Source organism: Thermithiobacillus plumbiphilus, assembly GCF_038070005.1.
In the GTDB taxonomy this organism is placed as follows: domain Bacteria; phylum Pseudomonadota; class Gammaproteobacteria; order Acidithiobacillales; family Thermithiobacillaceae; genus JBBPCO01.
This window is the reverse complement of sequence record NZ_JBBPCO010000001.1, coordinates 112,557-169,855: the sequence shown is the minus strand read 5'-3', so window position 1 is coordinate 169,855 and position 57,299 is coordinate 112,557. Positions and strand designations below refer to the sequence as shown.

The window sequence follows — 57,299 nt, the reverse complement described above, 5'->3', positions numbered from 1 at the left end:
ATCTCTCGCGATAGCCGCGCGGCATGATAAAGCGGATTGGGACGGCCCACGAACTGGGCGAGTTCGCCGTGAAATTCCGCCTGAAAGGCCGGGTCCTGGCTCGCTGCCTTGTAAGCGGCATTCAGCTCATCGAGCGCCGCCATGAGGGTCTCGGCGGCAAAGACGCCACCGTAAGGGCCGAAACGGCCATGCTCGTCCGGCAGGTTATAGGTCGACATGAATCATCCTCACTGCATTGAATTCCAGGTCCGCGCTCAGATTCGCGCCTGGCGCGCACGTTCGACAAAGGCCCTGACCAGCTTCGCGTCCTTGACGCCCGGGCGCAATTCCACGCCACTGCTGACGTCCACCCCATAGGGCTGGGCCAGGCGGATGGCATCTGCCACGTTTTCGGGTCCGAGGCCACCGGCCAGGATCAGGGGCCGGCTGCTCTCGCGCGGCACCCGCGCCCAGTCGAAAAGCTGCCCGGTACCACCTGCGGCCAGCGGACTGTAGGCGTCCAGCAGAAAGGCACGCGCCTGGGGATGACGCGCCATCTCAGCCAAGGGGTCGAGGTCCGGGTGCATGCGCAGGGCCTTGAGATAGGGCCGACTGTAACTGGCGCAATACTCTGGCGTTTCCTCACCATGAAACTGCAGGATATCGAGCGGGCAATGAGCCAGAACCTCGCGCACCCGTTCAGGCGTCTCATTCACGAACAGGCCGACGGTGCTGACGAAAGGCGGCAAGACGGCAAGGATGGCCTGCGCCTGCCCGATGTCCACATTGCGCGGGCTCTTGGCATAAAACACCAGCCCAATGGCATCCGCACCGGCGTCTGCAGCCAGCAAGGCATCTTCCCGCGAGCCGATCCCACAAATTTTCACACGAATCATGCGCGAAAGGTAGCAGTAAATCCCTGCCCAGAAAAGCCTTTCCCCTCAGGGAAAAGCCTGCGACAACTTTCCCGGAAATCCAGTGTCATAATTTAATATGATTCATCTTTCCCGGAGGTTCCCATGAGCACGCCACAGGACAACACCCCGCAGCAGATCGATCTCGGCATCGTCATGACCAGCGGGCCGGATACCCCGCGCCGCCTCGCCTCTCCTTTCTTTCTCGCGGCCACGGCAGCGGCCGAGGAGCGTTCGGTAGTGGTCTATTTCACCGGCCTTGGCACCCTGCTGCTCAAGAAAGGCGTTGCCGAGGAAATCTATCCAAAGCCCGGCGGCAAATCGGTGGCGCAGTTCATGCAACTGGCACGGGATAATGGCGCGCAATTCGTGCTCTGCGCCACCTCGATGGATCTGTTTGACCTGACGCCAGCCGACGTGCTGCCCGACATCCCGGCTTTCAGCGTTTCCCAGGCCCTGCCCTATCTGGAGGCAGCAAACAAGCTGCTCAGTTTCTGAAGCTACCAGGGTTCGGCCAGAAGCTGGGGCAAGCCAAAGCGCTCGGGATAGCTGACATGGGTCAGATAGAGCCCCGCAGGGGGGGCTGTGACGCCGGCCAGCCGCCGGTCGCGGCTTTCAAGCACCTCGGCCGCCCAGCCCGGCGCCTGCTGGCCGCTGCCAACGGCGATCAGGACACCGGCCAGGTTGCGCACCATGTGATGTAGGAAGGCGTTGGCTTCCACGTCCAGGGCGATCAGATCACCCATGCGGGTGACCTGTAGCCGCCGTAGTTCACGCACCGGGTGCCTGGCCTGGCAACTGCTGGCGCGGAATGCGGAAAAGTCATGGCGCCCGATCAGATGCCCTGCCGCCGCCTGCATGAGATCGGCATCAAGTGGTGTGTAGATCCAGCTGACGAAATGGCGACGCAAGGCAGGCCGTTCCGGGCGGTTGAGAATGAGGTAGCGATAGGCACGCCCGGTCGCGGAAAAGCGGGCATTGAAATCATCGGGAACAGGAAGGGCCCAGCGTAGGCTCACGGCCGCGGGCAAGGCGGCATTGGCACCACGCACCCAGGCGTATTCGCTGCGAAGCGCACTGCTATCAAAGTGGGCGACCTGGCCGATGCCATGTACACCAGTGTCCGTGCGCCCGGCCACCACGACTTCGATAGGCTCGTTGGCAACGCGTGAGAGGGCCGCTTCCACCGCCGCCTGCACACTCGGCTGACCATGCTGGCGCTGCCAGCCACAAAAGGCCGAGCCATCGTACTCAACACCAATAGCAATTCTCATTGCAAACCATCGATCAACAAAGCAAACCCCATCAGACCAAGAACCAGCAACAGCATCAGGAGATCCCGCCAGGCAAGTCTCGGCAAGGGCATCTCTGGCTCGGGCCTTGCTGCGGGATGCTCATTTTCAATTTCTTCAAAAAGCCGCAGGAGCACCTCGGCCCTCAGCCGCAAGCCTGCCCATAGCCCCTCGGGCATGCGTTCGGTGGCAAGACTATCACGCAGGCTGCGCGCCCGTGCGCCCATGGCATCCACGGCGGCCAGGGTCAGGGACAGGCGGGAGGCCAGGCGCGCCACGGGAAACCCCAGCCGGCCAAAGGGCTGCAGCAGGCGTGCAATTGCCTGGGCCATAAGAGCGGGCGCAACGCCATGCATGAGCCAGATCGCCCAGAAGGCCATGAAAAGCAGGGCCAGGGAACGCAGCAACCCTTCCCGCAAGCCCTCGCGTGCCGGAGACAATACCCCGACTTCCGGGAAAAGCAAGGGCCCCGGCGTCAAATAGGCGTGCAGGAGCAGGGTGGCGAGCAGAAGCCAACGCAGTCGCCGCAAGGTACGCATGAGGATCTGGCGATCCGGCCTGTCGCAGAGCAGAACCAGGGTAGTCAACAGGAGCAGCACCGGCAGCAAGGGGACCAGATGAAAAGTCAGGGCCAGACTGATGATGATGAGCACCCAGAGCCGGGCCAGTGGATGCAAGGCTCTGATGGAACGACATACCCCTAGCAAGGAATCACTCCAGCCCTGGCCCGTTGCAACAGGGCATGATAGTCGCACAGCGTGCCCCCAGGGGGGCACGAGCAGCAAGCAAAGCGGGCGCTGCTAATCAGCCAATGGCGGCAAGCAGTTGCTGGGCCTCGGAGCGCACGCGGGCGTCGCCCTGTTGCGCGATTTCCTGCAACAGTTCGCGGGCTGATTCACTATCCCCCATATCCACGTAGGCCTTGGCGAGATCAAGCTTGGTATCCATGCCATCCCAGTCAGTGAGATCCGTTTCACTGGCTGGATCAGGGGCGACAGCTGTGGCCGGTGCCAGATCCAGGAACAATCCCTCTTCCCTTTCAGGCGTGAACGACTCCGAAGATGATGGTGTCACGACTTCTTCCAGGGCGCTGAACTCACGATCCAGCGCGGCAAAGACATCCTCGTGCGCCTTGGCAAGACCTGACTCCGGGGCAAGGTCCAGATTGAATTCAGCAACTTCACTGGTCGAAACGACTGAATCCTTCAGGACCCGTGAACCGGCCCGCGCGCTGGCAGGATCGAATTCAAGCCCACCCAGGTCGAAATCGATGATATTGGATCCAGCGGTTGCGACTTCCTGACCGCCAGGTTCCGGGCTGGAATTCTCCTGGGCAGCCGCGAGTTCCTCAAATGAATGGTCGCTATCCCTGACAGCAGCTGGAGCATTGTCGGAAAGGTCCAGTTCCATGAACCCAGACGCCGGGTTCGGCGTCGCAGCGGCTACAGGTTGATCCTCGAACAAGGGATTGCCTGGAAAGAGCAGAGCCCCCTGCGCCATCACCCCGCGCCAGGCCGGATTGTCCTTGCCAAAGCGGCCCCGCATGCGTTCCGCCAGGTCCAGATAATCATCCAGCTTCGACTGCTTGGCATAGAGATCCAGCAACTTCACGTAGACCTCCTTGCGACCGGGCTGCTGCGTCAGGGCTGTTTCCAGTGCCTCCTGTGCCTGCTGAACCCGGCCGTAGGTCAGATAAAGCTCCGCCTGATCGAGGGCATCCACCTCAGGACTCTCCGTGCTGGCGAGCACCTGTTCCGTGATCTGTGCCGGGGCCGCTTCTTTCTGAACAGCAGGAACGGCAGCCGGCGTTGCAATGGCGACTGCTTGCGAGTCGATCTTCTGCCGCCTGGCCGTGCGATTCTGCTCGCGGCTCTGCAGCACCTTTTCCTTTTCCATGGATCGCAGGCTGGCCTGAGCCGCGGCAATGTCGCGGCTGCTGCGCCGCTGACGCCAGAGCAGGTACAGCACCAGCACCAGAAGCAGGGCATTGCTGCCCACCATCAGCAGCATCAGCGGATTCTTGAGCAGGGCATCCGGGGAGTTCCGCAGGGTGGCATCGCTCTGGGCCTGAAGCTCCAGCAGGTGCTTCTGCTGCTCCCCCATCTTCTGGTTCAGACGCGTGACCGTCTGGGAAAGCAGCTCGTAGGCCTTTTTATTGGCCAGATTTTCTTCCTGCAGGGCCTGCACGCTTGCCGAAACCGTAGCGCTGCCAGCCGTTGCGGCGCTGGCTGTGGCTGCTGCAGGGCTGATATAAAAATCGGGCTGTCCTGGCGCTGCAGGTCTTACCTGTGCCGGGGCAGAAACCGGTCGGGTCCCTGGCTCCGGTTTGACTGGCTGGACGACTGCCGGGCTGACCGGCGCGGCGGGGCGGGCATGCGGCTTGGCGGCCCCGGCTTCACGGCGGGTCAGGATGCGCACGGCGTCGGCATCACTCATCGCCTGAATCAGATTCAGCGGAGGGGCTTTGAGCACGGCACCCGGGCGCAGGACGTCCGGATTGCCGCCAAGAAAGGCGTCTGGATTGTGCTGATACAGGGCAGCCATGACCTGGCTCAGGCCCAAACCATTGTCACCGCGCATCCGCGAGGCGATGCGGTAGAGATTGTCCTTGCCGGTCACCGGACCATAGATGGCCACCCGCGACCACTGCTGGCCAGGACCGATGGGCTGCGGCGCCGGGCGGCTGGCATGCCGGGGCATTGCGTGGGCCTGGTTGCCGGAGGAAGCAACTGTCGGGCGCTGCACGGGCATGGCCTGGGACGGTGCGACTGGTACGGTGATGACAGGCTGGGGCAACACGGGACTGGCAACGGGTGATTCGGGATAACGCATGCGGGCCAGATAATCCTTGATCAGCTTGCCACCACCCCATTCCAGTTCCACCAGGAAGTGCAGGCTCCCCGCAGGGAGAGGACGACTGCTGCTGACAAGCACGACCGGCGTGCCGCCGGATTTGATGCGGAAATTGAGCTGCTCGACACCGGGGGCGCGTTGCACGCCGATGCTGTCAAAGGCTGCCGGCGACGCCAGCCGCACCCGTAGGGCATCGAGATCCTCGGCGGTTACGGAGCGCAGTGGAATCTGGGCCCGGAAGGGTTCTCCCGGCCCGGACAGGACGGTCATGTCACCCAGTCCCAGGGACCAGGAAACCGTCGGGGCCATGAGGCCCGCGCCGAGAAGTAATCCACCCAGTATCTTGCTACGCATGCAGCCTCCCGTGATGCCGGTTCGCGCAGGAGCGCGCCCCGGTGCTTATTGATTTTTTATATCCACGCCTGTTCCTCACCCGCATGCGTTTTGCGCATTGTGGATTTTCAAATTTATATGTAGTCGCGAATCAGCAATTCCGCAATCTGCACGCTGTTGAGCGCCGCGCCCTTGCGCACGTTGTCGGCCACCACCCAGAAATTGATGCCACGCGGATGCGATACGTCCTCGCGGATGCGCCCGACATAGGCGGGATCTGTGTTGGCGGCCTCGGTGGCGGTGGGATAGCCGCCCGGTTGACGCTCGTCCATGACCTGCACGCCAGGGGCCTGGCCGAGCAGTTCGCGTACCTGTTCGGCGGACAATTTTTTCTCGGTCACCACATTCACGGCCTCGGAATGCCCATAGAACACCGGCACGCGCACGCAGGTGGCGGACAGTTCGATGCTGTCGTCCTCCATGATCTTCTTGGTCTCCCAGGTCATCTTCATTTCTTCCTTGGTATACCCGTTGTCCAGGAAGACGTCGATCTGGGGCAGGCAGTTGAAGGCGATGCGCTTGGGGTAGACCTTCGCCTCGACTTCCTTGTGGTTGAACAGTGCCATGGTCTGGCCGGCGAGTTCCTCGATGGCGGCCTTGCCGGTGCCGCTGACGGCCTGATAGGTGGAAACCACGACGCGCTCGATCCGGGCGGCGTTATGGATGGGCTTCAGGGCCAGCAGCATCTGGATGGTCGAGCAGTTGGGGTTGGCGATGATGCCGCGATTGGTGTAATCGGCGATGCGATGGGCATTGACCTCGGGCACCACCAGCGGAATGTCCGGCTCATAACGGAACTGCGCGGTGTTGTCGATCACCACGCAACCGGCTGCGGCGGCCTTCGGGGCGTACTCGGCGCTGACCGAACCACCCGCTGAAAAAAGTCCGATATCGGCCTTCGACCAGTCGAAATCCGCGGCATTGCCCACGATGTGGGTCTTGCCGCGAAAGCTGATCTCGGCCCCGGCCGAGCGTTCGCTACCGAGCAGGTAGAGTTCGGCAACCGGGAATTTGCGGGACTCAAGGATGGACAGCATGGTTTCGCCAACGGCGCCGGTGGCGCCCAGTACGGCCACGTTATAGGCAGACTTCTTCACGGCAATCTCCAGGGATGTTCTGCTTGGGAGACACACCGACTGAGGCATGCTCCCGAAGAAAATAGTTAAATAGGCGACGCGGAATGATTTTTCACTGGCCGGCCTGCAGGGCCGCCAGGACGGCGTCACCCATCTCGTGCGTACCCACCCGCCGGGTGCCCGGCGCATGGATGTCCGCGGTGCGCAGGCCCTGATCCAGCACCCGGCTGACCGCGGCCTCGATGCGATCCGCCCAGACCGGCTCGTTCAGGGAGTAGCGCAGCATCATGGCAACGGACAGGATGGTCGCGATCGGATTGGCAATCCCTTGGCCGGCAATATCCGGCGCTGAGCCGTGGATGGGCTCGTACATGCCGTATTTCGTGCCAAGACTGGCAGAGGCCAGCATGCCGATGGAGCCAGTGAGCTGGCTGGCCTCGTCCGAGAGGATGTCGCCGAAGATATTGCCGGTGACGATCACATCGAACTGGCGCGGATTGCGGATGAGTTGCATGGCGGCATTGTCCACGTACATGTGGCTCAGCTCGACCTCGGGGTATTCCTGCTGGCCGATGCGGGTGAGGACCTCGCGCCAGAGTTCGGTGGTCTCCAGCACGTTGGCCTTGTCCACCGAGCAGAGCCTGCCCTGGCGACCCTGTGCGGCCTTGAAGGCGACATGGGCGATGCGCTCGATCTCGGCTTCCGAATAGACCATGGTGTTGTAGCCGCGGCGGCTGCCATCGGGCAGGGTTTCGACGCCGCGCGGCTGGCCGAAATAGATGTCTCCGGTCAGTTCGCGCACCACCAGGATGTCGATGCCGGACACCAGCTCGGGCTTGAGCGGCGAGGCATCAACCAGTTGCGGATAGACGCTGGCGGGCCGCAGATTGGCAAAGAGATCCAGCTCCTTGCGCAGTCCCAGCAGGCCGCGCTCCGGGCGGATGGCATGCGGCAGCGGTTCCCACTTGGGGCCACCCACCGCACCCAGCAGGACGGCATCGGCCTCCAGGGCAAGCTTCAGGGTACTTTCGGGCAGCGGGCCGCCGGTCGCGTCGATGGCCGCGCCACCGACCAGGGCCTCGCTCATCTCCAGATCCAGCCCCTGCGCATCCCGCAACCAGACCAGCACCTTGACGGCTTCGGCCACGATCTCCGGACCAATGCCATCCCCCGGCAACACCGCGATTTTCTTGCTCATGAGGCTACGTTCCCACCCTGACTGTTTGAAGGATCTGCCGGCTTGCCCAGCCTGGCAACATAAAACGTCCTAGAATACCCAAAACAATGCCTAAAAAACAGGTTGGATCATTCAGGAAGGCTCGTCCAGGATGACCCGCACGTAATACTTGGCCGGCTGCCCGGGATGCGGGTTTTCCGGCATGGCGTCAAAGGGATAAGCTCCGGCACCAAGCCCATGGGCATCCGTCTCGACGATGGCCCGCTCCTCCGGCGGGACCGTGACGTTGTCGGGCAGCAGGAAGCGGATGCCGCGCGCGCCGAGGCGTTCGCGGGCAGCCTTGATGTACATGGCCCGGGTGACCTCGCCATGCATCAGATTCAGGAAGCGCAGCAAGGTATCTGCAGCGATGCCCGAGCCGGCCAGCGCACCACCAGGCGACAGCAGGCGCTGGGCCGTGCCGCGCGGCAGATCCAGCAGAAAATTCGGATCCTGCAGGCTGCGCAAGAGCGTATCCCGCAATTGCGGATCATCGGGCAGTTCGCCAAAGCCGTTGAAATGGCGCAGAAACTGGATTTGCGAGAGCGGAAGCTGATCCACCCGCTCCTCCGGCGGAATCCCCGCCTCCAGCACCAGGCTCTTGCGTGACTCGGCTTTGTCCGGCGTAGATTTCCTGAACCAGTCCTTGAACATGGGATCACCTTTTCAGAATGTCTTGAAAATATCGCGCCTGCTGGCGCTGGCATGAATACCAAGCCCTGTCTACAATGCCCGGATGCCTGCCACGCACCATACACCCCTGCCCCTGAGCGCCCTGATCCTTGCAGGCGGCGCGGGCCGGCGCATGCAGGGCCAGGACAAGGGCTGGCTGCTCTGGCAGGGCGCCCCGCTGGTCGAGCATGCGCTCAACAGGCTGCGTGACCAAGCCCGCGAGATTCTCATCAGCGCCAACCGCAACCAGGCGGATTACAGGGCCTTGGGCTGCCGAGTGCTGGAGGATGACATGCCGGGCTATCCAGGTCCCCTGCAGGGTCTGCGCCAGGGACTGTTGCATGCCCGGGAAGACTGGCTTTTCACCCAGCCAGTCGACAGCCCCCTGCTGCCGGATGACATTGTCGAACGGCTCTGGGGTGCGCGCGACAGCGTTCCTCTGGTGCTGGCGCGCAGTCCATCCGGACCACATCCCTTGCTTTGTCTGTGCCGGCGAGATCTCCTGCCCCTGCTGGATGCTTATCTCGCCCGTGGCGAGCGGCGGGTGCAGGGCTGGTACGCCGACATCCCCCATAACTGGGTGGACTTCACGGAAACCCAAATGTTTAACTGCAACCATCCGCAGGATCTCACAGCCACGCTGGCGGATGATTTCTCATGATCCCCTGCGGAGATAATCAAGCATGATCGTTCTCGGCATCGCGGGCTTCAGCGGCAGCGGCAAGACCACCCTGCTGACCCGGCTCATCCCCCTGCTGCGTCAGCGTGGCCTGCGGGTGGCAGTCATCAAGCATACCCACCACGACTTCGACCCGGACATCCCCGGCAAGGACAGCTATCGCCTGCGCGAGGCCGGCGCGGCCCAGGTACTGGCGGCCTCAGACCGGCGCTGGGCGCTTTTCACCGAACTCCCCGAACCCCAGGAACCTCAGCTCGAGACGCTGCTGGCGCAACTCGACCCGGCGCGTAGTGATCTGGTGCTGGTCGAGGGCATGCGCCACGGCAAGCATCCCAAGCTGGAAGTGCACCGCCCGAGCCTCGGCCATCCGCTGCTCGCGCGCGATGATCCCTGGATCCGGGCGGTGGCCAGCGATGCGCCCCTGGACTGCCCCTGCCCGCGTCTGGATCTGAACGGTCCCGATGCGGTGGCCGGATTCATCGAGGCATTCCACCGGCGAGGCGTTCAGGCTCAATCATAGCCGCGCCGGTTCCTGAACTCCGTCGAATGCGCCCGGTGATGCTGGAAGTTCTGACCATAAAGATCCACCAGTGCCGGATTTCCCCGGAAGATCAGCAGGTTTTCGGCATTGGACTTCTCGCCGGCCTTGGTGAAGTTGAAGCTGCCGGTGATCAGGGTGTCCCCATCGATCACCATGATCTTGTTGTGCGCGATGGCATGCTGGTCGTCGATATAGGTGGGTACCGCATGGTTGGCCAGGTAGTCCGCTTCTGAATAATTGGCGGTGCGCTGACTCTTGTCGAGCACGGCAATTACCTTGACCCCGCGACCATGCGCCTGGACCAGGGCCTGGGCAATGGGGGCGCTGGTGAAACTGTAGGCCTGTACCCAGATGCGTTCCTTTGCGCCGCGAATGGCATCGACCACCGCCTGGGTGGCTCCGCCCTTGGGCGAAAAGGCCACGGTGATGCTGCCCTGGGCGTTGAGCGTCTGCGGCGATGCTGGTGCCCGGGCACTCAAAAGACCGGTCCATTCACCGACGCTTTCCCGCACTTTGTGGTAAAAGCCACCCTCGGCCAGCGCCGTGAAGGCCAGCATCACAAGCACCGCACCGACACCGAGCTTCCTGCGCGCGCCAAACCCTCTGCGCATCGATGGCCTGCTTTTCCGCCTACGTGTCACATTCCCCCCTCAAGACAGGAAACCCCCGCTTCCTGTGGAAACGGGGGTTGATTGGACCGGAAATGACGCTTAAAGCGCGCCGGCGTGCTGGGAAAGGTAGTCCGCCACGCCCTCGGGGTTGGCCTTCATGCCCGGTTTGCCCTGCTGCCAGCCGGCGGGACAGACCTCGCCGTGCTCTTCGGAGAACTGCAGGGCATCCACCATGCGGATGGCTTCATCGATATTGCGACCCAGGGGCAGGTCATTGATGACCTGATGGCGTACGACCATGTCGCGGTCGATCAGGAAGGTACCACGCAAGGCCACACCGCCGGTGGTGAGCACGTCATAGTCACGGGCAATGCTCTGGGTAAGATCAGCCACCATGGGAAAGCGCAGCTTGCCGACCCCACCCTTGTCGACCGGGGTATTCTTCCAGGCGAGATGGGTGTACTGGGAATCCACACTCACGCCGATCACTTCGCAGTTGCGCTTCTGGAATTCATCCCAGCGATGATCGAAGGCGATGATTTCGGAAGGGCAGACGAAAGTGAAATCCAGGGGCCAGAAAAAAAGGACGGCATATTTGCCCTTGGCAAATTCGGACAGGCGGAAGTTCTCGTTGATGCTGTTGTCGCCCATCACGGCGGGCGCGGTGAAGTCAGGAGCGGTTTTTCCGACGAGTACAGACATGGTGACCTCCATCAGGGTGGGTAGGAGCTAGTAGACAAAGTCTAAATATCCGGATTTCGCCGGATGCTGTCAAGGTTAACTCCCGGGCTTCATTTTATCGGGCGCAGTGCTTACACTGACCGAAACGACCTACCTCACCGGATTGGACCATGCGACGCTCACAAATACTTATTCCGACTCTCAAGGAAACTCCGGCAGACGCCGAAGTCATCAGCCACCAGCTCATGCTGCGCGCCGGATTGATCCGCAAACTGGCGGCCGGCCTCTATACCTGGCTGCCGCTGGGCTTGCGCGTGCTGCGCAAGGTGGAAACCATCGTACGTGAGGAAATGGACCGCGCAGGGGCCCAGGAAGTGCTGATGCCGATGGTACAGCCCGCCGAACTCTGGTCGGAATCTGGCCGCTGGGAACAGTACGGACCGGAACTGCTGCGCATCAAGGACCGCCACGCGCGCGACTTCTGCCTCGGACCCACCCACGAGGAGGTCATCACCGACCTGATCCGTGGCGAGATCCGCTCCTATCGTCAGTTACCGGCCAATTTCTACCAGATCCAGACCAAGTTCCGTGACGAGATCCGGCCGCGTTTTGGCCTGATGCGTGGGCGCGAATTCACCATGAAGGATGCCTATTCCTTCCACGCCGACCAGGAAAGCCTGCAGGATACCTATCGGGTGATGTTCGATGCCTACAGCCGTATCTTCCAGCGCCTGGGGCTTGAATTCCGCGCCGTGGAAGCGGATACCGGCTCGATCGGCGGCAGCGCCAGCCATGAGTTCCACGTGCTGGCGGACTCGGGCGAGGATGCTATCGTCTACTGTCACCAATGCGAGTATGCCGCCAATCTGGAACTGGCCGAGAGCCGGCCCGCTCCCCTGCCCTGCGATGCCCCAATGCCGGCGCAAAAGGTGACCACGCCCGGCATCCGCACCGTGGCGGAGCAGGCGCAGATGCTGAAACTTTCCCATGATCGCATCGTCAAGAGCGTAGTGGTGATGGCCGATGATCAACCCGCCGCGCTTTTCCTGCTCGGTGACGACGAACTGAACCCGATCAAGGCCGCCAGGGCGCTGGGCGCAAAGCAGGTGCGCATGGCCGAGGCCGCCGAGGCCGAAACCGCCACCGGTGGCGTGGTCGGCTTCATCGGCCCGGTGAATCTGCCGGAGAAGCTGCGGGTGCTGGTGGACCAGCGTGCCGCCGCGGCCTGTAATTTCTCCAGCGGCGCCAACGAGAAGGATTATCACTGGATCAACCTCAACTGGAACCGCGATGTGCCGCTGCCGGAAACGGCGGACCTGCGCAACGTCAAGGCCGGTGAGCCCTGCCCGCGCTGCGCGGGAAATCTCGGCATCCGTCGCGGCATCGAGGTCGGTCATATCTTCCAGCTCGGCGACAAGTACAGTCAGGCCCTGCACGCGAGCTTCCTGGATGAACAAGGTCAGGAGCGCATCATGCGCATGGGCTGCTATGGCATCGGCGTATCGCGTGTGGTGGCCGCCGCGGTCGAGCAGAATTATGACGACAAGGGCATCATCTGGCCGCAGGCCATAGCACCCTTCGATGTCGGGCTGATCGCCATCAACGCGCAGCGTTCGGAAAAGGTGATGGCGGCGGCGGAAACCCTCTATGACCGCCTGCGCGACCTCGGCTTTGAAGTACTCTGGGACGACCGTGCGGAACGGCCGGGCGTGCAGTTCGCCGAAATGGACCTGATCGGCCTGCCGCATCGGGTGGTCATCAGTGAACGCAACCTGGAACACGGCCTGCTGGAGTACAAGGCCCGCGTTGCTGCCGAAGCGGAACTGCTGACCCTGGATGCCGTGCTGGAGCGGCTACGCACCTGAGGGGAGGAAAGGACATGGGATCACTGTTCAGTCATGTGCTGGTACCGGTGGACTTCTCAGCGCATTCGGAAAGGGCCGCGCTCAGGGGCGCGATACTTGCACAGCAGATGCAGGCACAACTGACGCTCGTGCATGTGTTTTCGCCCGAGTTCATCCATCCCTATCCTGAAATGGTGGGCGAGATGATGCCGCCAGTCATGGTGGATCTGGGCGATCAACTGCGCGCGAGTGCTGAGCGCGGCATCCAGGCACTGGCCGACAGGCTTCGCCAGAGGCATCCGGATCTGCGCGCGGAAATCATCGAGAGCACTGACAGGACCGGCAGCGCCATCGTCGATTTTGCCGGCAGGATACAGGCCGATCTGATCGTGATCGGCAGCCACGGTCACAGTGGCCTGGGACGCCTGCTGCTTGGATCGACCACCGACCGGGTGGTACACGAGGCCCCTTGCGCCGTACTGGTTGTCAAGTAGGACTGGGTTCGCGCAGCATCCCGCCCTGCCCGGTTCTGGCCGGGTAATCCCCGTCCTGGCAGATCCTCAGACAAAAGCCCTGTAACTTTGATCTCGCAAGTGTATAAGCTAAGCGGTCTGCACACCTTGCGCCGGGAGGCTGCTTCATGACCAGGGAAGAAGCGCTGGCATCAAAGCAACAGACCGACAACCTGATCGACCAGCTGCCCCTTGGCATACTCGTCCTGGATGCGCGGTTGCGTGTTCTCAAGAGCAATCAGTGTTCACGTCTGCTGCTCTCTCTCGATCCAGCATCACTGGCCGGTCGCTCCTTGCCGGAGCTCCTGCCATTGCCCGGTCTGGCGGCGCTCGGGGAAAAGATCGCACGCGGCGAGGCCCCGGACACGAATCTCGAAGCCTGTTGGGGTGGCAGGGAGTTACGGATTGCCGTCAGCGGCATCCGCCATATCAATGAAAATGCCCTGTTGCTGCTGATCCTGCAGGGCCAGAAAACCATTGCGGAAGAAGACCTGGCCGACTGCAAGCGCAATGAGGAACTTTTTGAGCTGTTACTGCAGGGAGTCAGGGACTACGCCCTGATCGTGGTGGACCCCGAAACCCGCATCCTGATCTGGAACCAGGGTGCGGAACGCCTGTTTGGTTATGATCACGACGAAGTGCTCGGACGCCGTGGCGATTTCATCTTCACGCCGGAAGACCGGGCCGCCGGCATTCCTGCAGAAGAAATGCGCATCGCGCGCGAACAGGGGCGCGCCCCGGACAAGCGCTGGCATCTGCGCAAGGATGGCAGCCGCTTCTACTGCGAAGGCACAGTGACCTCCCTGCTGGACGATGAGGGCCACCTGCGCGGCTACGCCAAGGTGCTGGAGGACCGCACAGCCATCAGGACGGCGGAAGAGGCGCTGCGCGAGAGCGAGACGCGCTTTCGCCTGCTCATGGAGAACGTGCAGGATTACGCGATTTTCATGACGGACATCGAGGGTCGCGTACTGGAATGGAATGTTGGCGCGGAGCGCATTCTCGGCTACCGCGAGACGGAGATCATCGGCCACTCCGCCTCCGTGATCTACACCCCCGAGGACCGGTGGGCAAATGTTCCGGCCAGTGAACAGGAACACGCGCTCATGCATGGCCAATCAGTCGATGAACGCTGGCATCAGCGCAAGGACGGCAGCCGCTTCTATGCCTCCGGAATGCTTTTCACACTGCGGGATGAGCTTGGCCATCACAAGGGGTTCGCCAAGATCCTGCGGGATCAGACCCGACAGAAACTGGCCGAGGAAGAAATCCAGCGACTGAATCGGGAACTGGAGACACGCGTGCAGGCCCGCACCGCCGAGCTGGTGGCGCTGAACCGGGAACTGGAATCCTTCAGTTATTCCGTGGCCCATGATCTGCGCGCGCCGCTACGGGCGATCAACAGCTTCAGCCATGCCCTGCAGCAGGACAGTGCCGATTGCCTCAACACCGAGGGCGTGCATCATCTCGGTCGTATCCGCCAGGCGGCCCAGCGCATGGAGCACCTGATCGACGACCTGTTGAAGCTCGCCCAGGTCACGCGCCAGGAGATTCGCTGGGAGAACGTGGACCTGTCCGATCTGGCCAAGCGCATTCGCGGAAAGCTGCAGACCGGCGACCCCATCAGACAGGTGGACTGGATCATTGCGCCGCACGCCATGGCCCAGGGTGATGCCCGCCTGCTGGAAATCGCCCTGGAAAACCTCATGAGCAATGCCTGGAAATTCACCAGCAAGACACCACAGGCGCGCATCGAGTTCGGCGCGATGCCGCGGGAAGGCAAAAGTGTCTTTTATGTGCGCGATAACGGCGCAGGCTTTGACATGCACTATGCCAACCGGCTCTTTTCCGCCTTTCAGCGTCTGCACAGTGTCAGTGATTTCGAAGGTACCGGCATTGGCCTGGCAACGGTCGCGCGCATCATCCACCGCCATGGTGGCCACGTCTGGGCGGAGGGCGCGGTCAACCAGGGCGCAACCTTCTATTTCAGCCTGAACTAAGGTGACATGGCCAGACCAGGCGTGTCATCAATGAGAAGCTGACTACACATACGCGGGCCTGCAAAGTCGGCAGGATTCATGAAAAAGGGACTGCCGTTGCAGTCCCTTTCGTTTGGAGCCCATTCCACCTTCAGGCGGCATCGGCCTCGCCCCGATGCGGGACGAAGGTGAAGCCATCGGCTGTCGCGTCCACCTCGATCAGATCCCCGGGCTGGAAGCGGCCCTGCAGCAGCTCCTGGGCCAGCGGGTTCTCGATCTGCTTTTGAATCGCCCGGCGCAGCGGCCGTGCGCCATAGACCGGATCGAACCCGGTTTCCGCCAGCAGATCGAGCGCTGCATCGCTGAAGCGCAGATCCATGTGCCGATCGCGCAGGCGGCGACGCAGATACTGGCTCTGGATCTCGACGATCTGGCGCACCTGCCGCGCCTGCAGCGGATGGAAGATCACGATGTCGTCGATGCGGTTGAGGAACTCCGGCCGGAAGTGCCCGCGCACCACCTCCATGACCGCCGCCTCCATGGCCTCCTGATCCCGGCCGATATAGGCCTGGATGCGGTCCGAGCCGAGATTCGAGGTCATGATGATGACGGTATTGCGAAAATCCACCGTGCGTCCCTGATTGTCCGTGAGCCGCCCGTCATCGAGCACCTGCAGCAGGATGTTGAAGACGTCCGGATGCGCCTTCTCCACCTCGTCGAGCAGGATCACCGAATAGGGTTTCCTGCGCACCGCTTCGGTGAGCTGGCCGCCCTCCTCGTAGCCGACATAGCCCGGCGGGGCGCCGATCAGCCGCGCCACCGCATGCTTTTCCATGTACTCGCTCATGTCGATGCGGACCATGAGGTCTTCGGAATCGAACAGGAATTCCGCCAGGGCCTTGGTCAGCTCGGTCTTGCCTACACCCGTCGGTCCTAAAAAGAGGAAGGAACCATAGGGCCGGTTGGGGTCGGAGAGCCCGGCGCGCGAGCGACGAATGGCATTCGACACGGCCTTGACCGCCTCGTCCTGGCCCACCACGCGAGCGGAGAGCCGATCCTCCATCTTCAGGAGCTTCTCGCGCTCGCCTTCCATCATGCGGCTGACCGGAATGCCGGTCCAGCGCGAGACCACCTCGGCAATTTCCTCCTCGGTGACCTCCTCGCGCAAGAGTCTCGGCTTGCCATCAGCTTGCACTTCGGCCTGCTGCGCCTGGGCCAGCTGCCGTTCAAGCTCCGGAATCGTGCCGTACTGCAGCTGCGCCATGCGCTCCAGGTCACCGGCGCGACGGGCGCTGTCCAGCTCCACCCGGGCGCGATCGAGCTCCTTCTGAATATGGGAGGCACCCTCGATGGCCTGTTTCTCGGCCTGCCAGACGGTTTCGAGTTCCCTGTACTTGCGTTCGGACTCGCCGATCTGTTCCTGGATGAGCTCCAGGCGCTTGCGGCTGGCCTCGTCCTTTTCCTTCTCCAGCGCCACGCGCTCAATGTTGAGCTGCACCAGCCGTCGATCCAGCTCATCGAGTTCCTGGGGCTTGGAGTCGATCTCCATTTTCAGGCGCGAAGCGGCCTCATCGATGAGATCGATGGCCTTGTCCGGGAGCTGGCGCCCGGTGATGTAGCGATGCGAAAGCTGTGCCGCAGCCACCACCGCCGGATCGGTGATGCGAATGCCGTGATGCACCTGGTACTTTTCCTTGAGGCCGCGCAGGATGGCGATGGTGTCCTCGACCGAGGGCTCGTCCACCTGCACCGGCTGGAAACGCCGCTCCAGGGCCGCATCCTTTTCGATGTACTTGCGGTACTCATCAAGCGTGGTGGCGCCGATGGCATGCAATTCGCCACGCGCGAGTGCGGGCTTGAGCATGTTGCCGGCGTCCATGGCGCCCTCGGCCTTGCCCGCGCCGACCAGGGTATGAATCTCGTCAATGAAGAGAATCAGCTGCCCCTGCGCCTTGGCGACATCGTTCAGGAGTGCCTTCAAACGTTCCTCGAACTCGCCGCGGAACTTGGCACCGGCAATCAGGGCGCCGAGATCGAGTGAGAGCAGGCGCTTGCCGCGCAGGGTCTCGGGCACCTCGTTGTTGACGATGCGCTGCGCCAAGCCCTCGACGATGGCGGTCTTGCCCACGCCGGGTTCGCCGATCAGCACCGGATTGTTCTTGGTGCGACGCATCAGCACCTGAATGGTGCGACGGATCTCCTCGTCGCGCCCGATCACCGGGTCGAGCTTGCCCTGGGCGGCGCGCTCGGTCATGTCCACGGTGTACTTTTCCAGGGCCTGACGCTGCTCCTCGGCATTGGCGTCCTTGATCTTCTCGCCGCCGTGCAGATCATCGATGGCCTTTTCGAGGTCCTGCCTGCTGGCTCCTGCCTCCTTGAGCAGACGTCCGGCCGCGCCCTTGTCATCGAGCAGGGCGAGCAGGAAGTGTTCGGTGGCGATGTAGGCATCCCCGCGCTGGCTGGCGATCTTGTCGGCCAGGTTGAGCATGTTGTTCAGGTCGCGCGAGACGTGCACCTCGCCGGGCGTGCCCTGCACCTTGGGCAGATTCTCGAGCTCGCGCCCGAGCTTCGAACGAAGGCCGTCCACGGACACACCGGCCTTGGCCAGCACGCTGCGCGCAATGCCACCTTCCTGATCGAGGAAGGCGACCAGTAGATGTACCGGCTCGATCTGCTGCTGATCGAGCCCCAGTGCCAGGCTCTGCGCTTCCTGCAGACCCTGCTGAAACTTGGTGGTGAGTTTGTCCATCCGCATGACTGACTCCTTGTTTTTGCCTTATCCAGCAGATGGGGACATTCTATGAGGCTTTCAAGCCGGCCAGAGCAGAAAATAACCAAGATTGTAAGCCGCGTGGAGCAGCAGCGGCGCGTAGATGCAGCCGCTGCGTTCGCGGAAATAGCCAAACACCAGGGCCGGCAGGAACACCGCCAGCGCCCAGGCGGGCGTGTGGCTCAGGGCATGCAGGCCAGTAAAAAGCATGGCCGTCAGCAGATTCGCCGAAGTGAACCCCCCCAGCCGCAAGCGTCCCCAAGGGGTCTGCAGCAAATAACCCTGCACCATGCCGCGAAAAACCAGCTCCTCAATCAAAGGTTGCAGCAGGACCAGGGAAAGGAGCTCAAGGGCAGCGGGCCACCCCGGCAGAGGCGGATGCCAGCATGACCAGAACAGCCAGAACACAGGGCCGGCAAGCAGCGCCAGCCACCACTGAAGATCCCAGTGGAAGGGCCGGCAGCCACGCAGCCCCAGGATCGCGGTTTCGCTCAAGACCGCCTTGCGACAGCATGTGGACGGAAGCGGGACAGGCGACCCAGCAGCCAGAGCAATACCGGCAGCAGAATCAGGCCGCTGTCCGTACTGCCATCAGTCGCCATGACGCAACCCCCACCACCACCGGACGGCGCCGACGCGGGCGATGTTGTCGGGCCCTGACCCGGAGCCGGATATTGCGTCTGGCCAGCACTGCCCGCCGTAAAGGACTGCGCCCGGGCAAGCGCTGCGCCAGCATCCAGCCGCCCAGCGCCGCAGTTACCGGGTGTCGCGCAGGGGCTCGATGCCTCACTGACCTGAATGGGAACGGCGGAATCGCGCAGGATCCGATTCAGGTCGACTGCTGTCAGTTGTGGGTTGACTGCCAGCATCAGGGATGCGACGCCGGACACCAGCGCGGTCGAGAAACTGGTGCCGGCATTGTAGGCGTAGCCATAGGTTTCATCAGTGTTGAGGGTCAGAGACAGGATGCCGTTGGCCACATCGCGGGAGCCTGCCATGTATCCGCCAGGCGCGCTGATGCTGACGCTGCTGCCATAGTTCGAATAGGGCGCAAGCTGTCCTTGCCGGTCGGTGGCGGCCACGGTGATCACGCCGGGGCAGACGGCCGGCGTGACGGGTGCGTCCTGAAGCCTGCTTGCTGCATTGCCGGCGGCGGTGATCACCACGGCACCCTTTTGCTGCAGTTCACTGAGTACTTCCTGTTCTGCCTGCCCGCAACCACCATCGGCACCGAGGCTCAGATTCAGGATGCGGGCCGGATTAGGATTGTCCGGCGCGCCCTCGACATGCAGGCCAGCCGCCCAGCGCATGGCGATGAGCAGTTCCGAGAGGCTGCCGCCACCCTTGCCCAGCGCGCGCACCGGCAGGATGCGCGCCATCCAGTTGACGCCAGCCATGCCGATGCTGTTGTCGCTGGAGGCCGCGATGATGCCGCTGACGAAGGTACCATGCCAGGAATTGGGCTCTTCTGCTGCCACCGCGTCCCCCGGGTCCGTGGGATCGCTGTCCCAGCCACCGCCATCGTTGGCAGTGTCGGTATTGCTGACAAAGTCATATCCAGGCAGGACCTTGCCACCGAGATCCGGGTGCGCGGGCAGGATGCCGGTATCGATCACGGCGATGACCTGATCCGCCCGCCCGGTGCTGCGCTCCCAGGCCGGCCCCACATTGATGCCCGCCGGCCCCGACAGGCTCCACTGGCTATTATTGGCAAAGAAGGGGTCATTGGGGGTCGGGCCCGCCATGGGCCTTACCAGACGATCCGCCTGTATGTAGGCCACGTCTGCCCGGCCAACTAGTTGCTTTTCGAGATTTGCCCGTTCAGCGGCGGAAATGCCGGCGGGCAGATCGAGCACCGCAATTTCCGGACTGATGTTTTTCATCGATCCCGGCCTGAGACCAAGCTGCTCCGGTAGATTGCGCGCGGCGATGATGCCCGCTGGCGCGTTGTCGGCTTTCAGTCTGACGATGAGGCCTTCTGCAAGGGCTGTCTGAGCCAAGGACAGAATGGCCAGCAGGCTGATCAGGGAAAATGCATTTTTTTTCATACAGAAACTCATCAAGGTAGCCTGACTGCTCTGTCCGGCTCGGCATAAACCACTGCCGGGTGCGCGCGCAGGCGCTGCAGGGCATTCGCAAGAGCCGCTTCGGACAGGCGGTCACGACTTTCAAAAACATAGAGATTGGGTGAGATGGCAAATTGCGGTCGGAGCAACAGGCCGCCAGCACGGGACAGGGAAGCGACCAGGGCTGAATCAGGTTGTTGACCGTCCTGCAGACGCAGCAACAGGCGGGGGCCCTGCCATTTCGTGCCGGGGTTAAGGGTGTTCACCCCGGCCTGCTCCGTCGTCTCCACTGGCAGGACCGAGGAACAGGCGCCGAGGCTCGGCAATAGCAGGCCAAGAACAAACAGGGCCTTATTCATCGGGCAGGAGGCTTGTCGTACAAAGTGGTTCTACTCCATCAACTCTTTACATTTTTCTTTACATTTTTGCCCGGCCTTTCAGCCAGCCGGCTGTAGCGCCTGCATGCGTCGTCCAGCCAGCAAGATGAGCAGCAGGCCCAGGCCCGTGGCCAGGGCGGCGGCAACAAAGCTGGCCGACCCGCCCCATTGCTGCCAGATCGCCCCCGCGGCAAGCCCACCTATCGCCCCACCAAAACCAAAAGCGATGCTGGTGTACAAGGCCTGACCCTGCACCCGCTCCGCCGGCGCGAACTGGCGGTAGGTCAGATTCACAGCCGCGGCATGGAAGCCGGCATAACTTGCGGCATGCAGGACCTGGGCAAATACGATGAAACCGAGATTAGGCCAGGCGGCAATGATTGCCCATCGGACCAATGTAAATGAAAAACTGGCAATCAGCAGCTTGCGCAAACCCATGCTAGCGACTACACGTTCGCTGACCAGAAAGAATCCCACTTCGCAGAGCACCGCAAAGGCCCAGAGCAGACCTATATACAGGCCACTGATGCCATGCTGGCCAAGATAGATGGAGTAAAAGGCGTAATACGGGCCGTGACTGGCCTGCTCCAGGGCGCAACCCAGAAAAAAGGCCAGCACACCCGGCCGGCGCAGCAGCGCCAGCGCGGATACCCGGGCCCCCTCCTCTACCGGGTGGCGCTCGCCACCCGGCAGACCAAGGCCGGCCAGCCAGACGCCGAGCAAAAGCGCAAGCACCACCACCAGGAACAGCCACTGCCCCCAGTGTTCGATCAGACCGCCAAGGCTCAGGGATACGGCGATGAAGCCCAGCGAGCCCCACAGACGCACCCGTCCATAGCGCCCGCCGGTGCGTCTGGACCAGTCGAGTGTCGTGGTTTCCACCAGCGGCAGGGACGCCGCCCAGAAAAACGAGAACAGCAAGGTGGCCAGCGCGATGCCGAAAAAGTCATGCGTGAAGAACAGCAGGGCAAAACCTGCCGCGGCAGACAGGGTGGCCCAGTGAATGACCCGCAGGCGATCGCCGGTGCGTTCGGCAAGGCTGCCCCAGAGATTGGGTGCAAAGACCTTGCTGACCTGCACCAGGGCAGTCAGGATGCCGATCTGCAGGGCGCTGAGTCCTGCGTCTTTGAGGTAAGGGCCCCAGTAGGGCACGAAGGCACCCAGGGCAGCAAAATAGAGGGCGTAGAAACTGGCAAGGCGGGCCGCCTCGGTCGGGACCCCGAGCTGTTGCCCGCCCTTTGGGAAAATCACACCGGGGCTTGGGCGGGAATGACCGGGGTTGTCGCGCGTAGGTCCGCGTTCTGGGCACGCTGACGCAGATAGTGATCCATGATGACCAGCGCCACCATGGCCTCGACGATGGGCGCGGCACGAATGCCCACGCAAGGGTCATGGCGGCCGGTGGTGATCACCTCGCAGGGCGCGCCATGCACATCGATGCCCTGGCGCGGCAGGCGGATGCTGGAAGTGGGTTTGATGGCGATGCTGGCGGTGATGTCCTGGCCGCTGGAAATGCCACCCAGCACGCCGCCTGCATGGTTGGACAGGAATCCCGTCGGCGTCATCTCGTCGCCATGTTCTGTGCCCTTCTGCTCGACCACCGCAAAGCCGTCGCCAATCTCCACGCCCTTGACGGCATTGATGCTCATCAGCGCCTTGGCAAGGTCGGCATCCAGGCGGTCGAACACCGGCTCGCCCAGGCCCACCGGCACATTGCGCGCCAGCACATTCACCCGCGCGCCGATGGAGTTGCCCTCCTTGCGCAGGGCATCCATGTAATCGGCCATGCGCAGCGCGGCATTGGCATCCGGGCAGAAGAAGGGATTGCGGTCGATTTCGTCCCAGTCATGGGTCTCGGCGCGGATCGGGCCTATCTGGGCCAGCCAGGCGCGGATCTCCACCCCGAGCTTCTCGCGCAGATATTTCTTGGCGATGGCGCCACCTGCCACGCGCATGGCGGTCTCGCGCGCGGATGAGCGCCCCCCGCCGCGATAATCACGGATTCCGTACTTTTGCAGATAGGTGTAATCCGCGTGACCGGGCCGGAATTGATCCTGGATCTTGCCGTAGTCCTTGGAACGCTGATCGACATTGCGAATCAGAAGGCCGATGGGCGTACCGGTGGTGATGCCCTCGAACACCCCCGAGAGAATCTCCACTTCATCCGGCTCGCGCCGTTGCGTCGTGTGGCGCGACTGCCCCGGCTTGCGCCGGTCGAGTTCAGATTGCAGGTCGGCAGCCGTGAGGGCCAGTCCCGGCGGGCAGCCGTCCACGATGCAGCCGAGCGCGGGCCCGTGGCTTTCGCCGAAGGTGGTGATCTGAAACAGGGTACCGAAGGAGTTTCCAGGCATGGTCAGTCGCGGCCGTCAATGGATTGCATGAAACCCTGCCGCGCGGCAGGAATCTAGCCGCGCATGCTCGCCCAAACGCCTGATGGCGTCAAGCCGGCCAGACCTTTCCGCAGGGCTCAGGCCGGCTGGCGCTTGTCCATCTCGATCAGGGCATAGGCCGAGTGGTTGTGGATGGATTCGAAGTTCTCCGAAGCCACGGAAAACCAGTCCACGCGGGGCTCGTTTTTCAGTTGGGCGGCCACGTCGCGCACCATGTCCTCGACGAACTTCGGGTTGTCATAGGCATGTTCGGTGACGTACTTCTCGTCCGGGCGCTTCAAAAGGCCGTAAACCTGACAGGAAGCCTGGGATTCCACCAGATCGATGATCTCCTCGATCCAGATCCACTGATTGGCGCGCACCTGTACCGTCACATGCGAACGCTGGTTGTGGGCGCCGCGTTCGGAGATGCTCTTGGAACAGGGGCAAAGACTCGTGACCGGCACCACCACCTCGATGACCTGATCGTAATCCTCGCCAGTGGACTCGCCGATCAGCGTGACCTCATAGTCCATCAGGCTTTCCACGCCCGAGACCGGGGCCTTTTTCATGACGAAATAGGGAAAGCTCATCTCCAGATGGGCACTTTCCGCATTCAGGCGCGAGCGCATCTCCAGGAGCATGTCGCGAAAGGATTCGACCGAGATCTCGCGCTTGTGGGCGTTGAGGATCTCGATGAAGCGCGACATGTGCGTGCCCTTGAAGTTATGCGGTAACTGCACATACATGTTGAAGTAAGCGATGGTGTGCTGGTGACCCTCGCTGCGGTCACGTACCCGCACGGGGTGGCGGATATCCTTGATGCCCACCTTGTCGATGGCGATGGCGCGGGCATCGGCCCGGCCCTGGACATCTTCGATGGGTTCAGCGGCGCAATCTCTCATGGGAAACCCTCTTCAAAAATCCTACCCGGAATACCCGAGTGTCATAGTCGGATATTAACGCGCCCGTCCCTTCGCCTCAAGCCGGGACGCACCTTCAAGCGCATGGGCGGCGCGCTGAATGCCTTCGCTGTCCAGTCCCATGGCCGCCAGTTGCGCGTGAGCATCGCCCTGTTCGGTGAAATCATCCGGTAGGCCAAGCAGTTGCAGCGGCAGTTGAATACCATTGCGGGCCAAGCACTCGGCCACGCCACTCCCCGCCCCGCCCGCCAGGGCATTCTCCTCGACGGTGATGATGCCCGTATGCTGACGCGCCAGTTCCAGGATAAGCGCCTCGTCCAGCGGCTTGACAAAGCGCATGTTCACCACCGTGGCATCCAGCGCCTCGCCGGCGGCCAGGGCCGGCGCCACCCGGCTGCCAAAGGCGAGGATGGCCGTATTGCGGCCACGGCGCAGGATCTCCGCCTTGCCAATCGGTAGTTCGCGCGGCGTTTCCAGCGCCAGGCCAAGCCCGCTGCCACGCGGATAGCGCACCACGCTCGGGCCCTGATGATGGTAGCCGGTATGCAGCATGTGACGCATCTCGTTCTCGTCCTTGGGGGCCATGATCACGAGATTGGGAATGCAGCGCAGAAAGGAGAGATCGAAGGCCCCCTGATGCGTGGCACCATCCGCGCCGACCAGGCCCGCGCGGTCCACTGCCAGCATCACAGGCAGGTTCTGGATGGCAATGTCATGGATGAGCTGGTCATAGGCGCGCTGCAGGAAGGTCGAATAGATCGCCACCACCGGCTTGAGCCCATCGGCGGCCAGACCGGCGGCAAAGGTCAGGGCATGCTGCTCGGCAATACCGACATCGAAATACTGCGCCGGAAAGCGCTCGGAGAAGCTCACCAGCCCGGATCCCTCGCGCATGGCCGGGGTGATCGCCATCAGCCTGGAATCCTGGACTGCCGCCTCGCAGAGCCAGTCGCCAAAGATCTGGGTATAACTCGGCACCTTGCCGGATTTTTTCTCCATCTTGCCGGTGCCCGGGTCAAAGGCGGTCACGCCGTGATAGACACAGGGATCGGCCTCGGCCGGCGCATAGCCCTTGCCCTTTTTGGTCACCACATGCAGCAGACGCGGGCCCTTGATGCGCTTGAGGTTGTCGAGCGTGCCGATCAGGCTGTCCAGGTCATGGCCGTCGATGGGGCCGTAATAGTTGAAGCCTAGTTCCTCGAAGAGCGTGCCGGGCATGACCATGCCCTTGACGTGCTCCTCGGCGCGGCGGGCCAGCTCATGGATGGGTGGGATCCAGCTCAGGGTGCGGTCGGCGCCTTCACGCACCGTGGTATAGAGCCGGCCGGACAGGAGGCGCGCCAGATAAGTGGAGAAGGCCCCAACATTGGGCGAGATGGACATCTCGTTGTCGTTGAGGATGACCAGCAGGTCGGCATCCAGGCTGCCGGCATTGTTCAGGGCCTCGAAGGCCATGCCGGCTGTCATGGCGCCATCGCCGATGATGGCCACCACCTGCCGGTCGATGCCCTGACGCTGGGCCGCCACGGCCATGCCGAGCGCGGCGCTGATGGAGGTGCTGGAATGCCCCACCCCGAAAGTATCATAGGGGCTCTCGTCGCGCTTGGGAAAGCCGGACAGGCCATCCTGCTGGCGCAGGGTCGGGAACATGCCGCGCCGCCCGGTCAGGATCTTGTGCGGATAGCTCTGGTGCCCTACGTCCCAGACCAGACGGTCCTCGGGCGTGTTGAAGACATAGTGCAGGGCCAGGGTCAGCTCCACCGTGCCCAGGCCCGCCGACAGGTGTCCGCCGGTACGCGAGACGCTGTCGATGATAAAGGCACGCAGCTCGCCGGCCAGCGGGCGCAGCGATGAACGTGGCAGGGCGCGCAGGTCCTCGGGAGAATGAATGTCCTGGAGCAGGCCAGGGCTCACTGCTTGCGTTCCACGACGAGGCGGGCAATGGCCCGCAGATGATCGGCCCTGTCATCGAAACCGGACAGCGCGGCCAAGGCCGACTCGACCAGCCTGTCCGCCATGCTGCGCGCCTCGCCCAGGCCCAGCAGGGAAACATAACTTGGCTTGTTGCGGGCACGATCCGCACCCTGCTGCTTGCCCATGGTTTCGGTGTCTCCGGTTTCGTCGAGGATGTCGTCCTGAATCTGGAATGCCAGACCGATGTATTCCGCGTATTCGCGCAGCTGATGAAAGGATTTGTCCTGTACCGTGAGTCCCGCGGCCAGCGCCCCGAGCGTGACACTGGCACGGATCAGCCGTCCCGTCTTGTGGATGTGCATGTCCTCGAGCTCGGGCAGGGAAAGCTGCCTGCCAACCGCGGCAAGGTCCATCGCCTGACCACCGACCATGCCACGCGAGCCTGCCGCCATTGCCAACTCCTCGATCATGCGCAGGCGACGCAGGGGCTCCACCGTCCAGGCATGATCCGCCAATACCTGGAATGCGAGGGCCTGCAGGGCGTCACCGACGAGGATGGCGGTTGCCTCGTCATAGGCCTTGTGGCAGGTCGGGCGCCCACGCCGCAGGTCGTCATCATCCATGGCAGGGAGATCATCGTGTACCAGCGAATACACGTGGATCAGCTCGACGGCACTGGCCGCACGGTCCAGCAGCTCGACACCGGCGCCAAGACTCTGTCCCGTGGCATAGACCAGCAAGGGCCGCAGGCGTTTACCGCCTTCGAGCGTGCAATAACGCATGGCCTGATGCAAACCAGCCGGCAGGATCTGCTCATCCGGCAAGAGCTGTGCGAGCTGAACCTCGATGCGTTCGCGCATGCGGGTCTGGAATTCGGCAAAACCTGCCAAAGCTGCCATGGAAATTCCTTCTGGGATCGGCTCAGCTACCGCCATTGTCTGCCTTGAAAGCCGTCAGGCTGGCGCCATCGGGTCCCTGGAGCAACTGTTCGACCTGCTGTTCGGCATCCTTGAGCCCCTGCTCGCAGATCCGGGCAAGCTGGACGCCACGCTCAAATTCGCTCAGGGCTTCCACCAGGGACTGCTGCCCCTGTTCCAGACGCTGAACGATGCCTTCCAGCTCGGCGAGGGCCTTTTCAAATTCGGCCGGAGAGGCGGCCTCGGAATTGGGGACTTGCGTGGTGACGTGCTCGGACACGGGATTCTTCCTGCGAGAAATTGCCGTAATATTAACGTATTCTGCCTAATGCCAGCAAACCCGACTGGCCTGCGACTATCCGGCCCGCGTCGGTCTGCTACTGTCACATGGCGAAGAAATCCTGTACTCTGCGTTGCAGATCCCAGGCTCGCAAGCCTGTCAATCCGTCCATCTACCGGATCCTGCTGCTTGCGGCCCCAGCTTGGGCATTGGCATAATCTGCCGATGACCAGAGCTTTCAAAACTGCCTTTGGACTTGCGCCAGTACCATACAAGCATAAACAATGCGCCTTGCGAGGTTTCCTCCATACATGAGTTCTCCGCCCGAATCCTTGCAGGACCGCTTTGCCGCCTTGCAGGCAGCATTCCTGCAACAGATGCGTGAACGGATGGCTGAAATCGAAGTGCTTTGGCCGACAGCACGAGCCTCCCGCAACCCGTCGGATCTGAAACCCTTATATATACACGTTCACAGCCTCTGTGGCAGCAGCGCCCCTCTCGGCTTCCCGGAGATCAGCGAGGCCGCCCAGCACGCGGATGCCTTTCTCAGGCCCCTGGCCAACGCCAGCGAGCCATTTCCTGCCGAGTGCATCTCCCGGATCGAATCATTGCTGGAAGCACTCAGGATGGCAGCGGGTAACAGCATGCAGGATAGCGAATCGGGCAAGATACGGACCGCCTCCTAGCGGGCCTGCCCAATGAGCGCCAGCAGCGGCAAGCAGGAAAAGGAATGAGCATGGGTGCCCGGATTCTCCTCGTCGAGGACGACGCAATCAATCTCGAACTGCTGGACTTCCTGGTCAGCGATGCCGGTTACGAGACCCTGCTGGCCAGGGATGGCATGGAAGGCGTGGAACAGGCCCGCCGGGAGCAGCCCGATCTGATCATCATGGATATTCTGATGCCGCGCATGGACGGCTATGAGGCCGCCCGGGAGATCCGCAGGATTCCCGAGCTGCAGGATACGCCAATGATTGCCGTGACCGCGCTGGCCATGGCGGGCGATCGCGAGAAGATCGAGCAGGCGGGCTTTGACGGCTATATTTCAAAACCAATCCAGATCAAATATTTTCTCGAGCAGATCGAGAGCTATCTACGTTCCAGATCCGAGGCGGGCTGACTACCCGAATTTACCCCCACATCCAGGAGTCGCTCACTAGCCGCCTGTCCTCTGCCTGGATTTCTGCCTGCTCCTGCGCACCGCCTTGGCATCCTGCAGGGGCAGCCGCACGCGAAACAGCGTACCTGCCTGCCTGCCCGGGCTCTCCACGCCGATGTCGCCCCCATGGGACTGCACCAGCGCCTTGGCGATACAGAGCCCAAGCCCGGTGCCCCCGGCCTCGCGCGTGGAACTCATGTCGAGCTGGGTAAAGGGTGTGAACAGTTTTCCAATATCTTCAGGATCGATGCCAACCCCGGTGTCACGCACCTCGGTCACCAGGAAATCGCCATCCGGAAAACAGCGCAGCTTCACCTCGCCGCCCGCCGGCGTGAACTTGATGCCGTTGTCGAGCAGATTGGTCAGAACCTGCACCACGCGGCGGCGGTCACACAACAGGTTGCAGTCCCAGGGCACCTCGACATGCAGGCTGACACCCTTTTTCTCGGCCTGCGGCAACATCATGCCGGCAACCTCCTCGACCAACTCCACGAAATCCGCGCTTGCAAGGCTCAGCTCGAAACGCCCCGACTGGAGCTTGGCAAAGTCCAGCAGGTCATTGACCAGATAGAGCATCCGGTCGGAGCCGCTGATGATATTACGCAGGAAGGCGCGCTGGCGCTCATTGAGCGGTCCCGCCATCTGGCCTTCGAGGACGGAAGCAAAGCCATTGATGTAATTCAGCGGCGTGCGCAGTTCATGGCTGATGACCGACAGGAACTCGCTTTTCATGCGATCCACCTGATGCAGGTGCTCGATCTGCTCCCTCTGCATCCGGGCATTTTCCACCCGGTCGGTGACATCCAGGCTGTAGATCAGCACGCCCTCTGAGCCCGCTTCTCCCGGCACCGGAAAAAAGGTGAAGTCCCAGCAGCGCAAAGCCGGACCATCATCAAGGGCAGCAAAGGAGATCTCGGCGCATTCCAGCCGCTTGCCCTGATCCAGGGCTTCGCGCAAGGGCTCGACGATCTCGGCCAGCGCCGTTTCCGGCAAGGGGTGATTGAGTAGTTCCTCGCGGGCAAAGCCCGTCATGCGCACGAAACCCGGATTACCCAGGCGCAGCACCAGCTCGCGATCGACGTAGGCCACGCCGCCCGGTGCATGCTCGATGACTTCCTCGATGAAGCGCTTCTGGCGGATCACGTCACGGGTGCGTTCCTGCACCTCGGCCTCGATGCGCTGGTTCTGATCCAGCAATTTCGCATTGAGGGTGCGCAGGGTCTCACGGGTGCGGACTCGCTCGTCGATATCGGTGCAGGTACCCAGCCAGCCGATGATCTCGTCGCCTGGACCGCGCTCAGGGAGCACCTGAATCAGATGCCAGCGCTGAAGCTGGTCGGCATCCCGCTTCAGGCGGGCCTCGAGCTCGAAGCCCTGCCCGGTCTCCAGGGCCTGGTCCCAGGCGGCATCAAAACTGGCGAGATCCTCGGGCGGCAGGATGCTTCCCAGCACATCCAGCCCCATCGCTTCCGGATCCAGGCCGGTATATTCACACCAGCGCCGGTTGAAATAGCCAAAACTGCGATCCGGCAGGGCCGTCCAGACGAGTTGGGGAATGCTTTCGGCCAGGTTGCGGTAACGCAGCTCCTTGGCTTCTTCGAGCTCCGCCAGCTGGCGGGCCTGCTCGCGCCGCTCGATCTGTCGCAGCAATTCGCCCTGGCGCCTGATCTGCTCATTCTTGACATACAGATCGACGAACACCGATACCTTGGAGCGAAGCACCGCGGGATCGAAGGGCTTGACCATGTAATCCACGGCACCCATGGCGTAGCCTTCAAAGATATAGCGCTCGTCCTTGTTGATCGCCGTCATGAAGATGATGGGGATCATGCGGGACTTTGGCCTATCCTTGATCAGCCGGGCGGTTTCAAAGCCATTGATGCCCGGCATCTGCACATCGAGCAGAATCACGGCAAAGTCCTGCTTGAGCAGGTATTTCAGGGCCTCCTCACCAGAATAGGCGCGTACCAGCTCATGTCCCAGTCCTTCCAGACTGGCCTCCAGGGCCAGCAGGTTTTCCGGACGGTCATCGACCAGGAGAATGCTTGCTTTTATCTGCATATTGTTCAAGCGGTTCAGGCTTCGGCCGCGTCCCGCGAGTCCAGCCACCGGCTCATGAGCATGAGCAACAGCTCGGTGTCGACCGGCTTGGGGATATAATCTGAGGCCCCGGCTTCGATGCACTTCTCGCGGTCACCCGGCATGGCCTTGGCGGTCAGGGCAATGATCGGCAAGGACGCAAAAGCCGTGAGCTTGCGAATTTCCTGCATGGTCTCGTAACCGTCCATGCCGGGCATCATGACATCCATCAATACCAGATTGATATCGGGATTGCGCTTGAGCATATTGATGCCGTCCAGGCCGTTCTCGGCATACAGCACCTCGATGTCATGGCTTTCGAGCACGCTGGCAAGTGCAAATATGTTGCGCGCATCATCGTCCACCACCAGTACCTTGCGGCCGGTCAGCATGCCCGGCGCCAGGAGCTCCTGCACCGGAGCGGATTCCAGGCGGCGCAGGCTGTGCCGGGTCTCGCTGAGCAGCAGTTCGGCGGAATCGGCTCCCTTGACGATGATCGATTTGGTGCACGCCCGCAATTGCGTTATCTCCTGGGGATCGAGTTCCTTACTGGTATAGATGAGCACCGGCAGGTCGTGGATCCCCTTTTCGGCCTTGATGTTCGCCAGCAGCTCGGCACCGCTCATGTCGGGCAATACCAGATCGAGCACCATGCAGTCAAAGTGTTGATGGGCAAGCGCGGCCAGCGCATCCGCACCGGTACTCACGGCCTGTACCTCAAGCCCCCCTTGTTCCAGCAGCTCCTGCAGGCTGCTGCGCTGGACGGCGTCATCCTCTACCAGCAGCAGGGTGCGCATTTCCCGCTGGGTCAGGCAGTTGAGATGCGTGAAGATGCTTTCCAGATTTTCCTGACTGACCGGCTTCTCCAGATAGGCCACGGCGCCGAGCGGTTCGCCATGCTGTTCCCGGTCCACGACCGAGATCACATGCACGGGAATGTGTCGGGTGTCGGGGTTGCGCTTGAGACGATCGAGCACTGTCCAGCCATCCAGAATCGGCAGCTTGAGGTCCAGCGTGATGGTCTGGGGCCGATAACGGTTGGCCAGTGCCAGCCCCGATTCGCCATCACCGGCGACCAGGCCCTTGAAGCCCTTGTCACGCGCCATGCTCAGCAGGATCCGCGCAAAGCTGACATCATTTTCGATGATCAGGAATACCGGGTCGCCAGGCAGGATGGCGTCGCGGTCATCGATCAAAACCTCCACAGGACGCAGCACCCGCTCGGCATCGATCATGGCCGACACCAAAGGCGAAGGCTGGTATTCGGTAAGAGCTTCGAGTTCCGCCTCCATGCCTTCCAGCTCAGGGTTCAGATAGGTCTGCGGCAGGTAGAGGGTAAAGGTGCTGCCACGTCCCGGCACGCTTTCGAGCCGGATCTCGCCGCCAAGCAGGCGGGCGATTTCACGGCTGATGGTCAGACCCAGGCCGGTGCCGCCATATTTGCGGCTGGTGGTGCCATCGGCCTGCTGAAAGGCTTCGAAGATGAGCCGCTGCTTCTCTTTCGGGATGCCGATGCCGGTATCCGTGACGGAGAAGGCGATGACGCCCTCGGCCTGGTTGAGTGCCGGGTTGTCGAACTTGCGCCGCTGATCCACGCGTGATACGTGCAGGGATACCTGGCCATGATCGGTGAACTTGAAGGCATTGGACAGGAGGTTCCGCAGGATCTGCTGCAGGCGCTGGCTGTCGGTATAGACCACCTTCGGCAGATCCGGCTCGAAATAGACGTTGAATCGCAGCGATTTTTGCTGAGCCACCTGACGGAAGCCCCGCTCCATGGTCTGCCCGAGCTCGGTCAGCGTGATCCGACTGGCATCCACCACCATCTTGCCGGATTCCACCTTGGAAAGGTCCAGAATCTCGTTGATCAGCGACAGCAGGTCATTGCCCGAGGCATAGATGGTGTTGGCAAACTCGACCTGCTTGTCGCTGAGGTTGTGATCCTTGTTCTCGGACAGCAGCTTGGCCAGGATCATCAGGCTGTTGAGGGGCGTGCGCAGCTCGTGCGACATGTTGGCCAGGAACTCGGACTTGTACTTGGAAATCAGGGCAAGCTGTTCGGCCTTTTCTTCGAGCGATTCACTGGCGAGCTCCACTTCCTTGTTCTTGACTTCGAGCAGGGTCGCCTTCTCTTCCAGCTCCTTGGCCTGGGCCTCGAGTTCCGAGTTGGAGCGCTGCAGCTCCTGCAACAGCTCCTCGGTTCGCATGTTGGCGGTGATCATGTTGAGCACCACGCCCACGCTCTCCATCAACTGATCCAGGAAGATCTGGTGGATGGGACTGAAGGGCTGGAAGGAGGCCAGCTCGATGACTGCCTTGACCTCGCCCTCGAACAGTACCGGCAGGACCACGATGTTCATCGGCGTGGCCTCGCCCAGACCACTGCTGATCTGGATATAGTCATGCGGCACCTGGGTGAGCAGGATGGTTTTCTTCTCCAGGGCACACTGGCCGACCAGGCCCTCGCCAAGCCTGAAGCGATTGCTGACGCTCTTGCGCGCCTTGTAGGCATAGCTTGAGATGAGCTTGAGTACCGGCGCGTCGTCCTCGCTGTCGGCCAGGAAAAAGACGCCGTGATGGGCGGAAACCAGCGGCGTCAGCTCGGACATCAGCAGGCGCGAAACCGCGGCCAGATCCTTCTGGCCCTGCATCATGCCGGAGAACTTGGCGAGATTGGTCTTGAGCCAGTCCTGCTCCTGGTTCTTCAGGGTGGTGTCCTTGAGGTTGCCGATCATCTGATTGATGTTGTCCTTCAGATCGGCCACTTCACCTTCCGCGGCGATGGAAATCGACCGGGTCAGATCGCCCTTGGTCACCGCGGTGGCCACCTCGGCGATGGCACGCACCTGGCTGGTGAGGGTCGATGCCATGAAGTTCACGTTGTCGGTGAGATCCTTCCAGGTACCGGCGGCACCCGGCACCTTGGCCTGGCCGCCCAGCTTGCCCTCGATACCCACCTCGCGCGCCACCCCGGTCACCTGCTCGGCAAAGATGCTCAGGGTATCGGTCATGCCATTGATGGTGTCCGCCAGCGCGGCGATTTCCCCCTTGGCGTCCACCGACAGCTTCTGCTTGAGGTCGCCGTTGGCGACCGAGGTCACCACGCGGGCAATGCCTCGCACCTGGGTGGTGAGGTTGCGGGCCATGAAGTTCACGTTATCGGTGAGGTCCTTCCAGACACCCGACACGCCCTTCACCTCCGCCTGGCCGCCGAGCTTGCCGTCCGTGCCCACCTCGCGCGCCACGCGGGTCACCTCGCCCGCGAAGGTGCTGAGCTGGTCCACCATGATGTTCACGGTATTTTTCAGCTCCAGGATTTCGCCCTTGGCATCGACTGTAATTTTCTGTGAAAGATCGCCGTTTGCCACGGCAGTCGTGACCTTGGCGATGTTTCGCACCTGGCTGGTCAGATTGCCCGCCAGCTGGTTCACGTTATCGGTCAGGTCCTTCCAGGTGCCGGACACGCCCTGCACCTCGGCCTGACCGCCGAGCTTGCCCTCGGTACCCACTTCCTTGGCCACGCGGGTCACTTCGCCCGCGAAGGTGCTGAGCTGGTCCACCATGGTGTTGATGGTGTCCTTGAGTTCGAGAATCTCGCCGCGCGCGTCCACGGTGATCTTCTGCGACATGTCGCCGTTTGCCACCGCGGTGGTCACGAGCGCGATGTTTCGCACCTGTCCGGTCAGATTGCTCGCCAGCTGGTTCACGTTGTCGGTCAGGTCCTTCCAGGTGCCGGACACGCCCTGCACATCTGCCTGACCGCCGAGCTTCCCCTCGGTACCCACTTCCTTGGCCACGCGGGTCACTTCGCCCGCGAAGGTGCTGAGCTGGTCCACCATGGTGTTGATGGTGTCCTTGAGTTCGAGAATCTCGCCGCGCGCGTCCACGGTGATCTTCTGCGACATGTCGCCGTTTGCCACCGCGGTGGTCACGAGCGCGATGTTTCGCACCTGTCCGGTCAGATTGCTCGCCAGCTGGTTCACGTTGTCGGTCAGGTCCTTCCAGGTGCCGGACACGCCCTGCACATCTGCCTGGCCTCCCAGCTTGCCCTCGGTACCCACTTCCTTGGCCACGCGGGTCACTTCCGAGGCAAAGGAACGGAGCTGGTCCACCATGGTGTTGATGGTGTCCTTGAGTTCGAGAATCTCACCCTTGGCATCGACTGTAATCTTTTGTGAAAGATCGCCGTTTGCCACCGCGGTGGTCACGAGCGCGATGTTTCGCACCTGGCTGGTCAGATTGCCCGCGAGCAGATTCACGTTGTCGGTCAGATCCTTCCAGGTCCCGGACACGCCCTGCACCTCGGCCTGGCCGCCCAGCTTGCCCTCGGTACCCACTTCCTTGGCCACGCGGGTCACTTCCGAGGCAAAGGAACGGAGCTGGTCCACCATGGTATTCACCGTGGTACCAATGCGCAGGAACTCGCCCTTGATCGGCCTGCCATCGATTTCCAGCGCGATTTTCTGGGAGAGATCACCCTCGGCCACGGCATTGATCACGCGCGCGACCTCCGTGGTCGGCATGACCAGATCACCGACCAGGCTGTTGACGGCTTCGATGCTCTGCTTCCAGGCGCCCTGGGCATCCCCAAGACTGGCGCGCTCGGCCATCCGTCCCTCGCGCCCAACGACCTTGCCAATGCGCGTCAACTCATTGGCGAGCCTTGCATTCATGCTCATCACATCATTGAAGGCGCGGGCAACTTCTCCCGTGATGCCGGACTTTACATGGCGGAGCCGGAGGGAGAAATCGCCCTCCCGAGCCGCCTCCAGGGCGGCGAGCAGCTGATCGAGAAACTGCGTGCAGGAAACATTTCTGGTCGAGCGTGCGTTCGTTTCGTTTTCCACGGAAGATCCTTGCGTGACTAAACGGGAAGTCGGGTACGGCCGATGGGGCGCGGGTCTGGACAGGAGTTAGACGTGTCGGCAGGCATCTGATCTACTCCCTGTTTCCAGGCGGAAATACTGAATGGCTGGCTTTGGCGTGCACCAAAAGGATGGCACCTTTTTACCTGAATTCAGTTACTTGGGCAAGCTGAGCGCCGGCTGCTCAAGCACCTCCCTCGGCAGGGCCAGCATGGCTTCCTCAAGGAGCGCGGGCCCGGCGCCAACCTGATGCACCCGGGTACTGAGCAGGCGTTTCCAGGCCCGGGTGCCTGGCTGTCCATGGAACAGACCGAGCATGTGGCGAGTGACGGCATGGAGACTGCCATGTGGGATCTGAAGCACCTTCTCGGCATAAGGCTGCATGGCTTCGATGACCCGGCGCCGCGTCAGCGGAGCAGCCGCCGGCCGATCGAACACGCGCGCATCCGCCCCGGCCAGGATCCATGGATCATGATAGGCGGCCCGCCCGAGCATGACACCATCCACATGGGCAAGATGCGCCTCGACCTCGTCGATGCTGGTCACGCCGCCATTGAGTTCGATGTTCAGCTGCGGAAAATCGGCCTTGAGCTGATAGACCTCCGTATGACGCAAAGGCGGCACCGTGCGGTTCTCCGCCGGACTCAGGCCCTGCAGCCAGGCCTTGCGGGCATGCACGATGAAGGTATTGCAGCCTGCGGCACTGACCCGCTCGACGAAACGCGCCATGTCCTCATAGCTGTCGAGTTCGTCCACCCCAACGCGGTGCTTCACCGTCACCGGCAGCCGGGTGGCGGCACGCATTGCGGCCACCATTTCTGCCACCTGTTCGGGCACGCGCATGAGACAGGCGCCAAAGCGGCCCGACTGCACACGGTCGGAGGGACAGCCGACATTGAGGTTGATTTCGGTGTAGCCCCACTCCTCCGCAATCCGCGCGCAGCGTGCCAGGTCCGCCGGATCGTCTCCGCCAAGCTGGAGCGCCAATGGCAGCTCCTCATCCGAGAAATCGAGGAAACGTTGCGGGTCGCGGCCACGCAGGATGGCTCCGGTGGTGACCATCTCGGTATAAAGAAGACAGTTGCGACAGATCTGGCGGAGAAAATAGCGGCAATGACGATCGCTCCAGTCCATCATGGGCGCAACGCTGAGCCGATGCGGGTTGATTGCAGACATGTAGGGATCCAGCCAAAAGGCAGGATTATACCCCAGGGCGGGAAAGGCAGCTAATGCGCGTCCTGGGGGGTCGGCTATGGGCGCGGCGGGCGTTCACCCGAACACAACACCAGTTCGCTTCGCTGACCATCGCCCCAGACGATGGCGTTCTGCCCGAACTGCCGGGCCAGCTTCAGCGCCCTTTCCAGGGGAATATCGAGGATGGCCAGGCTCTCCTCCACCCAGCTGTTCGTCCCCTCCCCGCGCGCCGGAAGATACTTCCAGTCCTCGAGATCCAGCTGGGCGCGCAAGGCGGCATGGCGGGACTCGTTGAGCTCCCGGTTCAGGGGCACCGAGCGCGGGTTCCAGGCTGTCACTAACGCGAAGGGCCGGCGCAGGCAGTCCGGCAGCGGCCCGCCGATGCGAAAGGTCACTGCACCGCTGTCACAGCAAACGGTGTACCGGCTGTCGAAGTAGGCTTTCAGCAGCGCCGGCGCAAGGGAGGTCATGGATCACTCCGCCTCGCCAAAGCTGGCGAACTCGCCAGGCTGGGGCAGTACCGGTGAGCCAGCGATCAGGTCGACCAGATGATCGATATGCTGGCGGATAAGCAAATCAGAGGTCCGGAAATCGTTGACCAAGATGGAAAAGGCATATTCCCGGCCATCGGGTTTGCGAATGAAGCCCGCCAGGGTCTGGACGCCATTGAGCGTACCGGTCTTGGCCCTGACCTCGGCACCGCTCGTCAGACCCTGCATGCGGTGGCGCAGGGTGCCATCGTTGCCAGCCAATGGCAGGGACTGACGCCAGGCCTTGCCCCAGGGGGTATTTGCGGCATAGCCCAGCACCCGTGTGAGTGCCGTGGCAGTCAGTCGATTGTTGCGTGACAGGCCACAGGCATCATCCATGAAGCATTCCGGGGTGCTCAGCCCCCGCTTCTCCAGCCAGTGGTGCAACTGGGTGCTCGCCATCTCCAGACTGCCATCACCGCCCATGCCAAGACTCGCTTCACGCAGCAGCATCTCTGCGTGCTGGTTCTGGCTCACCTTGTTGACCACGGTGACAGCGTCGGCCAGACGCGGCGAGACGCGCTCGGCCAGCAGCACCTGATCGTTGTAACGCGTGGCCACCGGTGCCGGCGTGCCGGGCTGACGGAACAGAATGCGGGTGGACGAACCCACCAGAATCCCGTGACGCTCCAGGGCATCACGCAGGGCCATGGCCGCCATCTGCGCCGGTTCCGGCTGGGCCAGCATCCTGAAAACTGCCCCGCGACCCGCTGCCAGCTGCCCTTTCAGAACCCAGTGATCCCCCTCGGCCTCAAGATTGAGCCAGCTGCCAGAACCCCGCCGACCGGTCGTTACCGCGGTGCGGATCAGCCCAGCGGGATTGGGCTGCACCGAGACCACCGCTGGCCGGCCGGGGCGAGTCGGGCGGGCATTCACAAACACCAGGCTGTCATTGAAACTGAGACCCCTGACCGGGGCACCATACCAGCGTCGCTTGTCGTCCTCGGTCCAGCCGGCCGGCCGCGGCTCCTGCGGATAGCGCAGTGCATCCGCCACGATACCGTCGGGGACCACGCGTACGCCACTCTGCCAGAGCTGGGCCGCAAGCTGATCAAATGGCTCGCTCAGGGTCCCACGCTCGGTGGTCTGCTCATAGGGAAACACCCGGCTCGACAGATTGGGATCGCCAGCACCCACAAGGGTCAGCGGGCCACGCAGGATACCATCCACGCCGGGGCGCATCTGGCCGTAGATCTGGGTGCGGAAGACCGCGTCAGGCCCGAGCACATCAAGCACAAAGGCAGTCGTCAACAGCTTGGCCGTGGACGCCGGCAACAGAGGAGCCTGGCCTTGGAACTCATACACGGTCTGTCGACTCGCAAGATCCATGACACTGACGGCCCAGGCGCCCTCACTGGCCGGCCGGTTGCCGAGAAAGTCCGAAAGCTCTGTCTTGGGAAAGCCGCGTGAGGCCATCGCCAAGGCCGATGGATTCGAGGCCGGGGGTACCCAGACCATGTTTGCTGTAAAATTGGAGGCTGCCTGCACCCGGCTGGCGCCAACCCGCATCCCGCTGGAATCGCAACCAAGACCCAGCAATGCGACGCAGGGTAGAACAAGCCATCTGGCGTGCGAAAAAACCCGCCGAAATCCTGAAATCTTCATCAATCCATCATCCATGATGTACGCGCGCCGGCATCAGGCCAGCCAGGATGACCCCCGGCCAGGACAGCGCAAAGGCAAACCAGAAGAACACGGTGAAACCGACACTGTCGGCAATGAAACCGCTGGCACTGCCAGCGAAAGTCGCGGCGACCGACATCAGCGCCGAACCGATGGCGAAGTGGGTGGCCTGGTAATCCCCCTGGCAACGCTGCATCAGAAAGACCATCAGGGCCGCGGTTCCGAAACCGGCGGCAAGCTGCTCAAAACCGACCACGAAGGCCACGCCCCAGAAACCCGGCTCGACATAGGCCATCCAGGCATAGGCCGGAATCGCCAGGCTCTGTACCAGCGCAAACGGGAAGAAGGTGCGCCGCAGGCCATGGCGGCTGATCAGGGCGCCGCCGAGCAGTGCCCCGCCAATGCCGGCCAGGGTACCCACTGTCCCGGACAGGAAACCACGCGCCGCGGTATCATAGCCAAGCTCTTTCAGCAGCGGCGTGGACATGGCGAACATCATGGCATCCCCGGCGCGAAACAGCAGGATGAAGCCCAGCACCATCCAAATGTGGGGCTGACGCAGATAGCTGAAGAATGCATCCCGCAGCACGCTCCCGCCAACCTGGCGCACACTGGCGGGTACTGGCGGCAGGATCAGCTTGTGCATCAATGCCAGCAGGGCCAGGATGCCCGCCGCGGCGAGAAAGGCAATCATCCAGGAGACCTTGCCAGCCAGCACCACCAGCGCGCCATTGCCAACCAGCAGCGCCACGCGGTACGCGGCCACGCGCAATCCGGAATAAGCCGCCTGGTCCGCATCATCGAGAGATTGTATATAGTAGCCATCGATGGCGATGTCATGGGTAGCCGCCAGAAAGGCCACCACCAGGAAGATCTTGGCAGCGAGCGCCAGATCAAAGCTGCCCTGCGCCGGCCAGGCCAGCATGGCCACCACGGCCGCCAGCAGCAGTTCGATCCCGATGATCCAGCTTTTCTTGGTGCTGATCAGATCGACCAGCGGGCTCCAGAGGAACTTCAGGTTCCAGGCCAGACCATATAGGCTGGTGAGGCCGATGGCCTGCAGACTGGCACCCGCAGCCGTGAAAAACTGGGCGGACATCTGGTGAACGATGGAATATGGCAGACCCTGGGCAAAGTAGGTGCTCAGCGCCCAGATAACGGTGCGCCCCCGCTGGGGCGTCGTCGCGTCGACGGATGCGGCAGTTGACGACATGGAGGGTCCTTCTAAAAATGTTCCTGGGGGGCCGTCCGGACCGCACGGCAATCCGGGCATGACAAGGCAAGCGGTTGCCAGTGTATATAGTCGAGCTTTCCGGATTGACCATCCGGCAGCAACACAGCAGGCTCGCAGCTAACGTAAATCAGGCGGCGCCGGATGACAAGCGGCCCGCCCTGCCGAGCAGCGCCATGTAAGTCCAAGATCATTCATCAAGAACTGGAGACACCATGAAGACGATTCATCAATCCTTTTTCGCAGCCCTTCTGTTTTTCGTGCTGGCCCTCGCCGGACCGGTCCAGGCGGCTGAAAAGCTCGACATCCCTTTGGAGAAAAATGCCAAGGTACTGCTGGAAGTCGACAGCGGCGACCCCGCGGTGTGGAAAAAGACGGTCGGGATGGCCAGGCAGATCATGACCATCCTCGGTATGGACAACGTGCAACTGGAAGTGATGGCCTGGGGTCAGGGCGTCAACATGCTCATGAAGAACTCGCCGGTTGCGGACAATGTGAGCAGTCTGAGCGATTACGGCATCACCTTCATGGCCTGCGGCAACACCATGAAGTCCTTGAAGATTTCCGACAAGAAATTGATCGACAGCGTCAAGGTGGTTTATCCGGGCGCCATCGCGCTGATCCTCAAACGCGACCATGAGGGCTGGACCCAGATCAAGATGTAGCTTGGCTCGCCTGCGCCATGGATGCGCCGGGCATCGTCGGTCGCTTCGCCCCTACCCCGAGCGGGCTCCTGCATCGGGGTTCGGTGCTCGCCGCCATCGGGAGTTATCTCCTTGCCAGGGCATCCAAAGGACGCTGGTTGCTGCGCATGGAAGATCTCGACACGCCGCGCCTGCAAGCCGGGGCCGACAGCGCCATCCTGCGCGACCTGGAACGCCTGGGTCTGGAATGGGACGGGCCGGTGCTCTACCAGTCCACCCGGATTCCCGCCTATGCCGAAGCCCTGGCGCAACTTCAAAGGCAGGGCCTGGCTTACCCCTGCGCCTGCACGCGCCAGGAAATCCGGTTGGCAGGCGGCATCTATCCCGGTACCTGCCGCAATGGATTACCCGCGGACCGCCAGGGTCGTGCCTGGCGCCTGCGGGTACCGGAGCAGCCCCGGGTCTTTCATGACCTGTTGCTGGGCCCCCAGCGCCAGTTCCCCGCCCTGGAGGGCGACTTCATCCTGCAGCGTGCCGATGGCATCTTCGCCTATGTGCTCGCCAGTGTGGTGGATGATGCCTGGCAGGGCGTGACCCAGGTGGCGCGCGGTGAGGACCTCCTGGCCGTCACCGGCAGACAGTGCCTGCTGCAGGACTATCTTGGCCATGGCCGGCCCGTCTATGCGCACCTGCCACTCATCCTGGATGGGCAAGGACGAAAGCTATCCAAAAGCGATGGTGCCAGCCCCTGGGCAGAGGCGCCAGCCAGGGCCTGGATGAGCGCGCTGACCGACCTGGGCGTGCCGCTACCCGCCGATCTGTCTGGCGCGGACATGCCGACCTTGCGCGCCTTTGCCCTGGATCATTTTGCCCGGCGCTTGCCGGCAATGCCGAACCAATCCTTTAATCGCACCCTCAGGTATGATTAAATGACAGGTTAGCCGCCAGTCGATGCCGCGGCACATGAAGGAGAGTCCATGAATTTATTGTCCGTATCTGGCTGGGGCGTGGTGCTTTATGTCCTGATCGCCACGCACATCACCATTGCATCCGTCACCATCTACCTGCACCGTTCCCAGGCACACATGTCGGTTTACCTGCATCCCTTGGTAAGCCACTTCATGCGTTTCTGGCTCTGGCTGACCACCGGCATGGTCACCAAGGAATGGGTGTCGTCACACCGCAAGCATCACGCCTTCTGCGAGCGCGAAGGCGATCCACACAGCCCCAAGATCTACGGGATCTGGCGCGTGCTGTTCGGTGGCGCCTTTCTCTATCGCAACGCCGTCAAGGACAAGGCGATGGTGGAGAAATACGGCCGCGGCACCCCGGATGACTGGATCGAACGCAAGCTCTACAGCCGTTTCCCGGCCAGCGGTATCCTGCTCCTGCTCGGCCTCGACATCCTGCTTTTTGGTGCCCTGGCTGGCTTTCTCGCCTGGGGCGTGCAGATGCTGTGGATACCGTTCTGGGCCGCCGGCGTGATCAATGGCCTGGGGCACTTTGTTGGCTATCGCAGCTTTCAGGTCAAGGACAACAGCACCAATCTCATTCCCTGGGGCATTCTCATCGGTGGCGAGGAACTGCACAACAATCATCACCGCTTTGCCGCAAGCCCCAAGTTGTCGGTCAAGCCCTGGGAATTCGATATTGGCTGGGCCTACATCCGGATGCTGGAGATGCTTGGGCTTGCCAGGGCCAAGCCGATCGCGAACTGAGCTCACGGACAATCCAAGCAAAAACGCCCGGCATGCCGGGCGTTTTCAATGAACCGTCGCAGTACGCGATTACTTCAACTTCTCTTCGCGATAGGCCACATGCTTGCGCACGACCGGGTCATACTTCATGAATTCCAGCTTTTCAGGCTTGGTCTTCTTGTTCTTGGAAGTGGTGTAGAAATGTCCGGTCTTGGCGGACGACACCAGTTTGATTTTGTCTCGCATGGGGATCTCCTTAGATCTTCTCGCCCTTGGCGCGCAAATCGGCCAATACGGCGTCAATTCCCTGCTTGTCGATCAATTTGACCGCGCGGGCGCTCAGGCGCATGCGCACCCAGCGATTTTCGCTCTCAACCCAGAAACGACGGTTCTGCAGGTTGGGCAGAAAACGGCGACGGGTCTTGTTGTTCGCGTGTGAAACATTGTTGCCGGACATGGGCTTCTTGCCGGTCACAAGACAAACCTTGGCCATGGGACTACTCCAGAAAGCGTGGAAAGCCCGACTTTATATCAGATCAGCGGCCGTTTGTGTAGTCCTTTTTGATTCCGCTACACTGAAGTGCTTTCCAGAGGAGCAGTCCGAGCATGCAAACCGATGCACTTGAGCAAGCCCTGCTTGCCGCCCGGCAGTCCGGGGACAGCGAAACCATTGCCCACCTGCTGTTTGACAGGGGCATGGCCCTGCACGACCGCGGCGATGAACAGGCAGCCATCGACAGCCTGCAGGAAGCCGGCGATCTGGCTGAACAGATCGGTGACGAGCCGCTCACCCTGCGTGCCAGGCTCGCCCTGGCCCACCTGTTGCGTCAGCAGGGCGAAATCGAGCCTGCCCGGATGCTCTACCAGGAAGCCTTGCGCCGCCTGCGTGAGGCGGAGCTCGCGGCGGATGAACGGGACAACCTGCTGGGGCAGACCTTTCTGGGGCTGGGGCGCGTGTTCGAGGCCCAGAACCAGCGGGACGCCGCCCTTGCGGCCTGGCAGCGCAGCCTCGGATTCTTTCAGCGTGGTGGCCACGAAGAATGGGCCGAACTCATCCGCCACCTGCTCAGTGGTGCCCCCGAGAGCTAGCCGTGTAGCCTGGCAAGATCCCGCAACAGGGGTGTGGCAAGCCCCAGGGCATCGGCGTGCTCCAGGGCCCGGCGCAAGCGTACCGGAGCACTGCGCCCAGTGCATTGATGCTGCGGATCGCCGGCAATGGCGGCATCCATGCCTGCCAGCAGGGCCGCACGGGAAAAACGGCCGCCGGTCAGCGCTTCCTGAATGGCCAATATCTCATCGAATACCGCTTCCGCGAACTCCCGATGCCGGGTCCAGAGCGTATCGACATCGCCCCCTACCCGCAGACCGGCAATATTGATCGTCAGTATATAAAGATTTTTCAGCACCAGTTCGAAGGTGAGTTGCTCCGCGCTGTCCAGCGGGCGCCCCGGGATGCCGACACGGGACATGGACGAGAGCACCAGTTCACTTGCCGGACCATACACGGGTGTGGGCAGCAGGGGCTTGACGTCGGACCCCTGCTTTTTTTCGAACCAGACCGGGATGACCGTGGGATCACTGATGCCATGTCGCTGCCAGTCTCTGGGCAGCAGTTCATTCTGTAACAGGCCAAGCCGATCGCGCCAGACCTGCGGGATGGCCTCGAGCACGGGATGCAGCTCTGCTTCGCCGGTGGCGACCAGCACCAGGACCGGCTCGGGGAAGATGCCGGCCAGGGCTTGCATGTCGCTGTCCCGCAGCACAGGGATGACGGCATTCCCGTTCGCCAGCAGGGCGGCCGAAAAGACGCGGCCCAACTGGCCCATGCCGATCACGACAGCGCATTCCGGTTTCATTGCCATTTGTTTCTCCAAGGCTTCGAAGGGGAGAAGATCTTAGCCGCTTTCGCACCCGCACAACAACACCCGGTGGAGATCCCGGCGGGCAGCTCAAATCTGGATCTGCACCCGCATGGGATCCCCCTCGATGGCCCGCACCTCCACATTCGCGCGTTCGCCCTTGCGGAAAAACACCAGATCGAGACGACTGTTACCGACCCGGAAATTGGAAAGCCGTACATCCTTGAGCCAGGGGGGCAGACAGGGCTGCATGATGTCCAGTCTGCCCTCCGGCGCGTTGGGCTGCAGGCCGAGAATGGCGCGCAGCAGCAAAAACCAGCTCGCGCTTGCCCAGGCCTGGGGCATGCAGGCGACCGGATAACGCACCGGGAAGTTTGCTTCCCCGCAGCCGATGCCACAGAACAGCTCCGGCGGCCGCAGATGCTCGAAGCTGCGCGAAGCCTGGAAGATTGCCTCCAGCACCTGCAGGGCGCGCGGCTGCATGTCGTAATAGGCAAAACCCATGGCAATCATGGCATTGTCATGCGGCCAGACCGAACCATTGTGATAGCTCAAGGGATTATAGGCCCGCTGGCCTGTGGCCAGGGTGCGAATGCCCCAGCCACTGAACATCTGCGCGCCAAGCAGCTTGTCAGCCATCAGGCGGGCGCGCTGCGGGTGAATGACACGGCTGAACAGCAGATGCCCGGGATTGGAGGTCAGGGTCGGGACAGGCCGCTTGCGGCCATCCAGCGCCAGCGCATAGCTTTTCTGATCCGGCAGCCAGAAATGTTCCTCGATGCGTTCACGCAACCGTTTGGCACGCGTTTCCCATGAAGCTACGCCACTGGGATCGCCACCAAATGCGCGAAGCAGGTTCGCAAGCCGCTGATAGGCATCAGCGACATAACCCTGCACCTCCACCAGCGCAATCGGTGGTTCCGCCAGCCGGTAATCCGGCCAGGGCACGCCGTCATGCGAATCCTTCCAGCCCTGGTTGAGCAGTCCAAAGGCCCCGGCACCCCCCTGATATTCGATGAAACCGTCGCCATCCGGGTCACCGCCCCAGGCTTCGGTACTGATCAGCCACTCCGCGGCTCGAATGGCGGCCGGCAGCAGGTCGCGCACGCTGTCCGAATCATGGGTCCAGCGCCAGTATTCTTCCAGCAGAATGATGAAGAGCGGGGTGGCGTCCACGGTGCCATAGTAAGGGGTATGGCGTATCTGGCCGATGCGCGCAAGCTCGCCAGAACGCATCTCGTGCATGATCTTGCCGGGCGCCTCCGCCCGGAAATCATCGACCACCTGGCCCTGATAATGTGCCAGGAATCGGAGTGAATCGCGCGCCAGCCCGGGATTGACCATCAGCGACTGGAAGGCGGTAATCAGGGCATCGCGTCCAAATGGCGCCACATACCAGGGCACGCCGGCAGCAATGATACGCAGGTCACCCTGCTCGAGGATCAGGGCCTTGAGATCCGCGCGGGCCTGCAACAGGGCGGAATCGAACACCTTGTCGGCGGTCTCGACATGAGTACACTCCCGCTCCCAGAATTGATAATCAGCGGCCACCCGGCGTTCACGGTCGGAGAACTTCATCGGCTGCGGCAAAGCAAGTGTCAGATCGGGCCCATGTCCGGGCACCACAGTAATTTCCAGATCAATTTCCTGCGAGGGCTCCAGGCTGAGCTCCCAGCGCGCGTGCTGGCCGTCCAGCAGCACTGGCTGCGGTGAAAAGGACAGCAGCGTCTGGTAATATTGCGCATCCTTCCCCTGGTAAGTCAGCCGGACCTGCCTGCCATCCACGCATGGCGCGAAATACTGGCCACGCGCTTCCCGCTCGAAACCCCGCGCCTCGAAGAGGTCCGCAAAGTCGGCGGTGAACCAGACTTCCAGCCAGAGCCGGACCCGATAGGGCAGGTAATTGATCAGCCGGATCTCATCGACGAAGACATCAGTGATGACCTGGCGCCTTTGCAGATGCAGGAAATTATGGGCACGACCGGCCTCCCAGACGTCTTCCGTCTCAAACCCCTCGTAAAGCGACAGGTCTATCTGGCTCACGTAATGCGTGGACACGTTGCTGGACAGTTCGGAGCAGGATTCGCTGGGAAGCCTGAGTTCGTAGTAACTCAGATAGCGCGTATCCTGGTAGAACAAGCCGAGTTCGGCCGCGCCGGGCGGCACGACATTGCCACGGCCATTGACGACCGCGAACATGGCACCCCGCTTGAGCACCAGCTTGCGTCCAGTACCTACATCCGGCCCTCTGGCCGGCGGCACCCAGCCAAACACGGCTTCAGGCGGGATGGGCCGTAGGCCCCCGGCCGCTTCGAACGCTTCCAGAGCCTGCCGGGCCGGATCAGGCGAACCGGGATTCCGAGACTTCATGGCTTGTCCCCCTTCGTGCCAGCATGGACGCATACAGCGCCAGGTACTCCTCGGCCATGCGCCCCCCAGAGAAGCGCCGGACTGCCTCGTCCCGGATTCGGGCCCGATCCAGTCCCGGCACATCCTGCAAGCGGGCGAGCATCTCCGCTTCATCCCTGACGATAAAGCCGGTCACGCCATCCTCGATCAGCTCCGGGACGCTGCCATGTTCAAAGGCGAGCACCGGCGTACCGCACAACATGGATTCGATCATCACCAATCCGAAGGGTTCCTCCCAGCGAACGGGAAACAGCAGGGCCCGAGCGTGTGAGAGCAACTCCACCTTGCGTGCGTGGCCGACCGCTCCCAGATACGCCACTCCTGGCTGACGCAGTCCCTCCTCCAGCGCCTGAAGAAATCCTGCATCGTCACGCGCGAGGTCTTCCCGATGCAGGCGCCCACCCATGCACAGCGGCAAACCCGCCTTTCGGGCTACTGCGATGGCTTCCAGGGGCCCCTTGTAGGGGGCAAAGCGACCGAGGAAAACCAGATAATCGCCCACTTCCGGCGAGAATGGATAGGCCTCGGGAGACAAGCCGTGGTAGATCACACTGCTATTTGGCAGTGGCAGCTCCAGGGCGCGCTGACGCTCGCTGATGAACACAAACCGGACCTGCGAATGGCGCTGGTAGATCTGCGAGAGATGGTCTTCGCGCGCGTGATGCACCGTATAGACAAAGGGTATGCCGGCCAGCAAAGGGCTCATCAGCATCGAGACGGGGTCGTGCCCATGCACGACATCGACCGGAACCGCCTGTTTCAAAATGTCCTGAATGGCAAAGGTGACATGCTCCATGCCGATCAATGGATCCGGTGGCCAGACCGGCTGGTCGAAACAGTGCTTCAGTGTGGCGCGGGTCCGGCTGTCTGCCGTGGCATACAGCAGCACCTCGTGCCCACGCTTGACATAGGCATCCGCGAGCTGATGAATGATGAGCTCGGTACCACCATAGTTGGCAGGCGGACAGGCAAGATAAGGCGTACTGATCAGGGCGATGCGCATGCCCCTTCCTCAAGCAGGTTGAACCCGGCTTTGCCGAACTTACAATTTAGCTTGCAAGCTATCAGCACCTGCTTGGCAACGACATGGGCCAAAAGCCGCAATGGTTGGGAGCCAGGCATGTCCCTGCAGTCTCCCACCGGCGCTTTTGGCGTCTTGCTTATCCTCTCCGAACCCCTACAATCCCTCGTAAGCTGCTCCCGGCCGCGCGGCCTTCATGGACTGATTGAAGCAAGGGAATACGGCATGAAACAGTGGCTTCACAGGTTACTCGCAAGGTTGCCCCTGTCCAGTATTGTCTGGGCAGCCACGGCAATCCTTCTGATCCTGATACTCGCCATCGTCGAACAGCACTATAAAATACCCAGCGCCTGGGCGACGCTGGCCCGCGCCCTGATCGTGATCGCGATCGGGTTGCGCATCATCAAGCACATCGAAGGCGCCCTCGCCGCGGAACGGGCCGACACCCTGTCCCGGGTCATGAACGGACAGACCGCCAGGAACCGTTCCCTGTCCTGGCGCGATACGGTCACCGGGATCTATATCATCCGCCTGCTGCTCTATGCCGGACTGGTGCTGATCACCATCTTCGCCGTGGGCGGCACCCTGAGCGGCTTCGTCGTTGGCGGCACCCTGATCTCCGTCATGCTCGGTGTTGCGGGACAGTCCTTCTTTGCCAATTTCTTCGGCGGCCTTGCCATCGCCCTGTTCCGCCCCTTCGACCTCGGTGACCACATCCAGCTCATTGCGGGACAGTTGCCGATCTTCATGGAGTCCTATCCGCACAGCACCCGTCCCCAGGGCTACAGCGGGATCATCCGTGACATCAATCTCTTCTATACCGAACTGCGTCTCGACAGCGGTCAGATCCTGCGCGTGCCCAATGGCATCGTCATCACCGCAGGACTTCTGAAAACCGAACCTGACGAGTGGGTACGCCTGGTGTTTCGCTTCGATATCGATGTCAGCCTGGACACGGAAGCGACCCTGAACAGACTCAATGATCTGGCCAGGACCCATTTCTGCGGCGGCCAGGACGATGATGCCGAGATCGTGCCATTGCCCACCCAGCACAGCGCGAGCGCTCAGGATCAGGCCGGGCCCCTGCGCCCGGCCAAGCAGATCGGCTGGCAGCCACCGGAAGTGGCCATCGTGGACCTTGGCGTCAGCACCACCAGCATCGAGGTGCGTAGCTCGGTGCCGGCTCACCAGAGCCAGCGCAGCAAGGAAGCATTCCTGCGGGAGGCGGCCGGATTCCTGCGCGCCAAGCCGGCCTGAGTACCCCGGATTGCCAAGCTTGGTCGGCTACTGCTAATGTACGCGCCATGAAAAACGCCCGCACAATGCTCGTCACCAGCGCCCTGCCCTACGCCAACGGCAGCATCCATCTCGGCCATCTGGTTGAATACATCCAGACCGATATCTGGGTGCGCTATCACAAGCTGCGCGGCCATGACTGCATCTATATGTGCGCCGATGACACCCACGGCACGCCGGTGATGATCCGGGCGCAGAACGAGGGCATTTCGCCCGAGGAATTGGTCAGCCGGGTCCATGCCGAACACTGCCGTGATTTTGCCGCCTTTGGCATCGGTTTTGACCTTTATTACACCACCCACTCCCCGGAAAACCGCGAGCTGGCCGGGAGCATCTATCGCGCGCTCAAGGCCGCCGGGCACATAGAGGTCCGCACCATCGAACAGGCCTATGATCCCCTCAAGGGCATGTTCCTGCCGGATCGCTTCATCCGCGGCCAGTGCCCGCGATGCAAGGCCGAGGACCAGTACGGCGACTCCTGCGAGGTCTGCGGTGCCACCTACAGCCCCACGGAACTGCTCAATGCCCGTTCCGCCCTGTCCGGCGCCACCCCCGAGCTACGGCCTTCCGAACACTACTTCTTCAAGCTCGACCATTTTCGCGACTTTCTGAAGGACTGGGTGCATAGCGGCCGCCTGCCCGATGAAGTCACCAACAAGCTCCAGGAGTGGTTCGAGGCCGGCCTGCAGGACTGGGACATCTCCCGCGACGCGCCCTACTTCGGTTTCGAGATCCCTGACGCATCCGGCAAGTACTTCTATGTCTGGCTCGACGCCCCGGTCGGCTACATGGCCGCCACCAAACACTGGTGCGCCGAGCATGGCCGGGATTTCGACGACTACTGGAAAAAGCCGGTGGACGCGGGCGGGGCCGAGATCTACCACTTCATCGGCAAGGATATCGTCTACTTTCATACCCTGTTCTGGCCGGCCATGCTTGAAGGTGCGGGTTACAAGCTTCCAAGCGGCATCTTCGTGCATGGGTTCCTGACCGTGGATGGCGCCAAGATGAGCAAATCGCGCGGCACCTTCATCAATGCCGCGACCTTTGCGCGCCACCTGAATCCCGAATACCTGCGCTACTACTACGCCACCAAGATCAGCCCAAGAGTCGAGGACATCGACCTCAACCTCGAGGACTTCGCCCTGCGCGTCAACAGCGATCTGGTGGGCAAGGTGGTTAATCTCGCCTCGCGCGCGGCGGGTTTCATCAACAAGCGCTTCGAAGGCCGGCTTGCGGCAACGCTAGGTGCGGATGAGGCCCTTTACAGGGATCTGGTCGCCGCCCGGGAGCGGATCGGCGAACATTACAGCGGCCGCGAGTTTGGCAGGGCCATGCGCGAGATCATGGCACTGGCCGACCGCGTCAATCAGTACGTGGATCAGGCCGCACCCTGGGTGCTGGCGAAGGACCCGGCGCAGAGCGATGCGTTGCAGCAGGTCTGTACCGTCACGCTCAATGCATTCCGGGTGCTGGTGAGCTATCTGGCCCCGGTGCTGCCGGTACTGGCGGAACGCGCCGGCGTCTTTCTCAACGACCACCAAACTGACTGGGAACGTCTGGATTCGCCCCTACTGGATCACCGGATCAATTCTTACGAACACCTCATGCAGCGCCTGGAAATGGACAGGATCAAACTCATGCTCGAAGATGCCAAGCAGGAACTCGCCCCTACCCCCGCCAAGCCAGTCATGGCACCCATTGCCGACACCATCGGCATCGAGGATTTCAGCAAGATCGACCTGCGCGTGGCGCGCATTGCAGCCGCCAACGCGGTCGAGGGCGCCGACAAGCTGCTGCAACTGACGCTCGATCTCGGTGGCGAAACCCGCAATGTCTTTGCCGGCATTAAGAAGGCCTACGCGCCCCAGGATCTGGTCGGACGCCTGACGGTGATGGTGGCCAATCTGGCGCCCCGCAAGATGAAGTTCGGGCTCTCGGAAGGGATGGTGCTGGCAGCCAGCGATGAGGAAGGTGGCCCCTTCCTGCTCAGTCCCGACAGTGGCGCGAAGCCCGGCATGCGCATCAAATAATTTTTCCAAACAAGAAGTTAAAATCAGGCATCAGGGTCTTAAACTTGTCTTGGCTGGCATGATGCCTTAGTATTTCGTCAATAAGCATTCAGGATGCCGGGCTGAGCGCGCCTGCGCCCTCGCCTTGCCCGGCAGACAGGCACAGTCGCGGAGATCGCATGGGCGGGTACTTGGCAATTCTGGTCAGCACGGTTTTCGTGAACAACTTCGTGCTGGTGAAATTTCTTGGCCTGTGTCCCTTTCTCGGCGTCTCCAAACGCCTGGAAACCGCCATTGGCATGGCGCTGGCCACCACCTTCGTACTGACGCTATCGGCAGTCTCGAGTTGGCTGATCGAGCATTTCATCCTGCAACCGCTGGATCTGGTCTATCTACGCACCATCGCCTTCATCCTGGTCATTGCCGCGCTGGTGCAGCTCACCGAGATGGTGGTGCACAAGACCAGTCCGGTGCTCTATCAGCTACTTGGCATCTTCCTGCCCCTGATCACCACCAACTGTGCCGTGCTGGGCGTGGCCCTGCTGCTGGTGCAGGACAAGATGAGCTTCCTTGAAAGCGCGGTATTCGGCTTTGGCGCAGCCCTTGGATTTTCCCTGGTGATGATTCTTTTCGCCGGCATGCGTGAACGCATCGAAGCGGCTGACGTGCCAGTCGTTTTCCGTGGTTCAGCCATTGCGCTCGTGACTGCCGGCCTGATGGCTCTCGCCTTCATGGGATTCTCGGGGCTGGTGCGGCTTTGAAACCCTTGAATCTTAATATCATCTGATAGTCTAATATAGCATGATCAGCGCCATTCTCAGTCTTGGCATCATGGCCCTCGCCTTCGGGCTGCTGCTTGGGTACGCAGCGGTCCGATTCCGCGTGGACGCCGATCCCCTGGTCGAGAAGATCGACGCCCTGCTGCCGCAGACCCAGTGCGGCCAATGTGGCTACCCTGGATGCAAACCCTACGCCGAGGCAGTCGCCCAGGGCAGCGCGGATGTCAATCACTGCGTGCCCGGTGGCCAAACCACCATGCGCAGCATCGCCGACCTGCTGGGTGTCGAGCCCAAGGATCTGGCCCAGGAACCCAAGCCGCCGTCCGTTGCGGTGATCGATGAGAACCGCTGCATTGGCTGCACGCTTTGCATCCAGGCCTGTCCGGTGGATGCCATCGTGGGCGCGGCCAAGCAGATGCACACGGTGCTGGCCCGCGAATGCACCGGCTGCGAGCTATGCCTGGAACCCTGCCCGGTTGACTGCATCACGCTGGAGGTTAGCCCCGAGACCCTGACTGACTGGCGCTGGGGCAACCCGCAGCAGACCAGGAGCTATCCCGTCATCCCGCTGCGCAAGGTTTCCTGAGCATGTTTTCCTTCCTGAACCGGAAGTCTTCGCCGGAGAGCAGCCCCAATGCCGGGAAGCCATCATCCCCGGTCTGGCGGGTCGATCATCTGCACCGTTTCCATGGCGGCATTCATCCGGCCGAGCACAAGGCCGAGAGTGCGAGCAGCCCGATTCAGTCCTTGCGTGCCGAGGGCCTGCTGGTGCTGCCCTTGCAGCAGCATATCGGCCAGGCCTCGGAGCCCGTGGTACAGGTCGGCGAGCACGTGCTCAAGGGCCAGTTGCTGGCCAAGCCGGTGGGCTACGTCAGCGCAGCCCTGCATGCACCCACCTCGGGCACCATCATCAGCATCGGCATGGCCCCGGTTCCCCATCCTGCCGGCTTGCCCCAGACGGCGATCATCCTGCAGGCGGATGGCGAGGACCGCTGGATAGAGCGCGAATCGCAGCCGGATTTCCGGCAGATGGACCCGGCCGCACTGCGCACCCTGATCCGCAATGCCGGCATCGTCGGGCTGGGGGGCGCCAGCTTTCCCACGGCGGTCAAGCTCAATCCCGGCGAGCATGCCGCACCCGTGCTGATCCTCAATGGCGCGGAATGCGAACCCTACATCACCTGTGATGATCTTCTGATGCGCGAGCATGGCGAGGAAATCCTCGCCGGCGCCGAGATCATGATGCATGCCCTGGGCAGCCAGCATTGCCTGGTGGGCATCGAGGACAACAAGCCGCAGGCACTTGAGGCCATGCGCGCGGCTGCGGCAAACCGGGCCAAGGTGCAGGTCGTCGCAGTACCGACCCTCTATCCCAGCGGCGGCGCGAAGCAGCTCATCGAGATCCTGACCGGCCGGCAGGTGCCAGCCGGCGGTCATTCCATCGACATTGGCGTGGTCTGCGTCAATGTCGGTACCGCCTTTGCCAGCAAGCGCGCCGTGATCGATGGCGAGCCGATGATCTCGCGTATCGTGACCGTCACCGGCAGCGTCCGCGAACCACGCAATTTCGAGGTGCCACTGGGCCTGCCCATGGAACAGCTCATCCAGGCTGCCGGCGGATCGCCACTGCCGATCGATCGCGTGCTCATGGGCGGACCGCTGATGGGCGTGGCCCTGCACCGCACCGACATTCCAGTGATCAAGGCAAGCAACTGCGTGCTGGTCATGGCGCCAGAACAAAACCAGCCGGCAGCGGAGGCCATGCCCTGCATCCGCTGCGCCGCCTGTGTCGATGTCTGCCCTGCCCGGCTGATGCCGCATGAGCTTTACTGGTTTGCACGCGCCGGAAACTTCGAGAAGACACAGGAATACCAGGTGTTCGACTGTATCGAATGCGGCGCCTGTGCCTATGTCTGTCCCTCGGAAATCCCGCTGGTACACTATTATCGTCATGCCAAGCAGGAGATCGCGGCCCAGGAACGCGAGCGCGACAAGGCGGACCTGGCCAGGCGGCGCAATGAGGCCAGGCTGGCGCGGCTGGCGCGGGAAAAGGCCGAAGCCGAGGCCAAACGCGCCGAGAAGATGGCAGCGATGGCGCGTGCCAAGGCCAGCAAGGAAAATGGCGAAAGTAGCGCGGCGGCGCCTGCAGACGCCCAGCCTGCGCAGACTGTTGAACCGGGGGCAAAACCCGCGAAAAAGGCACTGACGCCCGAGCAACAGGCCAAGCTGGATACGGCCCTGGCCGCCCGCCGAGCAAGCCAGATCAGTGCGACAACGGCAGAAGAAAAACCAAAGACAGCGGAATAAATACATGCCAGCAGGACACCCCCGCTCCAGCGAAATCTTTCGATGCCGCTGAGCACCCCCAGTTCTCCGCATATACACGGCGGTAGCAGTGTGGCGCAAGTGATGCGCCGGGTCATCTATGCCCTACTGCCAGGCATTCTCGTGGCCACCTTTCTCTTTGGCTGGGTAGTCCCGATCCAGTTGATTCTGGCCAGCGCGACCGCCCTGCTGGCCGAAGCCCTCATGCTGCGTGCACGCAAACGGCCGGTGGGCAGATTTCTGGGGGATTACAGCGCCATCGTCACTGGCCTGCTGCTGGCCCTGAGCATTCCCGCCATCGTCCCCTGGTGGATCACGGTGCTTGGCGTACTCTTTGCCATCGTGCTCGCCAAACAGCTTTATGGCGGCCTGGGTTACAATCCATTCAATCCCGCCATGGTCGGCTATGTCGTCCTGCTGATCTCCTTTCCCCGCTACCTGACCCAGTGGCCCGCCGTGGCGCCGCTTGGCAGTCCCCATGCCCTGAGCTTTGCGGATAGCCTGGCCATCATCTTCGGTGGCGGGCAGGTGCTCGACGGCATCAGTCAGGCCACCGTGCTCGATTTCGTCAAGACCGAGCTTGGCCGCCATCATGCCCTGAGCGAGATCGTCTCCAGTCATCCCGGCCTGTTCGGCACGTTTTCTGGCAGTGGCAATGAATGGGTGGCGTTCGCTTTCCTGCTCGGTGGGCTCTGGATGCTGCAAAAGCGGGTGATCAGTTGGCATATACCGGTGGCGATGCTGGGCAGTACCGCCCTGTTGGCGCTCCTGTTTCATCTGTATGCACCCGAAACCTACGCAGGCCCCTTCTTCCACCTCTTTGGTGGCGGTCTCATGCTCGGTGCCTTCTTCATTGCCACCGACCCGGTGAGCTCGCCCACCACGCCCCGCGGCCTGTTAATCTATGCCGCAGCCATTGGCGCGTTGACCTATATCATCCGCACCTGGGGCGGCTATCCTGATGGCGTGGCCTTCGCGGTCCTGCTGATCAACATGGCGGTGCCCATGATCGACTACTACACGCGGCCGACGGTCTATGGCCACGATAATGGGGGGCCGGCGCATTGATCTGGAAACACGCCGCGCGCATGGGGGGAGCGCTCGCAGCATTCGCCATCATCACCACTGCCCTGCTGGCATTTACCTATCTGCAGACCAAGGGGCGGGTGAACGCAAACGAGCAGCAGCTCCTGCAGGAACGCCTGCAGGCCGTCATGCCGGCGTCGAGCTATGACAATACCTTCTTGAAAGACAGCATCAGCGTGCGTAGCCCGGCGCTGCTCGGCAGCCAGGATCCGGTGACGGTCTATCGTGCCCGCAAGGATGGCAAACCGGTCGGCGTGGCCTTCCAGGCCATTGCCCCCAATGGATATTCCGGTAACATCACTCTTTTGATCGGCATCTATGCGGATGGCAGGGTGGCCGGGGTGCGGGTGCTGTCACACAAGGAAACGCCCGGGCTGGGTGATCCCATCGAGATCGAACGCTCACCCTGGATTCTCTCCTTCAACGGCAAGTCCCTGGGCAACCCGCCTGCCGAGCAGTGGGCCGTGCGCAAGGACGGCGGCGTCTTCGACCAGTTCACCGGCGCCACCATCACGCCGCGCGCGGTGGTCGGCGCCGTCAGAAAGGCCCTCGAATTCTTTCAGGCCAACCGCAACAGGCTGTTTAGCGCGCCCGCTGACAGCGCGCAGGCCAGCACATGAAAGCAGGCAGAGACTGGAGCAAGCATGAGTGACACGACCTATTCGGAGATTGTGAAAAACGGACTCTGGAGCAACAACCCCGCTCTGGTGCAGTTGCTGGGCATGTGTCCGACCATGGCGGTCACTACCAGCGCGGTCAACGGTATTGGCATGGGCCTGGCTACCACACTCGTGGTGGTTGCTTCCAATGCTTCGGTATCCCTGGTGCGCGATCTCGTCAGCCCGGAGATCCGGGTCCCGGCCTTCATCCTCATCATCGCCGCCTTTACCACCATCATCGATCTGAGCATGAACGCCTATGTGCATGAGCTGCACAAGGTGCTTGGCATCTTCATTCCGCTGATTGTCACCAACTGTTTCGTGCTCGGGCGCGCCGAGGCCTTTGCCTCGAAACATGCGCCAGGCAAGGCAGCGCTGGATGGGCTGATGATGGGCATTGGCTTTACCCTGGCGCTCTTCGTGCTTGGCGGGATGCGCGAGATCCTCGGCAAAGGCACCCTGCTGTCCGGCGCGCACACCTTCTTCGGTCAGGGGGCGCAATGGCTGGAAATGACCATCATCCCCAACTTCGATGGCTTCCTGTTCATGATCCTGCCGCCCGGGGCCTTCATCGGCCTTGGCCTGATGATCGCGCTGAAAAACTATCTGGATCAGCGGGCGAAACAGCGTCCCGTCGTTCAGCCTGCCAGCAACCGGGCACCGGATGCCGCCCTGGCGGCCGACTGATCCGGCCTGCCCGTGCTTGGTAGCCACGGGCTTTTCGGGTAAAGTCAGCAACTGCCACGCATTTGCCCCCGGGTCGCGTGGCCCTTCAAAATACGCTTTTATCTGGGAGTGAGTGAGATGTCTGGACATTTTCCGTTTTCCGGCAAGGCCGGCCGCATTTCGGTCTTCGCCTATTTCGAAGCACAGAACTGGAGCCTGGCGGTTCAGGAAAAGTACTACAAGCGCTGGTACGACTGGGCCAAGAATTACGTGATGAACAACCCCGATCTGAAGATGGCCAAGGCACCGGAATTTGCGCATTACCCCTATGGCACCCATGCCCATCACAATTTCCATCTGAATGATTATTACTGGGCCATCACATTGGTGGATCTCGGCGAGTTCATCAACAACAACATCCTGCCGCGCCTGAGCCCTGACGAGATGCACAAGCTCGAAGAGGAGCATCATCACTGGCTCGAAGAGATGGCCAAGGAGGCTGAAGCCAACCCCCGCCCCGCCCCTGGCGAAATCGGTCGCTACCGTCACGTCTGATCACCTGCCCGCGAGCTGGCCAGATCCCGGATCTGGCCACGCAAGATCATGCAAACCCAGAAGATCGAAACCTTTTTCGCCCGGCTCGCCGCCGCCATTCCCTCGCCTAAGACCGAGCTCAATTACAGCACCCCCTATGAACTGCTGGTGGCCGTCGCTCTGTCGGCGCATACCACCGACAAATCCGTGAACAAGGCCACGGCAAGGCTTTTTCCCGTGGCCAATACGCCGGCAGCCATCGCGCAGCTCGGGGTGGATGGTGTACGCGAGTACATTCGTACGGTCGGGCTATACAATACCAAGGCCGCCCACATGGTCCGGGCGGCCGAAATCCTGCTGGCCGAGCATCAGGGCGAGGTGCCACGCAGCCGCGAGGCGCTGGAAGCCCTGCCTGGTGTGGGCCGCAAGACTGCCAATGTCATTCTGAACACCGCTTTCGGCGAACTGGCCATGGCGGTGGATACCCATATCTTCCGGGTGTCCAACCGCACCGGGCTGGCACCCGGCAAGACGCCGCGGGCCGTGGAAAAGGGCCTGCTGGAGCGTGTGCCACCGGCTTACCTGAAGGATGGCCATCATCTGCTCATTCTCCACGGCCGATATACCTGCATGGCCCGGACACCCAAATGCGGACAGTGCCCGGTTCAGGATCTTTGTGACTGGCCTGACAAGCCGCTTGCCGGTAAGCCCAAACCATGAAGGGCAAGGTGGCCACCGGGCTGCGCGCGAGCCAGCATGCCAGCCCATCCCTG

The 57,299-nt window shown here is 62.1% G+C and carries 54 protein-coding genes (2 of these 54 cut by a window edge); 23 read left to right on the top strand and 31 right to left on the bottom strand.

All coding sequences use genetic code 11. The annotated features are described in order from the left end of the window. On the bottom strand, positions 1-218 hold the 5' portion of the coding sequence (gene trpB, locus WOB96_RS00835; RefSeq protein ID WP_341369364.1) for a tryptophan synthase subunit beta. It extends 985 nt beyond the left edge of the window; only the first 218 of its 1,203 coding nucleotides appear in the window; the start codon lies at positions 216-218; its stop codon lies off the left edge, out of view. 36 nt (positions 219-254) lie between these two features. Beyond that, positions 255-875, bottom strand: a complete 621-nt coding sequence (locus WOB96_RS00830) for a phosphoribosylanthranilate isomerase (RefSeq protein WP_341369363.1) — start codon at positions 873-875, stop codon at positions 255-257. A gap of 123 nt (positions 876-998) precedes the next feature. Between WOB96_RS00830 and WOB96_RS00825 the strand changes: the two genes are divergently transcribed. Continuing rightward, positions 999-1,391 (top strand): DsrE family protein, encoded by a 393-nt coding sequence (locus WOB96_RS00825; RefSeq protein ID WP_341369362.1) that lies wholly within the window; start codon positions 999-1,001, stop codon positions 1,389-1,391. A gap of 2 nt (positions 1,392-1,393) precedes the next feature. On the opposite strand, the gene truA is transcribed toward WOB96_RS00825, so the two are convergent. The 6 genes from truA to WOB96_RS00795 form a co-directional block, all read right to left on the bottom strand. Next, the gene (gene truA / locus WOB96_RS00820) at positions 1,394-2,167 is read right to left on the bottom strand and encodes a tRNA pseudouridine(38-40) synthase TruA (protein WP_341369361.1); all 774 of its coding nucleotides are present in this window, start codon (positions 2,165-2,167) and stop codon (positions 1,394-1,396) included. Further along, complete coding sequence (locus tag WOB96_RS00815; protein ID WP_341369360.1) at positions 2,164-2,940, bottom strand: CbiQ family ECF transporter T component; 777 nt, start codon at positions 2,938-2,940, stop codon at positions 2,164-2,166. Before WOB96_RS00815 ends, truA begins: the two co-directional genes overlap by 4 nt. A 49-nt stretch (positions 2,941-2,989) precedes the next feature. Then, on the bottom strand, positions 2,990-5,392 hold the full coding sequence (locus tag WOB96_RS00810; protein ID WP_341369359.1) for a motility hub landmark protein FimV: 2,403 nt from the start codon (positions 5,390-5,392) through the stop codon (positions 2,990-2,992). 113 nt (positions 5,393-5,505) lie between these two features. Beyond that, the gene (locus WOB96_RS00805) at positions 5,506-6,528 is read right to left on the bottom strand and encodes an aspartate-semialdehyde dehydrogenase (protein ID WP_341369358.1); all 1,023 of its coding nucleotides are present in this window, start codon (positions 6,526-6,528) and stop codon (positions 5,506-5,508) included. Positions 6,529-6,619: 91 nt separating this feature from the next. Continuing rightward, entirely contained in the window at positions 6,620-7,705 is a 1,086-nt protein-coding gene (gene leuB, locus WOB96_RS00800; RefSeq protein ID WP_341369357.1) for a 3-isopropylmalate dehydrogenase, read from the bottom strand. 111 nt (positions 7,706-7,816) lie between these two features. Beyond that, the gene (locus WOB96_RS00795; RefSeq protein WP_341369356.1) at positions 7,817-8,377 is read right to left on the bottom strand and encodes a hypothetical protein; all 561 of its coding nucleotides are present in this window, start codon (positions 8,375-8,377) and stop codon (positions 7,817-7,819) included. A gap of 82 nt (positions 8,378-8,459) precedes the next feature. Between WOB96_RS00795 and mobA the strand changes: the two genes are divergently transcribed. Together mobA and mobB are read left to right on the top strand one after the other, a co-directional pair. After that, positions 8,460-9,056 carry a molybdenum cofactor guanylyltransferase MobA gene (gene mobA / locus WOB96_RS00790; RefSeq protein WP_341369355.1) on the top strand — a complete coding sequence of 199 codons (597 nt, stop codon included), beginning with the start codon at positions 8,460-8,462 and terminating at the stop codon, positions 9,054-9,056. Between the two features lie 22 nt (positions 9,057-9,078). Then, positions 9,079-9,594 (top strand): molybdopterin-guanine dinucleotide biosynthesis protein B, encoded by a 516-nt coding sequence (gene mobB / locus WOB96_RS00785; protein WP_341369354.1) that lies wholly within the window; start codon positions 9,079-9,081, stop codon positions 9,592-9,594. On the opposite strand, the gene WOB96_RS00780 is transcribed toward mobB, so the two are convergent. Both WOB96_RS00780 and WOB96_RS00775 read right to left on the bottom strand, forming a co-directional pair. After that, positions 9,585-10,226 (bottom strand): phospholipase D family nuclease, encoded by a 642-nt coding sequence (locus WOB96_RS00780; protein ID WP_341369353.1) that lies wholly within the window; start codon positions 10,224-10,226, stop codon positions 9,585-9,587. The genes mobB and WOB96_RS00780 overlap by 10 nt on opposite strands. A gap of 99 nt (positions 10,227-10,325) precedes the next feature. Next, a complete protein-coding gene (locus tag WOB96_RS00775) occupies positions 10,326-10,928 on the bottom strand; it encodes a peroxiredoxin (RefSeq protein WP_341369352.1) in 603 nt (200 codons plus the stop codon). 149 nt (positions 10,929-11,077) lie between these two features. On the opposite strand from WOB96_RS00775, the gene WOB96_RS00770 reads away from it, so the two are divergent. The 3 genes from WOB96_RS00770 to WOB96_RS00760 all read left to right on the top strand — a co-directional run bounded on the left by WOB96_RS00770 (position 11,078) and on the right by WOB96_RS00760 (position 15,263). Next, positions 11,078-12,772 carry a proline--tRNA ligase gene (locus tag WOB96_RS00770; protein WP_341369351.1) on the top strand — a complete coding sequence of 565 codons (1,695 nt, stop codon included), beginning with the start codon at positions 11,078-11,080 and terminating at the stop codon, positions 12,770-12,772. Between the two features lie 14 nt (positions 12,773-12,786). Continuing rightward, positions 12,787-13,245, top strand: coding sequence for a universal stress protein (locus WOB96_RS00765; RefSeq protein WP_341369350.1), 459 nt, complete (start codon positions 12,787-12,789; stop codon positions 13,243-13,245). 146 nt (positions 13,246-13,391) lie between these two features. Next, a complete protein-coding gene (locus WOB96_RS00760; protein WP_341369349.1) occupies positions 13,392-15,263 on the top strand; it encodes a PAS domain S-box protein in 1,872 nt (623 codons plus the stop codon). Between the two features lie 130 nt (positions 15,264-15,393). Here the strand turns inward: WOB96_RS00760 and clpB are convergent, their stop codons facing one another. From clpB to WOB96_RS00710, 10 genes are all read right to left on the bottom strand, one after another. Further along, positions 15,394-17,997, bottom strand: a complete 2,604-nt coding sequence (gene clpB, locus WOB96_RS00755; protein ID WP_341369348.1) for an ATP-dependent chaperone ClpB — start codon at positions 17,995-17,997, stop codon at positions 15,394-15,396. A gap of 54 nt (positions 17,998-18,051) precedes the next feature. Beyond that, positions 18,052-18,507: a JDVT-CTERM system glutamic-type intramembrane protease MrtJ gene (gene mrtJ / locus WOB96_RS00750; RefSeq protein WP_341369347.1), complete on the bottom strand. Its 456-nt coding sequence runs from the start codon at positions 18,505-18,507 to the stop codon at positions 18,052-18,054. After that, positions 18,504-20,060: a S8 family peptidase gene (locus WOB96_RS00745; RefSeq protein WP_341369346.1), complete on the bottom strand. Its 1,557-nt coding sequence runs from the start codon at positions 20,058-20,060 to the stop codon at positions 18,504-18,506. The genes mrtJ and WOB96_RS00745 overlap by 4 nt, the downstream gene beginning before the upstream one ends. A gap of 11 nt (positions 20,061-20,071) precedes the next feature. Beyond that, positions 20,072-20,437 carry a hypothetical protein gene (locus tag WOB96_RS00740; protein WP_341369345.1) on the bottom strand — a complete coding sequence of 122 codons (366 nt, stop codon included), beginning with the start codon at positions 20,435-20,437 and terminating at the stop codon, positions 20,072-20,074. A 78-nt stretch (positions 20,438-20,515) separates the two neighbouring features. Beyond that, a complete protein-coding gene (locus WOB96_RS00735; RefSeq protein ID WP_341369344.1) occupies positions 20,516-21,706 on the bottom strand; it encodes an MFS transporter in 1,191 nt (396 codons plus the stop codon). Continuing rightward, a complete protein-coding gene (gene aroC / locus WOB96_RS00730; RefSeq protein ID WP_341369343.1) occupies positions 21,703-22,806 on the bottom strand; it encodes a chorismate synthase in 1,104 nt (367 codons plus the stop codon). Before aroC ends, WOB96_RS00735 begins: the two co-directional genes overlap by 4 nt. 116 nt (positions 22,807-22,922) lie before the next feature. Further along, entirely contained in the window at positions 22,923-23,729 is an 807-nt protein-coding gene (gene folE2 / locus WOB96_RS00725; RefSeq protein ID WP_341369342.1) for a GTP cyclohydrolase FolE2, read from the bottom strand. Between the two features lie 54 nt (positions 23,730-23,783). Next, positions 23,784-25,661, bottom strand: coding sequence for a 1-deoxy-D-xylulose-5-phosphate synthase (dxs, locus tag WOB96_RS00720; RefSeq protein WP_341369341.1), 1,878 nt, complete (start codon positions 25,659-25,661; stop codon positions 23,784-23,786). Further along, positions 25,658-26,560, bottom strand: a complete 903-nt coding sequence (locus WOB96_RS00715) for a polyprenyl synthetase family protein (RefSeq protein WP_341369340.1) — start codon at positions 26,558-26,560, stop codon at positions 25,658-25,660. The genes dxs and WOB96_RS00715 overlap by 4 nt, the downstream gene beginning before the upstream one ends. A 22-nt stretch (positions 26,561-26,582) precedes the next feature. Next, the gene (locus WOB96_RS00710) at positions 26,583-26,858 is read right to left on the bottom strand and encodes an exodeoxyribonuclease VII small subunit (protein ID WP_341369339.1); all 276 of its coding nucleotides are present in this window, start codon (positions 26,856-26,858) and stop codon (positions 26,583-26,585) included. 311 nt (positions 26,859-27,169) lie between these two features. On the opposite strand from WOB96_RS00710, the gene WOB96_RS00705 reads away from it, so the two are divergent. Further along, positions 27,170-27,544 (top strand): Hpt domain-containing protein, encoded by a 375-nt coding sequence (locus tag WOB96_RS00705; protein WP_341369338.1) that lies wholly within the window; start codon positions 27,170-27,172, stop codon positions 27,542-27,544. A 44-nt stretch (positions 27,545-27,588) separates the two neighbouring features. Then, positions 27,589-27,978 carry a response regulator gene (locus tag WOB96_RS00700; protein WP_341369337.1) on the top strand — a complete coding sequence of 130 codons (390 nt, stop codon included), beginning with the start codon at positions 27,589-27,591 and terminating at the stop codon, positions 27,976-27,978. Between the two features lie 36 nt (positions 27,979-28,014). On the opposite strand, the gene WOB96_RS00695 is transcribed toward WOB96_RS00700, so the two are convergent. The 6 genes from WOB96_RS00695 to WOB96_RS00670 all read right to left on the bottom strand — a co-directional run bounded on the left by WOB96_RS00695 (position 28,015) and on the right by WOB96_RS00670 (position 39,521). Beyond that, positions 28,015-30,078, bottom strand: coding sequence for a hybrid sensor histidine kinase/response regulator (locus tag WOB96_RS00695; protein ID WP_341369336.1), 2,064 nt, complete (start codon positions 30,076-30,078; stop codon positions 28,015-28,017). Between the two features lie 14 nt (positions 30,079-30,092). Next, complete coding sequence (locus WOB96_RS00690; protein ID WP_341369335.1) at positions 30,093-34,943, bottom strand: response regulator; 4,851 nt, start codon at positions 34,941-34,943, stop codon at positions 30,093-30,095. 174 nt (positions 34,944-35,117) lie between these two features. Further along, positions 35,118-36,137: a tRNA dihydrouridine(20/20a) synthase DusA gene (gene dusA, locus WOB96_RS00685; RefSeq protein WP_341369334.1), complete on the bottom strand. Its 1,020-nt coding sequence runs from the start codon at positions 36,135-36,137 to the stop codon at positions 35,118-35,120. A gap of 74 nt (positions 36,138-36,211) precedes the next feature. Further along, complete coding sequence (locus tag WOB96_RS00680; protein WP_341369333.1) at positions 36,212-36,625, bottom strand: DUF3293 domain-containing protein; 414 nt, start codon at positions 36,623-36,625, stop codon at positions 36,212-36,214. Between the two features lie 3 nt (positions 36,626-36,628). Next, the gene (dacB, locus tag WOB96_RS00675; protein ID WP_341369332.1) at positions 36,629-38,143 is read right to left on the bottom strand and encodes a D-alanyl-D-alanine carboxypeptidase/D-alanyl-D-alanine endopeptidase; all 1,515 of its coding nucleotides are present in this window, start codon (positions 38,141-38,143) and stop codon (positions 36,629-36,631) included. Positions 38,144-38,297: 154 nt separating this feature from the next. Further along, positions 38,298-39,521 carry an MFS transporter gene (locus WOB96_RS00670; RefSeq protein ID WP_341369331.1) on the bottom strand — a complete coding sequence of 408 codons (1,224 nt, stop codon included), beginning with the start codon at positions 39,519-39,521 and terminating at the stop codon, positions 38,298-38,300. Between the two features lie 233 nt (positions 39,522-39,754). Here WOB96_RS00670 and WOB96_RS00665 point away from each other — a divergent pair, with 233 nt between their 5' ends. From WOB96_RS00665 to WOB96_RS00655, 3 genes are read left to right on the top strand one after another with little or no spacing between them, the layout of a single operon-like run. Then, entirely contained in the window at positions 39,755-40,204 is a 450-nt protein-coding gene (locus WOB96_RS00665) for a DsrE family protein (protein WP_341369330.1), read from the top strand. Positions 40,205-40,221: 17 nt separating this feature from the next. After that, the gene (gluQRS, locus tag WOB96_RS00660) at positions 40,222-41,112 is read left to right on the top strand and encodes a tRNA glutamyl-Q(34) synthetase GluQRS (protein WP_341369329.1); all 891 of its coding nucleotides are present in this window, start codon (positions 40,222-40,224) and stop codon (positions 41,110-41,112) included. A 48-nt stretch (positions 41,113-41,160) separates the two neighbouring features. Further along, positions 41,161-41,901 (top strand): DesA family fatty acid desaturase, encoded by a 741-nt coding sequence (locus WOB96_RS00655; protein WP_341369328.1) that lies wholly within the window; start codon positions 41,161-41,163, stop codon positions 41,899-41,901. Between the two features lie 69 nt (positions 41,902-41,970). Here WOB96_RS00655 and rpmG read toward each other — a convergent pair whose 3' ends face one another. Together rpmG and rpmB are read right to left on the bottom strand one after the other, a co-directional pair. Beyond that, positions 41,971-42,126 carry a 50S ribosomal protein L33 gene (gene rpmG / locus WOB96_RS00650; protein ID WP_341369327.1) on the bottom strand — a complete coding sequence of 52 codons (156 nt, stop codon included), beginning with the start codon at positions 42,124-42,126 and terminating at the stop codon, positions 41,971-41,973. A 10-nt stretch (positions 42,127-42,136) separates the two neighbouring features. Then, positions 42,137-42,373 carry a 50S ribosomal protein L28 gene (gene rpmB / locus WOB96_RS00645; RefSeq protein ID WP_341369326.1) on the bottom strand — a complete coding sequence of 79 codons (237 nt, stop codon included), beginning with the start codon at positions 42,371-42,373 and terminating at the stop codon, positions 42,137-42,139. Positions 42,374-42,486: 113 nt separating this feature from the next. Between rpmB and WOB96_RS00640 the strand changes: the two genes are divergently transcribed. After that, the gene (locus tag WOB96_RS00640; RefSeq protein ID WP_341369325.1) at positions 42,487-42,969 is read left to right on the top strand and encodes a tetratricopeptide repeat protein; all 483 of its coding nucleotides are present in this window, start codon (positions 42,487-42,489) and stop codon (positions 42,967-42,969) included. Here WOB96_RS00640 and WOB96_RS00635 read toward each other — a convergent pair. The 3 genes from WOB96_RS00635 to WOB96_RS00625 form a co-directional block, all read right to left on the bottom strand. Then, positions 42,966-43,742: a hypothetical protein gene (locus tag WOB96_RS00635; RefSeq protein ID WP_341369324.1), complete on the bottom strand. Its 777-nt coding sequence runs from the start codon at positions 43,740-43,742 to the stop codon at positions 42,966-42,968. The genes WOB96_RS00640 and WOB96_RS00635 overlap by 4 nt on opposite strands. Positions 43,743-43,829: 87 nt before the next feature. Continuing rightward, positions 43,830-46,109 carry an amylo-alpha-1,6-glucosidase gene (locus WOB96_RS00630; protein WP_341369323.1) on the bottom strand — a complete coding sequence of 760 codons (2,280 nt, stop codon included), beginning with the start codon at positions 46,107-46,109 and terminating at the stop codon, positions 43,830-43,832. Further along, positions 46,081-47,151, bottom strand: coding sequence for a glycosyltransferase family 4 protein (locus tag WOB96_RS00625; protein WP_341369322.1), 1,071 nt, complete (start codon positions 47,149-47,151; stop codon positions 46,081-46,083). The genes WOB96_RS00630 and WOB96_RS00625 overlap by 29 nt, the downstream gene beginning before the upstream one ends. 243 nt (positions 47,152-47,394) lie before the next feature. Between WOB96_RS00625 and WOB96_RS00620 the strand changes: the two genes are divergently transcribed. From WOB96_RS00620 to WOB96_RS00570, 11 genes are all read left to right on the top strand, one after another. Continuing rightward, the gene (locus WOB96_RS00620) at positions 47,395-48,426 is read left to right on the top strand and encodes a mechanosensitive ion channel domain-containing protein (protein WP_341369321.1); all 1,032 of its coding nucleotides are present in this window, start codon (positions 47,395-47,397) and stop codon (positions 48,424-48,426) included. A gap of 47 nt (positions 48,427-48,473) precedes the next feature. Continuing rightward, positions 48,474-50,498, top strand: coding sequence for a methionine--tRNA ligase (gene metG, locus WOB96_RS00615; protein ID WP_341369320.1), 2,025 nt, complete (start codon positions 48,474-48,476; stop codon positions 50,496-50,498). Between the two features lie 158 nt (positions 50,499-50,656). Next, positions 50,657-51,238: an electron transport complex subunit RsxA gene (gene rsxA, locus WOB96_RS00610; protein ID WP_341369319.1), complete on the top strand. Its 582-nt coding sequence runs from the start codon at positions 50,657-50,659 to the stop codon at positions 51,236-51,238. 40 nt (positions 51,239-51,278) lie between these two features. After that, complete coding sequence (gene rsxB / locus WOB96_RS00605; RefSeq protein WP_341369318.1) at positions 51,279-51,842, top strand: electron transport complex subunit RsxB; 564 nt, start codon at positions 51,279-51,281, stop codon at positions 51,840-51,842. 2 nt (positions 51,843-51,844) lie between these two features. Further along, positions 51,845-53,563: an electron transport complex subunit RsxC gene (gene rsxC / locus WOB96_RS00600; protein ID WP_341369317.1), complete on the top strand. Its 1,719-nt coding sequence runs from the start codon at positions 51,845-51,847 to the stop codon at positions 53,561-53,563. A 42-nt stretch (positions 53,564-53,605) separates the two neighbouring features. After that, entirely contained in the window at positions 53,606-54,649 is a 1,044-nt protein-coding gene (gene rsxD, locus WOB96_RS00595; protein ID WP_341369316.1) for an electron transport complex subunit RsxD, read from the top strand. Positions 54,650-54,669: 20 nt separating this feature from the next. Further along, positions 54,670-55,287, top strand: coding sequence for an electron transport complex subunit RsxG (rsxG, locus tag WOB96_RS00590; RefSeq protein ID WP_341369315.1), 618 nt, complete (start codon positions 54,670-54,672; stop codon positions 55,285-55,287). 24 nt (positions 55,288-55,311) lie between these two features. Next, positions 55,312-56,013 (top strand): electron transport complex subunit E, encoded by a 702-nt coding sequence (locus tag WOB96_RS00585; RefSeq protein WP_341369314.1) that lies wholly within the window; start codon positions 55,312-55,314, stop codon positions 56,011-56,013. A gap of 117 nt (positions 56,014-56,130) precedes the next feature. Further along, positions 56,131-56,547, top strand: coding sequence for a hypothetical protein (locus WOB96_RS00580; RefSeq protein ID WP_341369313.1), 417 nt, complete (start codon positions 56,131-56,133; stop codon positions 56,545-56,547). A gap of 48 nt (positions 56,548-56,595) precedes the next feature. Next, positions 56,596-57,246, top strand: a complete 651-nt coding sequence (nth, locus tag WOB96_RS00575) for an endonuclease III (protein WP_341369312.1) — start codon at positions 56,596-56,598, stop codon at positions 57,244-57,246. Then, a protein-coding gene (locus WOB96_RS00570; RefSeq protein ID WP_341369311.1) for an FIST C-terminal domain-containing protein crosses the window boundary here: on the top strand, positions 57,243-57,299 show its beginning. 1,023 nt of this gene lie beyond the right edge of the window; only the first 57 of its 1,080 coding nucleotides appear in the window; it begins with the start codon at positions 57,243-57,245; its stop codon lies off the right edge, out of view. Before nth ends, WOB96_RS00570 begins: the two co-directional genes overlap by 4 nt.

Coding starts and splice junctions, on each gene's coding strand:
- WOB96_RS00830 (WP_341369363.1), bottom strand. CDS start 875: ATGATTCGTGTGAAAATTTGTGGGATCGGCTCGCGGGAAGATGCCTTG.
- WOB96_RS00825 (WP_341369362.1), top strand. CDS start 999: ATGAGCACGCCACAGGACAACACCCCGCAGCAGATCGATCTCGGCATC.
- truA (WP_341369361.1), bottom strand. CDS start 2,167: ATGAGAATTGCTATTGGTGTTGAGTACGATGGCTCGGCCTTTTGTGGC.
- WOB96_RS00810 (WP_341369359.1), bottom strand. CDS start 5,392: ATGCGTAGCAAGATACTGGGTGGATTACTTCTCGGCGCGGGCCTCATG.
- leuB (WP_341369357.1), bottom strand. CDS start 7,705: ATGAGCAAGAAAATCGCGGTGTTGCCGGGGGATGGCATTGGTCCGGAG.
- WOB96_RS00795 (WP_341369356.1), bottom strand. CDS start 8,377: ATGTTCAAGGACTGGTTCAGGAAATCTACGCCGGACAAAGCCGAGTCA.
- mobA (WP_341369355.1), top strand. CDS start 8,460: ATGCCTGCCACGCACCATACACCCCTGCCCCTGAGCGCCCTGATCCTT.
- mobB (WP_341369354.1), top strand. CDS start 9,079: ATGATCGTTCTCGGCATCGCGGGCTTCAGCGGCAGCGGCAAGACCACC.
- WOB96_RS00780 (WP_341369353.1), bottom strand. CDS start 10,226: ATGCGCAGAGGGTTTGGCGCGCGCAGGAAGCTCGGTGTCGGTGCGGTG.
- WOB96_RS00775 (WP_341369352.1), bottom strand. CDS start 10,928: ATGTCTGTACTCGTCGGAAAAACCGCTCCTGACTTCACCGCGCCCGCC.
- WOB96_RS00770 (WP_341369351.1), top strand. CDS start 11,078: ATGCGACGCTCACAAATACTTATTCCGACTCTCAAGGAAACTCCGGCA.
- WOB96_RS00765 (WP_341369350.1), top strand. CDS start 12,787: ATGGGATCACTGTTCAGTCATGTGCTGGTACCGGTGGACTTCTCAGCG.
- WOB96_RS00760 (WP_341369349.1), top strand. CDS start 13,392: ATGACCAGGGAAGAAGCGCTGGCATCAAAGCAACAGACCGACAACCTG.
- clpB (WP_341369348.1), bottom strand. CDS start 17,997: ATGCGGATGGACAAACTCACCACCAAGTTTCAGCAGGGTCTGCAGGAA.
- WOB96_RS00745 (WP_341369346.1), bottom strand. CDS start 20,060: ATGAAAAAAAATGCATTTTCCCTGATCAGCCTGCTGGCCATTCTGTCC.
- WOB96_RS00740 (WP_341369345.1), bottom strand. CDS start 20,437: ATGAATAAGGCCCTGTTTGTTCTTGGCCTGCTATTGCCGAGCCTCGGC.
- aroC (WP_341369343.1), bottom strand. CDS start 22,806: ATGCCTGGAAACTCCTTCGGTACCCTGTTTCAGATCACCACCTTCGGC.
- folE2 (WP_341369342.1), bottom strand. CDS start 23,729: ATGAGAGATTGCGCCGCTGAACCCATCGAAGATGTCCAGGGCCGGGCC.
- WOB96_RS00715 (WP_341369340.1), bottom strand. CDS start 26,560: ATGGCAGCTTTGGCAGGTTTTGCCGAATTCCAGACCCGCATGCGCGAA.
- WOB96_RS00705 (WP_341369338.1), top strand. CDS start 27,170: ATGAGTTCTCCGCCCGAATCCTTGCAGGACCGCTTTGCCGCCTTGCAG.
- WOB96_RS00700 (WP_341369337.1), top strand. CDS start 27,589: ATGAGCATGGGTGCCCGGATTCTCCTCGTCGAGGACGACGCAATCAAT.
- WOB96_RS00695 (WP_341369336.1), bottom strand. CDS start 30,078: ATGCAGATAAAAGCAAGCATTCTCCTGGTCGATGACCGTCCGGAAAAC.
- dusA (WP_341369334.1), bottom strand. CDS start 36,137: ATGTCTGCAATCAACCCGCATCGGCTCAGCGTTGCGCCCATGATGGAC.
- WOB96_RS00680 (WP_341369333.1), bottom strand. CDS start 36,625: ATGACCTCCCTTGCGCCGGCGCTGCTGAAAGCCTACTTCGACAGCCGG.
- dacB (WP_341369332.1), bottom strand. CDS start 38,143: ATGGTCTGGGTACCCCCGGCCTCGAATCCATCGGCCTTGGCGATGGCC.
- WOB96_RS00670 (WP_341369331.1), bottom strand. CDS start 39,521: ATGTCGTCAACTGCCGCATCCGTCGACGCGACGACGCCCCAGCGGGGG.
- WOB96_RS00665 (WP_341369330.1), top strand. CDS start 39,755: ATGAAGACGATTCATCAATCCTTTTTCGCAGCCCTTCTGTTTTTCGTG.
- gluQRS (WP_341369329.1), top strand. CDS start 40,222: ATGGATGCGCCGGGCATCGTCGGTCGCTTCGCCCCTACCCCGAGCGGG.
- WOB96_RS00655 (WP_341369328.1), top strand. CDS start 41,161: ATGAATTTATTGTCCGTATCTGGCTGGGGCGTGGTGCTTTATGTCCTG.
- rpmG (WP_341369327.1), bottom strand. CDS start 42,126: ATGCGAGACAAAATCAAACTGGTGTCGTCCGCCAAGACCGGACATTTC.
- rpmB (WP_341369326.1), bottom strand. CDS start 42,373: ATGGCCAAGGTTTGTCTTGTGACCGGCAAGAAGCCCATGTCCGGCAAC.
- WOB96_RS00640 (WP_341369325.1), top strand. CDS start 42,487: ATGCAAACCGATGCACTTGAGCAAGCCCTGCTTGCCGCCCGGCAGTCC.
- WOB96_RS00635 (WP_341369324.1), bottom strand. CDS start 43,742: ATGGCAATGAAACCGGAATGCGCTGTCGTGATCGGCATGGGCCAGTTG.
- WOB96_RS00630 (WP_341369323.1), bottom strand. CDS start 46,109: ATGAAGTCTCGGAATCCCGGTTCGCCTGATCCGGCCCGGCAGGCTCTG.
- WOB96_RS00625 (WP_341369322.1), bottom strand. CDS start 47,151: ATGCGCATCGCCCTGATCAGTACGCCTTATCTTGCCTGTCCGCCTGCC.
- WOB96_RS00620 (WP_341369321.1), top strand. CDS start 47,395: ATGAAACAGTGGCTTCACAGGTTACTCGCAAGGTTGCCCCTGTCCAGT.
- metG (WP_341369320.1), top strand. CDS start 48,474: ATGAAAAACGCCCGCACAATGCTCGTCACCAGCGCCCTGCCCTACGCC.
- rsxA (WP_341369319.1), top strand. CDS start 50,657: ATGGGCGGGTACTTGGCAATTCTGGTCAGCACGGTTTTCGTGAACAAC.
- rsxB (WP_341369318.1), top strand. CDS start 51,279: ATGATCAGCGCCATTCTCAGTCTTGGCATCATGGCCCTCGCCTTCGGG.
- rsxC (WP_341369317.1), top strand. CDS start 51,845: ATGTTTTCCTTCCTGAACCGGAAGTCTTCGCCGGAGAGCAGCCCCAAT.
- rsxD (WP_341369316.1), top strand. CDS start 53,606: ATGCCGCTGAGCACCCCCAGTTCTCCGCATATACACGGCGGTAGCAGT.
- rsxG (WP_341369315.1), top strand. CDS start 54,670: ATGGGGGGAGCGCTCGCAGCATTCGCCATCATCACCACTGCCCTGCTG.
- WOB96_RS00585 (WP_341369314.1), top strand. CDS start 55,312: ATGAGTGACACGACCTATTCGGAGATTGTGAAAAACGGACTCTGGAGC.
- WOB96_RS00580 (WP_341369313.1), top strand. CDS start 56,131: ATGTCTGGACATTTTCCGTTTTCCGGCAAGGCCGGCCGCATTTCGGTC.
- nth (WP_341369312.1), top strand. CDS start 56,596: ATGCAAACCCAGAAGATCGAAACCTTTTTCGCCCGGCTCGCCGCCGCC.